The sequence below is a fragment of the Psychrobacter sp. AOP7-A1-24 genome (assembly GCF_052376235.1).
Lineage (GTDB): Bacteria > Pseudomonadota > Gammaproteobacteria > Pseudomonadales > Moraxellaceae > Psychrobacter.
On the sequence record NZ_JBQSVM010000012.1, the window covers coordinates 1 to 57,671 of the forward strand.

The window sequence follows — 57,671 nt, forward strand, 5'->3', positions numbered from 1 at the left end:
TTGACTTAAATGGCGCGATATCACTTTACTTAGCCTGAATTGCTTAGGCTTTGATAGCAACTGTGAACGTAGATATTGTTATTGCACTAAATGAGCACTGTCATAGAGTAGTTGGTTAGCTTGGTTATTGAAGCTTTAACTTTACTATTTGTGTGCTAAAAACATGGTTAAAGTGTGGTAAGTGTTTGTATCTTTTATACTAATAGCAACCGCAGTAACTGCGCAAGCATCAGACAAGAAACCAAGAGAGTACTTATGAGTGACTTAAACAGCGATTTAAAAATTACGGTAATCGATCATCCACTAGTCCGTCATAAACTCAGCCTTATGCGCGAAAAAGACTGTAGTACTTATAAATTTCGTACATTAACCAAAGAGCTTGCGCGCTTGATGGCTTATGAAGCAAGCCGTGACTTTGAAATTGAAACCTTCCCAATGCAGGGCTGGTGTGGCGAAATTACTGGTGAGCAAATCATCGGTAAAACGGCGACTATCGTACCGATTCTACGTGCAGGTATTGGCATGCTTGATGGGGTGCTCGATTTGATCCCTACTGCTAAAATCTCTGTGGTCGGTCTACAGCGTGATGAAGAAACGCTACAGCCAGTCCCGTTCTTTGAAAAATTCGTTAGCCACATGGACAAACGTCCTGCGCTGATCATTGATCCAATGCTAGCCACAGGCGGCTCAATGGTTGCGACCATCGAGATGCTAAAGAAAAATGGCTGTACTAACATTAAAGCATTGGTATTAGTGGCTGCACCTGAAGGCGTACGTTTGGTAAATGAAGCGCATCCTGACGTGACTATCTATACCGCTGCATTAGACAGTCATTTAGATGAGCATGGTTATATCATCCCAGGTCTGGGTGATGCTGGTGATAAGATTTTTGGTAAGCAGTTATCTAACAGATAAATCGCATTAGGGTAAATAAAGCCGTCATCAAAGTTATGGCAACAGCAAACAGCATCAACAATAAGGACAGATAATGAACGTATTGATTACAGGAGCAAGCGCGGGGTTTGGTAAAGCGTTGGCAGAGCGTTTGGTTGCTAACGGCCATCGCGTGATTGGTTGCGCCAGACGCCTTGATAAACTGAATGCGTTGGCAGAGACTCTAGGTGAGGCTTTTTTACCCGTGGTTATGGATGTGAGTGATACAGCTTCTATCCCGCAAATAATCGCAGATTTACCTGATGGTTTTAATCAAATAGATGTCTTGGTAAACAATGCTGGACTGGCACTTGGTACAGAGCCTGCTCACAAAGCCAGTCTTGATGACTGGATGCGCATGACTGATACCAATATTAAAGGTTTGATGGCGTTAACCCATGCCGTCTTGCCAGCGATGGTCGATCGCGATAGCGGTTATATCATCAACGTCGGTTCGATTGCTGGTAGCTGGCCTTATTTTGGTGGTAACGTTTACGGCGCCACTAAAGCGTTTGTAAAACAATTCAGCTTAAACTTGCGAGCGGATCTGATTGGCACCCAAGTACGTGTGACCAATCTTGAACCTGGTAACGTGGCTGGCACTGAGTTTTCAAACGTGCGCTATCATGGTGACGATGACAAAGCGGCCAAGGTTTATGACGGTTTTAAAACCATGACAGGTGAAGATATCGGCGATATTTTATTATGGCTAATCGAATCGCCTGCTCATATTAACGTTAACCGCCTAGAAGTAATGCCTGTCGCTCAGACCTATAATGGATTGACGATTACCAAGCAAGGTTAATACTATTTGCTGTGTTGGTTATCATACTGGCTTTAATTATTGATATATCACTTATCAACACCGACCTTGTTAGCGTAGTTCATAAGACCGAAGCAATATAGAATTATCTATATTGCTTTTTTTTGTGGCTTCGATGGCTTCGAGCGTCTGCTCATTAACCAGACGCAAATCCTGAAAGTCCAAAATCAGCACTTCGTTACGAAGACGCTCACTAGTGCGTTTATTATGTCGTATGGCAAATCCCAATACTTGCTTGCCAGTGATAGTTATCTGATTAATGATTAACTTTAAATTATTCACGTCTAATTTCTGTGACATTTTCTGAGCATTTATGAGTGCAGTCGCTGGATTTACAGTGGTGGTCAATGTTTTCGACTGCCTTACACTTTTGGGCATATCTCCTGCAAAAAACAACACCTGTTTCAGTGGTAAATATTGCGCATGCCGTACCAGCTCTTGACGAAATATAGCAGGCATATCGGTATTAAAGCCATCCTCTGTCTGCTGATAAAATGCCGTGAAGTTACGATGAAGATAACGCCCGAATACCGAAGTATTTATCCATTCTTGATAAACATCATCTGCCAATAACTGCTTAGTAAAAGCATTAGCATCAATTGTGATATTTGCATCTAAAATAGCAGATAGCATCGACAGCAAAAGCGTTTGCGGACTGGTAAATGTCTGTTGCTGCCAAACTTGTGGATATAAGCTACTATCGAGTAATGGGAATGTTGATCTGCTCATGGATTTTATCCTTAACAATCATTGCAGTCATTAAATAGCATTGGTATATGCTTACTAACAGCTTTCAGCATAAGCCAAATTCTATGTTATGGTCAGATAGTTGCTTTAATATAGCAGTCTTTTATTGACGGTATAACTACTTTGTAGTGACATGTTTTGCAGCAAAGTACCTTTAGCTAGGTTGATCGAGACAGTTTAATAAATCAAAGTGATATTACTCTATGAAAAAAACCCTTCTACCCCCTCCTACTCCTTATCAATTAAAGACGATACATATAGATACTGCTGACGGAACGTTGCTGCCCGTATCTGTCATTGGCAAAGGTAAACCTGTCCTATTACTGCACGCTTTTGGGATGGATGCGAGGAAATTTATGCCATTTATTTTACCGCTGATTCAACAATACTGCTTTTATTTGCCGCATTTTAGGGGTTTTGGTTTGGCCAGTGAGCTGACTCTGCCAACGTTTGATTTTATTGAACAATATGCACAAGATACTCAAGAAGTATTTGAGTACGTGAGCGAAGAAACCGGCTTTGAGGCCTTTCCTGTTGCTGCGATATCGATGGGAGCATTGGTCATGTGGGCGTATTTTCAGCGCTTTGGCACTCAGCGCGTGAGTCGTTATCTAAATATTGACCAAGCCCCAATTATTCATAACCAACCAGACTGGCAAGGTGGCGGCGTATTTGGTACACGACAAACCGAGTTGTTTGCGCAATTTACACAGTTAATTACCGACACCGCTTCTTATCTACAAGCGGAGCAAGTGGTCGACTTCCGTCACCTGCCCTATCGATTAAAAGTAAACTTATTAGATATGGAACGCTCTTTTTCTCTACTTTCTGTCAGTAGCAGACCTTCACAATTATTGGTAAAAGCCCTTAGTTATCGGGCACCACACAAAATCTCATTGATGGAACACGCGACTTGGCAACACAAACTGCGTTGCCTATCGGCTTATGTTGCATTACCCTACGATTACCGCGACGTTTTGCCAACGGTCAATATTCCGACTACCTTATTGATTGGTGCACGCTCACAATTATATAGTGCGGAGTGGCAACAGCGTTTGACCACTCTGCTACCCAATGCTCATAGCGTTACTTTGCCAAAATCAGGCCATGCTGTACCAATGGATGCACCAGTTAGTTTTTATAACGTGTTAAAGCAGTTTTTGGGTAGTTGAACTTTAAAACATTGGTTTGAATAGATATAAAAAAGCGACTGTAAAAGTCACTTTTTTGTTGAGTCAGCTGTGAGATGTGTTCACAGAAAACTGAAACTAATCGGTTAAGTCTTGAATCAACTCAAATCGTGGAATTTCTTTACCATCAACCGTGACTGTTTCAGTAAACATCGCAAGCGGACGCACCCACACGCCATATTCACCATATAAGCAACGATATACCACGAGCGATTCTTCAGTCTCTGAATGCTGTGCCGTATGTAATACCTGATAAAGGCTGCCTTTATAGTGGCGGTAAATGCCTTGAGAGATGGTTTTTGTCATAGCAAACTCCTACTATTAAAAAATGGCTGATAATTGTCGCTTCATAAAAAAGGTCGACAATTACTGCCGACCTCGCTTTTAATCATTTTTATAGATTATCTAACCCACCGTCACTTTTGCATAAGCCTTTTTACCTGCTTGAATTACGACCGTTTGACCTGAGATGAGACTAAAACCACCGTCAACCACTTTACCATCTACTTTAACCGCGCCGCGCTTTACCATATCTTTGGCAGCTGAGTTGTTTTTAGCTAGCTTAGCTTGGTTCAATACTTGAGTGATGAATAACGCATCTTGACCTTCTAAATCAAGCATCACTTCTGGCAAGTCAACTGGTAGCTCGCCATCTGCTAAAACATTACCAGCAGATTTGTGTGCATTGGCCGCAGCGTCAGCATCATGGAAACGCTCGATCAATTCTTCCGCTAAGATACGTTTTATCTCTTGTGGATTGCGACCGTCTTCCATTTCATTCATCAAGCCTTCGATTTCTTCCATTGGCTTAAAGCTTAAAAACTCAAAATAACGGCGAATCAAAGTATCCGGCATTGATAACAGTTTTTGGTACATCGTACCTGGTGCATCATAAATACCAACATAGTTGCCCAATGATTTAGACATCTTGTTGACACCATCCAACCCCTCTAAGATTGGTACCGTGATACATACTTGCGGCTCTTGATCATAGCGGCCTTGTAGCGTGCGACCCATCAAAATATTAAAGGTTTGATCGGTACCACCCAGCTCAACATCCGCTTTTAGGGCGATAGAATCATAACCTTGTACCAACGGATACAAAAACTCATGAATGGCAATCGGCGTTTGTGCTGCATAACGCTTAGAGAAGTCATCACGCTCAAGCATACGCGATACGGTTAACTGGCTAGACAATTGAATCATGTCGCCTGCTGACATATCTTTGAACCATTCAGAGTTGAACACAATGCGCGTTTTTTCTTTGTCTAAAATCTTAAATACTTGCTCAGCATACGTTTGCGCATTGACTTTGATTTGTTCATCGGTCAGCGGAGGGCGCGTGCTGTTTTTGCCAGAAGGGTCGCCAATCTTGGCCGTATAATCACCGATTAGAAAATAAATCTCATGACCCAAATCTTGAAAATGTTTAAGCTTATTGATCAATACTGTGTGACCCAAATGTAGATCAGGTGCAGTAGGATCAAAGCCTGCCTTGATACGTAGCGGACGGTTGAGCTTTAGCTTAGCCACTAAGTCATCTTCAGATAATATCTCTTGCGTACCACGCTGAATAAGGGCCAGTTGTTCTTCTAGGGTGTAAGTTTGATTGGTCATGATGCTCTCTATATATCACTTTAATTGGGATTTTTGTGAATGACGGTTACTGGCTCAACACCTTAGGAAGTTTAGAACCTCAAAAGGTTGGAAAAAATGCTAGAATTTGACAGATATACTAGCGTTTTTTAAGGTAAATTGCCATGACCAACCCCGCATCGATTGCTGATACTGACCATAATGCCCTTGCAGACTTGCTTATGAATAATGGTTTGGATAACTCCTCAGACGATATTGATGATTTGACCTCTGATAATTCGAACTATGCCACACTGACCGATGCACTTGAGCAAACGGTGTTTGAAAGCTTCGATGATGGTTTATATATTGGCATGATGTCTGGCACCAGTTTGGATGGTATGGATGCGGTCCTTTGTCAGTTTAATCCTGAGATAAGTAACGAAGATAACACCCAACCACCAATGCGACTGCTTGCAACCTATAGCCAAGACTTTCCACCACGTCTGCGTGAAGTACTGTTAGCATTGTGTCAGCCGAATGGTGTACAAGCATTGACGACTGCTACCGACCAATCAGACGTTGACTCAAAAACCGAGCCAAAGAGCGAACCATATAGCGAGTTGGATTGGTTCGGCTGGGCAAGTCGCGAGTATGCTGTATTCGCGAGCGAAGTGGTCAATACTTTATTGCAACAATCAAATACCGATCCTGAGTCAGTACTGGCGATTGGCTGTCATGGACAAACCGTACGCCATCGTCCACAGATGGGCTTTAGCTTGCAACTGGTCGATGCTAATATTATCGCTGAGCGTACAGGCATCAGCGTGGTCAGTGATTTCCGTCGTCGTGACATGGCAGTTGGCGGTCAAGGTGCGCCTTTAGTACCTGCGTTTCATCAGGCATTGTTTGCCAACCCTGATAGCACTCGTGCGCTATTGAACTTAGGCGGTATTGCTAATATAACGGTCCTGCCAGCTAATGAGGAAGATCAAGTTGTTGGCTACGATACTGGACCTGCCAACTTATTATTGGATGCGTGGACCTCGTTGCATACTGACAATGATTATGACGCAGGTGGCGCTTGGGCGCAGTCTGGAACCATCATTGAACCATTATTACAGCAACTTTTGACACATCCATTTTTTGCTCAGTCTCACCCAAAAAGTACAGGCCGTGAAGACTTTAACTTAACTTGGTTGCAAGATGAGCTACAGGCTTTTGAGCAGGCCAATGCTAACATCAGTTATTCAGCAGCCGATGTGCAAGCAACCTTGACGGAGTTAACGGCCATCAGTGCCAGTACGCAAATCAATATGTTTATCAGTGATTCCAAAAACAGTTCGGTCTATGTTTGCGGTGGCGGCGCATTGAATGACTATCTAATGAAACGTCTGCAAGCACACCTACCTCATTACACCGTACAAACCACTGCACATTTAGGGCTTGCGCCAACGTGGGTAGAAGCTGTTGCGTTTGCATGGTTAGCCAGACAAACACTAATGGGTGAAACTGGCAATTTACCCGCTGTCACAGGTGCAAATAAAGGTGTGGTATTGGGTCAAGTATGTTTCGCCTGACCAGTTAAATTTTAGTTTACATACGTGCACCTATGTGTTTTATAATGACTTTTGAAACGCCATTCTCTTAGGACCTGTAAGTATAGGATATATCGCATGAGCCAGAATAGTAGTTCAACTGTCGACCAAGCCACCACTGATGACAAAAATAATATGACTGCAGCACCTGTACACAAATCGCGTCAAAAACCACCTCACTATGAGCGTTCTGATGATACTCGCGTCGTAGTTACTGGCATGGGCGCTATTACGCCGCTCGGTTTAGACGTCGATAGCTCATGGGCCAAATTGCTCAATGGCGAGAGTGGTATCTCACCAATTACGCATTTCGACGCCACAGGCTACCGTGCGCAAATCGCAGGTGTGATCAAAGACTTTGATGCCAAGCAATATATGAATGCCAAAGATGCGCGTCGCTATGATGAGTTTATGCATTATGGAGTCGCCGCTTCTGCCATGGCACTAAAGCACGCTGGTTTCATCGATGAAGTCAGTGCTGCTGACGCACCTGTGCAAGGCGTTGACCAAGATCGCTTCGGGATTATTTTAGGTTCAGGTATTGGCGGTATCCAAACGATTGAAAACAGTCGTGATACCTTGCATGAAAAAGGTGCAAGCAAAGTCTCACCTTTTATTATTCCAGGCTCTATCGTCAACATGGCCGCTGGACTAGTAGCGATTAAGCATAAGTTAAAAGGTCCAAACCTTGCGACATCAACCGCTTGTACCACGGCGACTCATGCGATGGGTCTTGCCGCTCGTTTGATTGCTTATGGTGATGCCGATGTTATGTTGGCTGGTGGTAGTGAAAAGGGCTCTAGCCCACTTGGTATAGCTGGCTTTAGTGCGATGCACGCACTCTCTACTCGCAACGATGAACCAACCAAAGCGTCACGTCCATTTGATAAAGGTCGTGATGGGTTTGTCCTTGGTGACGGTGCTGGCGTAGTGGTATTGGAAAGTCTTGCCCATGCCAAAGCACGTGGTGCAACGATATTAGCAGAGCTGGTCGGTTTTGGTATGAGCGATGATGCCAGTCATATTACCGCGCCACCAGAAGACGGTAGCGGTGCAGCAAAAGCGATGAAAAATGCACTAAACGATGCCGGCATCGAATCATCAAGCGTAGGTTATGTCAATGCGCATGGCACTAGCACCCCTGCTGGTGACGTGGCTGAGTCTATTGCTATCGAAACTGTTTTCTCACCTGTAAAAGACAGCATCTTAGTCAGCTCAACTAAATCAATGACAGGGCATTTACTTGGTGCCGCTGGCGGGGTTGAAGCCATCTTTACCGTACTCGCTCTACAGAACCAGCATGTGCCACCGACGATTAATCTAGACGATGTCGAAGACAACTGTAACCTCGATTACGTCGCAAACAAATCACGCAAAGTTGATAACTTGCAGTATGCAGTGTCTAACAGCTTTGGCTTTGGTGGTACCAATGGCTCCTTGGTATTTGCTCGCTGGCCTATTAATCAATAACAGCCACCTATCTACATCTCAGCGCATAGTAATGAATGCGTTGTAACGTTGGTGTCAGATTTGCTACGTTTGTCCACTTGCAGCCCCTTATCGTACTTGCGTATGATAAGGGGTAATTTTTGGAACATTTATGGAAGATACCATGTCAAGCTACTCATTTTCCCATCAGTTTTATCAACGCTGGACGTGTGCACCTGAGCCAGTACGCGCAGCGATTACCCAAGAACTAAAAGACATCACTACTCTGCTGCAATCTGACACCTCATTTGAAGACTTTACTTTTAACACCCATGATTTAGATACTCATGTAGACGAGCTATATGATAACTACAATGCAGAGCAAGCCATTGCTAAAGCAATCACGGATAAACAAGAACAAGAAGAAGCCGCTGCAAAACAAAAACTAGAAGAAGAGCAAAAGAAAAAAGAGGCAGAAGAAGCCACACGTAAAGCAGAAAAAGCTCTAGAAGAACAAGAAGAACAAGAAAAAAATGAGCAGGCAGCGTTAGAGAAAGACAACGATAAAGAGCTGCCTGCTAATGATGTAGAAAAATCAAGCACAAATAAAGTCGTGACAGATAGCGCTGTTACTGATGACTCTAGTGCAAAGACTAAAAAGTTAGCATCAGAAACAACTAATACTAAAGATAACGCTAGCGATAACAAAAATACTGACAGCAAAGCCATTAGTGAACAAACACAGGCGCTTAGTGATAATCACATTAAAGATATAAACAACAAAGCCAGTGCAGCGATTAACTTGGCATTAAAAGACGCGAAGCTAGATACGACACATCAACTGCTAATCCGTGAGCTGGAAACACAGATTGATGACTATTTAAGCGAACAAATGATGCTAATGTCTGAAAATTTAAAGTCTTGGCTACGTGCTGAGGTCACCCAACACTTTAGCAAACAGAGTGACTCAACTGCTGACAACGAAGCTGCTAAGGAAAGTATTCACTAACAACAGTGTATATTTTTCAATATTAGACTTACCGTTAGAAATAACCGCTCAGTAGTAAGTATTAGACAACAAACAATAAAAAGCCCCGTAAATAACTTACGGGGCTTTTTAATGCTTTTATTTAATATTTTGAGCTTAGTATTAAATGGCTTTGGTACGTTCAGTCAGCCATTCAAGCGCTGCGCCTTCAACACGATCTTTTAGCTCTGCTAAAACTTGGCTATGATAGTCATTTAGCCAATCTATCTCTGTTTGATCCAACAACGACGGCTCAATCAGGCGCGTATCGATTGGGCAATAAGTGATGGTCTCAAAGTTTAAGAAGTCACCAAACTCTGTTTCAGTGGGCTTAGCAACTGGCGTATTCACTACCAAGTTCTCGATACGGATACCCCATTTGCCTTCGCGGTATAGACCTGGCTCATTACTAGAAATCATACCGACTTTCATCGCACGCTCTTTTGGTGTGCTAGCGCTATAGGCGATAACTTGTGGGCCTTCGTGTACGTTTAAGAAATAGCCAACGCCGTGACCCGTACCATGACCATAATCCATCTGTGCTTGCCACAACGGCGCACGGCAAATAGCATCAATTAACGGTGAGGCGATACCATCAGGGAAATGCGCTTTCGCCAAGGCAATATGGGCTTTTAAGACAGTAGTAAAGTCGCGTTTATGCTCAGAGCTTACTTGCCCGATACCAACTACGCGGGTGATATCTGTCGTACCGTTTTGATACTGTGCACCTGAGTCAATCAGTAGTAATCCCCCTTCGCCCTCAGCCACATCAAGATAGCTAAAGTTTTCTGGCGTAGCGCGGTAATGTGGCAACGCACCGTTCTCATTAAAGCCTGCGATAGTCGGAAAACTTGGTGAGACATAATGTGGCTGTTGACTACGTACATCTATTAGCATGCTATCCACATCTAGCTCACTTAAACGCTCGCCGTCTGCTAGACGCTGTTCAAATGTAGCAAAAAATTCAGCCAAAGCAGCACCATCTTGACGCATTGCTTCACGCACATGATCAATATCTGCATCTGACTTCACAGATTTAAGCAATGTACTAGGCGCCATTTGCTCGATAAAGCCAACATCATCTGCCATTTTTGAGAGTGTACCTACTGCGACTTTGCTCGGATCTAACAATAGTAAATCGTTTGGCGTTAATTCACTTAATGCATCCTGTACAGCAGAATAGTTAGCCAATGTGATACCGCTGTCTTTTAGACTTTGGGCAATATCTTCGCTCACTTTATCGTTATCAACGAACAGCGTTGCATTGTCCGCGTCAATCAACATATGTGACAAGAATACCGGATTATAATCAACATCAGCACCGCGCAAGTTCGTCAACCAAGCGATATCGTCTAGACTTGAAAGTAAATGATGGGTCGCACCTGCTTCTGCCATACCTTCGCGTACTGCAGCAAGTTTCGAGGTAGCAGTCTGAGCAAGGAACTGAGCATCATGGGCATATAACTTGGCCGCCGGTAGTGCTGGGCGATCTGCCCAAATCTCTGTTAATACATCACGCTCAGTGATCAAAGTAATGTCGTTGGCATCAAAAGCATTTAACAGGCGATCTTGTTCAGCGATAGACAGCACATTACCATCTACTGCCACGCTATCCCCTTCTTGCAAATGCTCGGCTAACCAATCGATATGATTTGGCTGACCTGGCGCAAGCTTTTCTAAAGTAATACCTGTACCTTCTAACTGATCAGCAGCATGTACCCAATAACGGCTATCCGTCCATAAACCTGCAAAGTCAGCAGTCACGACTAGCGTGCCGACAGAACCGGTAAACCCTGACAGCCATAAGCGTGCTTGCCAGTACTCTGGTAGGTATTCAGATAAATGTGGATCAGCAGAGGGTACGATGATTGCGGTAAGGTCTTGCGCTGCTAAGGTGCTACGTAAATTAGCAATACGTTCGTGAATGGCTTGTTTATTCATTAAATGTGTCCTTATAGATGTTATGAAATATGATGATGACGCGATTATTTACAATCGTCTTGTTCTAATAGTTGTCTTGTTTGAGTTATTGATACTGCTTTGGTTTTAATAAGACATTTGTTATCGGTAGTAGTTATCCAAGCAAGCTGTTATTTATCTAACTATGTTTGTTTGGATAATTAATTCTGTTTATTAAGAATAGAAAACTGAGATAAATACAAGCTTACAAAACGCTGTACTGATACTTGTCCTGAGCTATTATTAGATGTTTGGGCGGATAGTAAGCTTTCAATAGCTTGTGCCAAATATCTCACTAACTAAAACAATAAAACGTGCTACCAATTATGGTAACACGTCTCGTCATGCGTCATTTGTGCTGTTGTTATTCACAAATGTACATCAGACTATCTTATTGCTTGGCCAGTTGTTTCTCACGCTCGCTTTCTTTGAGCATTTTATTGATAGGTTTTGCTAGTATCAATAATATTACAGCGGTAACTACCAAGAAGATGGTCATGGTGGTAAATAGGCCTGGAAGCCCTTCGATTTTATCAGCAGATACATGTCCACCGAAGAATGCGGCGACCAAGTTACCCATAGCAATAGAGGCAAAGAACAGCCCCATCATTTGCCCTTGCATACCCTCTGGTGCCAGCTTTGTCATGGCAGACAAACCAACTGGGCTCAATGCTAGCTAGCTCACCTAGCGTCAATAATAATAAACTACCAACCAACCATAATGGCGATGCCAAGCCAGCACCAGGCGCTAAAATACTTTTTGAGGCAAAAATCATCAAAGCAAAACCTGCGGCTGCAAGTAGCATACCGAGTGCAAACTTAGCCATACTGCTAGGCTCAAGACCTCGGTTGCCAAGCTTGACCCAAATAATACTAACGATCGGTGCCAACATTAGAATAAATAGCGGGTTCAATGACTGGAACCAAATACTTGGTATCTCAAATCCTAAAACATTTAGATCGGTATAACGATCGGCAAATAAGTTAAAAGACGTTGGCTGCTGCTCAAAGCTTGACCAAAACAGCGTCGAACCGATGATTAAGACAAAGCAAATTAACAAGCGTAGTTTGTCAGTCTTATCCAATCGCGGTGAGATAAACATAATAGCAAAATACAAGATGACCACCGCAGCAATGATATACGTCATATACTCTGCAACCATCTCAGGGTTGAACGATATCATACCGGTAGACACTAGTAGCACTGCAGCTACTAGCAACGCGACGAAGCCACCAACCCAGCGACCGATGTTTTTGTAATGGTCATTGGACTTTTCCCATTCGGCAGAGATGCCTTTAGCGCGTGCATAACGCGTTAAGTTCTTTTGTGCGACAAAACGATAGATCAGTAATGAGACCAGCATACCCAAACCACCAACGCCAAAGCCGACATGCCACATGCCTTTTTCTTTGAATACGCCAACGATAAGTGCTGCTAGTAACGCACCGATGTTGATACCCATATAGAACAAGGTAAAACCGCCATCACGGCGAGAGTCACCTTTAGGATACAAAGCACCCACCATCACTGAGATACAGGTCTTAAACAACCCTGAACCTAAGACAATACAGATTAAACCAACAAAGAACAGCGTCATACCAAACATCGCTGAAAGCGCGATACACAAGTGACCAAGGGCAATAATGATACTACCCCACCACAATGCACGCTCTTGACCTAGCCAGTTATCTGCTAGCCAACCACCTGGTACTGCTGCTAAGTATAACGAACCCGCAAAAATACCATAAATAGCGGAAGCGGTGACTTCACTGAAGCCAAAACCGCCACTGCTCACTGTTGCCACCATAAATAAAACCAATAGTGGACGAATACTATAATAGGAGAATCGCTCCCACATTTCGGTAAAAAACAATGGGCGTAAGGGCGCAGGATGTCCCATAAAGCCATTGTCTAGTGCCTCTAGCTCTGCTGCACTAGCCCCCGATTTTGTTTCTGTGCCCATAACTTTATTCCTTTAAAGATCATATTTGTAATGACCAAAACCCTGACTATTCAGGTGGACGGTCATATAGGCGGAACATTGTTTCACTTGGTTATGGGCAAGTAAAGAAAAAGTTGGTTAAAAATTACACAAATACTCATAAAAAAGAACCCGCTCTCAATGGTTGAGAACGGGCTCTTTTTCTGACCATACAGGCCAGTAATATTATACTTACAGCACTGTTCATATAGGCTTCATAATACAGCTCATTTTATCATTGAATAGCACTAGTAGCACTATTTTGAATCAGTGACATATTCATACTATAGATTACTGTGCTGCAGTCTCATCAGTAGCTTCGCCAGCATCTAAGTCACCGTCCGCTTGCTCAGCTGTCAAATCAGCATCGGCAACAGCAGCTTGGTTCACAGTGCCAGAAGCAGTTGCTGTACCGGCTTCTGCAGTAACAACTGCACTATCTGCATCTGTCGCTGGTGTCACGGTTGCATCTGCTGCAGTATCAAGTGCTGCAGCATCTGACGGTTCTTCTGTTGTTGCAGCTGCTGCATCGGCTGGAGCCGCTTCTTCTTCGGTAGCAGTGGCTTCTGCCTCATCTGCCGCAGCTGACGCTTCAGTTGTCTCAGCAGTGATATGCTCGCCTGCTGGACGTAAAAATGCAGAAATACCAATAAGTAAGACAATACCTAAGAACATGGCAATGCCACCTAAAGCGAATAACAGCTCTTTTTTTGGATTGTTATTGACGATACCTTCTGACATACCTTATCCACCTTGCACAAAATATTTGAAATATTGACCTATTATATCGCAATTTATACTGATTTGTGAAAACCCTTAAGTATTTAAAGGGTTTATTATTCACAATTCTAACATTCGTTTTTGGCACTTGTGACAGCCAACTGCTTAATAAGCTGTTCATCACTCGAAACCCATACCTCTCACATCACAATATTACTTAGCCAAACGTACTGGAGCCTTTGCTCTTTTACCCAAATAGCTAAGTATCAGCAACAGTGCCATGATAAACAAAATAGGATACTGACCAAAGCGCATGAATGGCGTGTTGCCAACTCGTGCCTGAATATCACCGCGCAATACAGTACGTTCAAACTGCGGTGCGCGCTCTAAGATACGACCTTTATGGTCGATAATAGCCGTCACTCCTGTGTTGGTCGCACGCATAAACCAGCGGCCATTTTCTAACGCACGCATCTGTACCATCTGTAGATGCTGTAGTGGGCCTGCCGACGTACCAAACCAAGCATCGTTTGAGATGGTTAATAAGAAGTCTGTGCCAATCGCATTTTTGCGCGTGGTATCTGGATACGCCACTTCGTAACAAATGGCTGCACCTAAATTATGCCCTCGCACACGTAGCGGTGACTGCTGATCACTACCGCGACTATAGCTCATGATATCTTGGCTACCTGCTAGATTAGGCAAAATATCAAGCACGCCTTCAAATGGGATATATTCACCAAATGGGACTAGGCGCTGCTTTTTATACAAACCCTCCGCCTCTGCCCCTAGCGCGACCACACTATTATAAAATGGCGGATATTTATCTGTACTGGCATCAAATGCTGCTTCATCCTTATAAGGAATACCTGTCACCCATGTCGTGTCAGTCTCTTTGGCCATCTCTACCATTTCACTGATAAAACCAACGGCTTCTGTCTGAAACATAGGGATCGAAGACTCAGGCCACAGCACAATGTCACGCCCCCATTCGTCACGAGTCAATGTTGCATAGATTTCTAGGGTTTCTATCTGATATTCGGTGAGCCATTTTAGGTCTTGTGGGATGTTGCCCTGAATCAAAGACACTGATAAGTCAGGGGTACCCTTTGGTTTGGTCCACTGCGGATTGATCAACCATAGCGCGCTACTAATGATTAACAATGCTATCGATGGAATCATATAACCAGCGCGGCGACGCAATAGCTCAACAATACTAGCAGCCAATAGTACCGCTACAAAGGAAACCGCAAAGACGCCAGCCACAGGTGCTAGCGAGGACAGCCAGTACTGTTCAGTAAATGCATAACCGACAAACAGCCATGGAAAACCTGTAAATAGCCAAGTTTTCATCCACTCTTGAAGTATCCAAAGGGCAGCAAAAGATAACGGCTGCTTGCCAACCACGCGATTGAATATTAGCGCCAAAAATCCATGGAACAACCCCATACCCAGACCCATAAGTGCAATCATAATCAGCGCAAGCCATGCGGGTGTATCACCATAGACATGAATAGACGTGTACAACCAAAATGCGCCAACACACCACAACCCCGTACCATAGGCTTGACCAATTAGAAAGGCGCGGCGACCTGTCATTGCTGGCACCAATAACGCATATAAAATAGCAGGTGATACCAAAGCAACCGGCCAAATACCATAAGGCGCGAGCGCGAATATAAAAGCTGCCCCTGCCAGCCAAGCTATTAGTACCGTCAACCCCATATGTAAACCTTTAGGCTTATCGGGGTTCAGACGTTTTTGCAAATCAACAGTAGACAGACGCATAGCAGTTATCCAAAACCATATTTTCTAAAATTTCTCAGCTAAGCTGTGAGATAAAACTCACGCAAAGCTTGACTGCATAATGCTTTATGCAGAGCCACAAATAGAACCCACCCATGATACCAGTCAAAATCTACAAGTGGGTAAATTTGCGTAGCTAAAACCTCATTCTAAAAAGTAAAAGGCGGAAAGCAAAAAAACACGATTTTTCATCGTGTTTTTTATTGAATTTGCTAGAAACGAGATGGTCAGGAACTGTATTCATTGGTCACTTACTATAACCATATGGGCACATTAGTGGCTACCTATCAATATCTGTTGCTCGTCATTGATTTTAGTCAGCTCTAAATTTTGGATAAATCGCCCTTCTACATCAGTAATGGTAATTTGCCAGTCATCTATCATGACGCTTTCACCTTCTAAATCGCCCACGAAGCCAAGCGCTTGCATGACCAAACCACCCATCGTATCGACATCGGTATCGTCAAAACGGCTACCAAGCTCATCGTTACAGTCTTCAATCACTGTAGATGCTTGGACGCGCCATGTATTTGGCTTTTCTGGATCAGGAACGATATTATTAATGTCACTGTCTTCATCAAAATCATCATGCTCATCGACGATGTCACCGACGATCTCTTCTAACAAATCTTCCATGGTGACGACACCACCAAAGTTACCAAACTCATCAACGACAATCGCCATATGCACTTGGGTACGCTGCAATGAGCGTAGTAAGGTATCAGAACGCGCCGTTTCACTGATATATAACGGTTGGCGCACCAAGTCTCTAAGACGTTTACTGTCAATTTTGTCTTCTTGGTTGCGGACCATATGTACCAGAATCGGAATCAAGTCTTTTGCCAATAAGATGCCGATAACTGCATCATCATCTTGACTGTCAAAAACAGGATAGCGCGAGTGAGTGGTATCAAGAATGATGTCCATCACTTCGGCAAGACTGGTGCTCTCATGCAGGCCAACCACTTGTGGTCGCGGTGTCATGATTTCGCGAACTTGTGTCGCAGGCAAATCTAGCACGCCTTCTAACATATCGACCGTATCAGGCTCTAAAAACTGGCGCGAGTCTTGTACCAGACGAATCAATTCATCACGGGTTTCGGGGGCGGTCGATAGCCAGCGTTTTAAGCCGCGCATCGACCAACTACTCGGGCTGGGAGTGTCGTCAGACATGGTGGTGTGATTTAACCTCTTTAGTTAATAAAAATTGGAGTTATATTCGATAAAAAACGAAAAATACTCAATAAAAAACAAGTAGAGCCTAGATGGGGATAAAAGTGGTAAATAAAACAGCTGATTTATCATTAATTAATGGATAAATAATAAATTTGCTAATACAAATTAGCTTCACTTTATCTCAAGGCTCATCGACATTCAACGATAAATTCACTCAAATTATATTGTCAGCGTGTTATAAACTTTGCTATGGTCAAAGCCTTTATTTATCAAAACAAACCTTATGTCGCTACGTTCCATTTTTTCTCGCTTGCTTTCGTCGCGTTCACGCAGTCGACTTATAGACAGTCGCGACTCAGAGAGCCAAAAATTAGAAAGTAAAATATCAGGAAACCACACACCAGAAAGTAGGCAGCCAAAGTCTACATGGCGACATCGTCTTACGATTTTTTTGATTGCCGTTACGTTGTTGTTATCAGCAATTTGGTTGCTATTAGCGATTTGGTATCAGTACGGCATCAGCTCAGTATTAACTTGGCTTGCGACAATAGCGATTGCCAGTATATTAGCCGCATTGCTAAGTACACGTTATTGGGATACTGTCACAAAAGTATTGCAAAATGACTCACGGTCGAATAAAAGGTTAATTAGCAAAGGCACCGTAACCAAGGTACTTATCGGCATATACAGCACTGTTTGGCTCATAGGTTTAGGTTGGTTTTTTTCTATCGAGCCTAAACAAGATCGAGAATGGATGGCTGAGGTCGACCAGCAGGTTTCCTATGAGCGCGATGCGACCAATCCTGATTTGGTTACTTTAACCAATGTACGTAATTTTGATTGGCAGACCGAAGCAAATGCTAATGAGCATTGGGATACCCGTACGATTGATTTGTCTAAACTATCAGGCGTCGATGTGACCAACTCTTACTGGATGGGGCCGCTCATTGCTCATACCTTGGTTAGCTTTCGATTTGAAGATGATAGACCACTTGCCTTCTCATTTGAGATTCGTAAAGAAGACGGCGAGTCTTTTTCGGCGCTAGCTGGTTTTTTTCGACGCTATGAGCTGAGCCTAATTGCCGCAGAAGAGCGCGATATTATCTATACACGCAGCAATGCGCGCGGTGAGCAGGTTTATCTGTTTCCTATCAGTAATTTGCAACAGCACGAAGTGAGATCACTGTTTGAATCTTACCTAACGGCGGCTGATGATTTGAACACTAAACCTGCTTGGTACAATACATTGGTCAGTAACTGCACCAATATTATCTTTTATATGGCGCGTATCGTGAGTGGCGATCGCTTACCATGGGATTATCGAATTTGGGTATCTGGTTGGCTACCAAACTATCTATATGATGTGGGCATGTTGGATGCAGCGCCCGAAAAAGACAACCAGCCTTGGTCAATGAACACATGGTATGAACGCACTCATATCAACCCAAAAGCAAAGGGCTTTGATAATCAGACTAACTCACAGTCTAGTGTTAGTAGAGATGAAAACAGTAGCGAATTTTCGCAACAGATTCGTCAAGATATACCGATACCATCATTGGCAAACTCACAAGCCAGTGCTGAAGCAAAAGCCAAATCTACGGCTCAATCATCTGACTAACACTGGTAGAAATGCTTTCTTGTAACTAAATCAACTTGAGACAACGATGAACTAAGGGTTAACCCAATTAATTACCCGCGTTTCCATCTCTTCATCAGACATGCCGATTTCAGTGACACAGCGTCCAGCGACACCTACGTTGGCCGCTCGCATTTGCTGTTGTGTCATTACAGCGTCCTCGGTCAATAACAAATGCCAGCTTGGTAAGCCTTGCCCTTTATATAGACGCTTATAGGCACAGTGTGACGGTAGCCACATCATGTTTGGCAAGTTTTCCATAGTCAGCTGAATACAATCTGGTACGTACTCTTGACGCGTTGCATAGTGACTGCAATATCCGGTTGAGCAGTCCATCAGCTGGCACGTGACATCGGTATATTCAACCAATTCTTCATCGTCATCATTGTCGATATACTTGATCAGGCAGCAACTGCCGCAACCATCACACAATGCTTCCCACTCGCTATGATTTAACTCATTTAGTGCAAATCGCGACCAAAACTGCGAGCGTAGTGGCTCAGGCCTAGAATCAGAACCAGCACTAAAATCGACATCAGCACTATCAGGAAACAAACTTACCGACTGGACAGGCGTGACTGCTGAATCGAAACCTGAGTTCAAGTCTGATTGGTCATGATTTTTGTTTAATAAGTTTATAGTCATAGAGTCGCAGTAGCATTTTGATAAAGAGCGTTACAGTATTATAGCTGTTTTTGCTAGACATGGGCGTTAAGGTAGTACGAGTTAGGAAAACGAACCATCATAATGACAAATAATTAAAACTCACAACATAAAAAGGGACAATAATATGTCAATTAAGACTTTTGAATTAATCAGTACTACCGAGAATGGTGTTGAACTTATCAGCTATGCTGCACTACCAGAGGACGCATCAGATGAAAAACCAGCAGCAGGCATCTTAGTTGCCCCAGAATGGTGGGGCGTCGTCGATCATCCAAAATCAGTGGTCGAGCGTTTGGCAGAAGCAGGCTATGCGGCTGTAGCAATGGACGTATACGGCGAAGGTAAATTAACCACTGATGCGGCAATGGCAAATATGTGGATGGAGCAAGTACTTGCCGATCAAGACACGCTAATGTCTCGCTGCCGCTTAATCCTCAATGATTTCAGTGATCAGCTATCAGTCGACGGTGACAACTTAGGCGCAATTGGTTACTGCTTCGGCGGTAAAGTAGTACTAGATATGGCTCGTGAAGGTATGCCATTAAAAGCAGTCGCAACTTTCCACGGAAACCCATCGGCAAAACAACCAGCGGATGAAAACTTCGCCGCAAAAGTGTTAGTCGCTCATGGCCGTGATGATTCAATGGTATCAATGGATGCTATCGAAGGTCTAAAATCAGAGCTAGACGCAGCTGATGTGGACTATACTATCGACGTCTATGACAATGCTAAACATGGCTTTACCAATCCACAAGCCGATGAGCGTGCTGCTAAAAATGAAGTAGATCTTGGCTATAATGAAGCGGCTGCTAAACAAAGCTGGGAAAACATGCTTGAGTTCATGAAAGCCAACTTGGCATAAGAATCATTGTTAGAATCGTCGTTTATAAGATTTTATTTTAAACAACAAGCCATTTGACGAGCCTATTAGAAGCCTTTGTTTAAGATGGATTTATACGACAAGTAAGAAACAAGTAAGAAAATAGTCATTACCAAAAGGGTAGCTTAATTATTGAGCTGCCTTTTTATTTTGAGTGTCATTTAGCATTTATCTTTTAGATAAGTCATTAGAGTAGTCTTGTGCTTCTTTTCGAATCACGTCATTATCACTTTACTATAAACTGGATTGAGTGACGAAGATGTTGTATCTAATGGTGACCCAGTTGGGCTGGCTGGCTTTTACGATTTTATTGATCGTAGTGGTCGCGTTATATACTAGGATAGCTCGAAGAATCGAGCATCTACGCCGTGATGTGACGAAACTGCAAGCTGAGCTTGAGCAGCAAAGACATCGTAGTATGACGTCTCCGTCTGCACCTTTGGTTGATCAAAGTGAGCATTTAAGCAACACTGCTACTGACGACAATGCTCTTAAAGACTATGACGCTAAAGCTACAGCTTTTGACTCACAAAAACTTTCTCCAGACAATCGTCCGCTTGTATCGCCACCACCGCTTCCTACCGTTACTTCAGACTCGACCATACACGCAGCATCAAACATCTATGATGATAAATCTACAGACAATCATGCTTCTATAAATACGCAAAATCCAACGTCTACCCCATCTATTGAGCCTGACGAACGCTCATTACCTATCGTTACCTCACTAATTCATTCAATAAAAAACTGGTTTTTCGGCGGTAATTTAGTTGTGCGGGTCGGCGTACTGGTACTGCTGGTAGGTGTGGTGCTCCTGCTTCGCTTATTAAGCGAATATATCGAGATTTCGATTGCAACAAAGCTGACAGCAGTTGGTGTTACAGGGTTGGCATTGGCAGCACTGGGATTGAAGTTAACCGCAAAACGTTTTTCTTACGGTATCACGTTACAAGGCGCAGGCTTAGCAATTACGTATCTAAGCACCTTTTTTGCTTATAGCGTTTATGAAATCCTTCCTAGTATCCCAAGCTTTATCGGGCTTGGGTTATTATCTGCTATTACCGTTGCCCTCGCCGTACGTCAAAATGCCTTCCCATTAGCATTATTGGCGTTATCTGGTGGGTTTTTTGCACCGATTTTGACAAGTGAGGATACTAGTAGCTTGACCACGTTATTCAGCTACTACTTATTATTAAACGTCACCATTGCCGTCATTGCTCACTATCGACCATGGAAAATATTGAATATATTTGGTGTGATGGTGACATTTGGTTTGGCATACTATTGGGGAATAAGCGAGAACCTGAGCGCCGTCATTGAAACGCAGCGCTGGTCATTGGTAGCATTGGTTATCTTACACTGGCTGCTGTACCTATTCGTCGTCATTCGTTATGCGCAGCAAATCATCACCTATAATGCGCTAAATGAAAGGGATCTCAGCCGTACCGATAGTGCCGATATCGCAAGGCATTCAGACAAAATCTATATAGGCAGCTCCTACGTATTTCCTATTGATACTGGCTTGTTGTTTTCAGTACCGCTACTGGCTTTTGGATTGTTTTCTACTTTACTAAACGACATCTCTAATGCCTTAACCATTACCAGTGCCATCTTGGCGGCAGTTTATCTTGGGATAGGCTGGTTGTTCATCCAGCGCAGTAGATGCTATGCTTTAATCACCGAAGGGATGCTGGCGCTAGGATTAGGATTTTTTGCACTCGTTATTCCGCTGACGCTAAATGCTGAATGGATTGCTTTCGGTTGGTCTGTACAAGGATTGGCGCTAGTATGGTTTGGACGACGCTCGCTGCGGTCGTGGTCTGTGTTATTCGGCTTATTATTACAGCTAGTCAGTATTGGTATGCTAGTGACAACAGCGACATTCTCTAGCAAAGACTACCCCGTTTTAGCCTTTAGTATTTCAGCGCTCAGCTATCTAGCGTCCGTCTTTATCTTGCGCGCTAGCAACTCTCCTTCTGCGCTGATTAGTACGTTAGACGGCATTAACAACTTTAATAGCCTTAACAATAATGGCGCTACATCCTCCTCAGTCATACAGTCACAAAAACTGGACGTCACATCAGATGCATTAACCAGCTATGCACATGCGCTAGGTGTCAGTATGCCAGCTGCACAGCAATGGCTGACTTCTATCAATAGTCAGAGCCGCGTGTTCAAATTCGTTTGGCACAGCCCTAGATTCATCAAACTTTTAACATTGACGGCGATGGCTTGGATGCTACAAGTATTAATGCTTGATTTGCATCATTGGTTTGATATCTGGCAATCAAGCACGACGGTAATTGGACTGGCAGCACTTATAAGCTTGATCGGTTACTGGGTCATCAATTGCTATCGTTCATGGGCGGAGATTAGACAGCTTAATTATGGATTATTAGCCCTATTTTACTTTATGCTAATACTGCAACTGCCCCAAAAGTTTGAGCAGAATTTGACGTGGGTAACAGCAGAATGGTTGGTGTTCATAGGGTTAATAATTGGCTGGTTAATTATGGGTCAGCTATGGCTAAAAACATGGTTTGATACATGGTCTGATAATAACAACACCTCACGCTATACTGCTGCAAGCTGGCTAGGGACTGGTATCTTACTGATTGCTGCCGCTGCACATTATGGACTGCCAGACTCTGGTGGCGTGATGGCCTTCTTGTTTTCAGCAGCTCTCATATTATTTGGGTTATGGTTCAATCATCGTTATATTGGTCAAAATAAAGAAAATACATCAGCTAATAAAACGTCAAAACAAGGCCTGCTATATTGGTTTGATTGGCAACAGGCACTATTAGGATGTGCTGCCATCTTTGCTCCCATTGCCTTACTTTGGGTCGTTCTCACCAATTGGTCTTACGATGGTGTGATTTGGGCAATGTCTTATTTTCCATTGTTTAACCTGTACGACATCACATCGTGGCTGACGATATTGGTTGGTTTTAGTCTGTATTACATCAGCCAGCGTCGCCACAATGAAACTCTTACCAAGTCGAGTATAGCGGCCAAAACTAAGCACGTATTCACCGCTGAAAATCTGCTAATTATATTGGGACTGATCAGTTTTTGGTTAATCTCTAGCATGTTGGTCCGAACGCTACACGCCTTTATTGGCACGCCATTATGGTATGCAGGCGCATGGCAGAGCGAGCAAGTACAAACAGGACTAACGATTTTATGGACGCTCTTGGCATTGGTCGCCACCATCATAGCGAGTCGCTACTGGCAACGCGCGCTTTGGTTTATGGGTATTGGATTACTAGGTATTGTCGTACTCAAGCTGGTCTTGGTAGATCTGTCACAGACTGAGGCAATTTGGCGGGTGATATCATTCCTTGGTGCAGGCAGTTTAATACTTTTGATTGGTTACCTTGCCCCATTACCACCCGCGCACAAGCACACAGAAAGCCAAAATCATAAGTAATGACAAGTCGGGTTAGGTGAAATTGTCCCGTGAGCACTGTGGTTCTGTAGTAAACTGGGCACCATTAGAAAGTAAACATTGATTGTTTTACTTTTAATATTTTTTATAAAAGGTTATAAAAGCAGATGGATAAGAGAGCAAGTATTCAGTGGTTCCCTGGGCATATGAACAAAGCCCGCAACGAAATCAAAGAAACCATGCCGCAGATGGATGTGGTCATCGAAGTCATCGATGCGCGTATCCCTTATAGTAGTGAAAACCCAATGGTTGCGGCACTACGCGGCGAAAAACCTGTTATCAAAATCCTCAATAAAGCCGACCTTGCCGATCCTGAATTGACCCAAATATGGATGGATTATCTCGAGCAGCAAAGCGGTGTAAAAGCCATCGCTTGCGATACCGAGAAAGCCAATGATGTCAAACGCATCATCGCCATCTGTAAGCACCTCGTGCCTAATAAAGTAGGTACAGGTCGCCAGATTAAAGCCATGATTATGGGTATTCCAAACGTTGGTAAATCCACGCTGATTAACACCTTAGCAGGGCGTGCGGTAGCAAGAACCGGTGATGAACCTGCCGTGACTAAATCGCAGCAGCTGATTAAACTAGACGATGACATCATGCTCTATGACACGCCAGGTATGCTATGGCCAAAGGTTGAAAACGAAAATTCAGGCTATCGTCTGGCGGCAACAGGTGGTATCCGTGATACTGCTTTTGACTTCGCTGATGTGGCAAGTTACACCGCTGAATATTTAATGCACGCCTATCCTAAGCTATTAAAAACTCGTTATAAAATTGAAGAGCTACCGAAGACTGACTGGGAGTTTTTTGAAGTGGCTGGACGTAATCGCGGCTGTGTACGTGCGGGCAATCAAGTCGATACCTACCGTATGTCTGAGATTCTCATCAATGAGCTTCGTAGCGCGAAGATTGGTCGTATTACCCTTGAGACACCAGCAATGACTGAAGCTGAGGAAATCGTAGTTGCTGAACAACGACTCGCTGCTGAAGAAAAGAAAAAAGCCCGTGAGGAAGAAAAACGCTTACGTCGTCTAAAAACGCGGAAGAATAGGAAGTAACAAATAGACCTCTTGTAAAAGTATTATCTCATTGACTTCCACTGACGGAATCACAAAAGCTAGCGATAACTTATGCAAGAGGTTCAATAACTATTTTTCTTATATTCATAAACTATAACAGAGCTAACTTTATTATTAGGCTCGAATATTCTTTAAGAGATAACTTTGAATAGAGATGAAAAACCTTTATGGATGTACTGGGTTATATTAGCGATGTTTATATCTCCAACGCTATTCATCGTTGGCGTAGCAGTTGGTAGCAAAGCTAACATACCTAGTGAAAGCACTTGGATAATTATATCAGCAATTATAAGTGCTGTAGCGACTGGTGTTATTGCCTTTTTGACTATCATACTAGCAGTTGAAACTTGGCGTCTCAGAAGGAATCAAGACGAACAAATAGATTCTAATCGTAAAGAATCCATACGTCCACATGTGGAAATTTTTTTAGAATCATCAATAGTAGGTTTTCAATTTATAATATTTAAAGTTGAAAATATTGGTCGAGGTCTTGCTAGGAATATTCAACTTGAAATTGAAAAATCCGAAAGGGAGTTTTTAGATAGTGAGAAAGAGATAGTAGGCACACTGGAAAAACTAAGCTTTTTTAGAAACTCTTTAAACTCACTAGGAGTTAATGGTACAAAGAAGAGTTTTTTATTTAGTTTTATTGATATGCAGCAAAAGTATGACAAAGGTTTTTTTGAAACTAGATTATCTTTTAAAATAACTTTTGAAGATATGGAGGGCAACTCCTACACTAACCACTCAGTAATCGACCTTTCAGAATTTGAAGGAATAACAGAGCTAGGTAATGGCAATCCTGCTTATCGCACATCGATTGAAATAGAAAAGATAAGAAAAAATCTAGATTCACTTATAAAAAGTAGTAAACGAATTAAGGTTGACTCATACTCTCAGAGAGACCGAAACATGGAAAACGAGAAGTCCAAAGCAAGAATAAGAGAACACCTTTCCAAAAAAGACGAAAAAAACCTATGACCCAGCCAACTGCTAAATCTAAAGCTTCTGACACTACCTTCAATCACTCCCCCAAATCCCTTAACTCCTTCGCCCCACGCCTACTAGATTGGTTTGCCGAAAATGGTCGCCATGACTTACCTTGGCAACAGCATAAGACCGATACGCCCAATCCTTATATCGTTTGGTTATCCGAAGTGATGCTCCAGCAAACACAAGTGACCACTGTACTACCCTATTTTGCGCGTTTTATGGAGACGTTTCCAACCGTACAAGATTTGGCAGCCGCAGACTGGGATTTGGTCGCCGAGCATTGGGCGGGGCTGGGCTACTATGCACGCGCGCGTAATTTGCATAAAGGTGCTAAGCAGTTGGTAGAGGTCATTAATGAGACAGGCGAGTTTCCGCAGACACTAGCAGGATGGGAGGCTATTTCGGGCGTTGGACCATCAACGGCTGGTGCGATTATGGCGATGGGCTTGCACCATTATGGCGTCATCTGTGATGGCAATGTCAAACGAGTCATCACACGTTGGGCAGCGATTGATGGCGATATTACCAAATCTGCTACGACTAAAGAGCTATGGGCATTGGCAGAGCGCTTAACACCTACAGAAAACTCAGGATTATTCGCGCAAGCGATGATGGACATGGGCGCGACATTATGTACTCGTAGCAAACCTGCCTGCCTTTTATGTCCACTCAAAAAAGACTGCCTAGCCCATGCACAAGGGCGCGAAACTGATTACCCTGTCAAAGCAAAGAAACAGCCCAAACCCAGTAAATTCAGTGATGCACTGCTAATCGAAAGTGCAGACGGTGAGATATTGTGGCTACAACGCCCTGACAATGGAATCTGGGGTGGATTGTGGAGTTTGCCATTAAAGTTCGTAGAAAAAGTTGATGGTAAAACGAATAGCAAGGCTACTGTTAAACAGACGCTAGCTAACGATGATAAGTCATCAAACGTAGCAAACGATGTACGTAGTAATGAAAAAGTATACGAGGCAGAGTTTACTACCGCTGAGCAAATCATTAATGAGTGGCTCATAAAAAACAAACTGGTCGCCAAATCAGTTAGCAATACATTGCTCGATGATGCCCCTATCAAGCACTCCCTGACACATTTTCACTGGTATTTGACCCCACGTAAATTGACAATCGATGCGAAGCAGATAACTGAGTTAAATAAGAAATTAGCAGCAGCTGAGATTGACTTCAAGTGGTTAACCACACAACAAGCGCAAGATAGTCTAGGGCTACCCCGTGCGATGGTTAAGATATTAGAATAAAAGAACTGGAATAAAAAAAGCGACTCACTATTAATAATGAGTCGCTTTTTTTATGATAATAATATAAAGATAGCGGAATCTACAGTACCCTAAGACTTTGGCACACGTAGACGCATGAGTCCTTCTTGTTGCACGGTAGCGACCAGTTTGCCATCTTGCCAAAACTGGCCATGGTTCAACCCTTTCGCATTAGACGTAGTGTCGCTCCACATGTCATAAAGCATCCATTTATTCAAATCAAAATCACGATGGAAATGCATTGAATGATCAATACTGGCAGCTTGTAACCCACTAGTCATAAAACTAACACCGTGTGACATCAGCCCTGTACCAACCAAATAAAAATCAGACGAGAACGCTAATAGTGCCTGCTGAACAGCCGCTGGCTGACTGCCCAACTCACGAATACGTAGCCAGTTTGCCTGTTTAGGTTTCATAGGTTCTGGGCTAATCGGATTACGCGGCTTAACTGGCTTAATCTCGACATGACGGCGGCGCATAAATCTCGCTTTCAGTGCTTCTGGCACTTTTCCAACATTCTCTTCTTTTAACTCTTGTTCTGTTAATAAGTCTTCTGGCGGTGGATAGGCAGGCATGTCTTCTTGATACTCAAGCCCTTCTTCCATCGGTGAGAACGAAGCAATCATTGAAAATATCACTTGCTCAACAGGCGGCTTACCACGTACTTCTTTGTACTGAATAGCGGTGACTTCACGTGCAGATAAGCTGCGACCATCACGCAATCGACGTACTTGGTATATCACGGGTTGATTGATATCACCACCACGCAAAAAATACCCATGCAGCGAGTGGCAAGGTTTGTCTTTATCTAATGTATGCGCTGCTGCCATAATCGCTTGGGCGAGTACTTGCCCACCAAATATACGACTGCCCACATAGTCATGGCTTTTACCCTCAAACACATCAGGGGTAACTTCAATAAGTGCGATAGTAGCTAGCAGCTCATCGATCAGTTGTAGATTATGGGACATGACGACATGTTTCCTTATTTTTATCAAAAACGCTCAGCATCTAAAAATCAACACCTGACAATATCGATGCTATATAGCCGCTGCGCTTGAATTTAAAATAATACGGGATCATTTGCTAAAATAAGCAAGAAGACTTTAGAACAAAAATACAGCTGTAGCTATGTTCGCTAATGCTACACATTTATTTTCAATAGAAAAGGTAAACATCTTACCCAATATTGATGGCTTTGACTAGTTGAGTATTGAGAATACAAGTCATATTAAATATATAATAAATACTCAATTAAAGAGCTAAGGTTTAAATACCAACAAACAATAACTTTAAAAACTTTAGTTGACTTTATATTAGGTTTATAGTGTAATATTACTACTTCTGGATAAGAAGTCGTAAGTTTCGTGAAGAAACTGGCAACGCTGGATAGCGTTTAAATTAAAAATTCTCGGATGAGGATTGGATATAAACTTGAGTTATTATGGTTAATAACCTCTCCTCTCCTAATATTCCATTTAGGAGATATACAATGTCGAACTCAAACACCGCAATCATCAAACTTAGTAGCTTTAGCGAAACAGATACAAGTAAATCTGATTATGTCGGTTCTGTTCGTGGCTATTTGAAAGCTATCGACCTTCCAAAAGTAACAAGCATACTAAACATAGACTCTAATCCTAGAAAACCTAAGGAAAGTAAGGTAACTAAAGATATTGCTGCGTCTATAGAAGACTCTCCAGGCATATTTCATCTAATGTCTAAAGGTTTACTACTTTCGTGTTCAGAAGCTACTCTTTTAGATAGAGGCCGTATTCGTATCGACACTAGAAATACGGACTACTCGAAGTCTGGTATTCTAGATGGTGGTCATAATATGTTTGCTATTTTAAAACATTTTCTACTTACTTTAAATTATGATGTTTCGAAATTAAAGAAATGGGATGATATCATTTCAATATGGCGCGAAAATCAAGATGAAATTATTCAAGCTACCTCGAATAATGAAGATAAAATCCTTCGAAACTCATTAGATTTTTTAATACCTATTGAAGTTATATACCCTAAAGATCCAAGAGATGAACACTCTCTTAATGAATGGGGCATTACACACAGTAATATTACGCATGCTCGTAATAACAATGCAGAATTAGTTAATGCTACAAAAGACAATCAACAAGGCTATTATGAATATCTGAAAAGTGTTTTGCCTACAGAAATTCGGGACTCTATCCAGTGGAAAACAAACGGCGAAGGTACAATTAGAGTTGCAGATGTTTTAGCTTTAGCTCTCATTCCATTAAGTATTGTACCACAAGAGATAACTGGGGTTAATCTACCCGCTAACTTGGTAAAAATATATAATAGCAAAGCTTACTGCGTAGATACTTTTAAAGAGATATTAGACAGGAACGGTAGTAAGATTGGCGGAAATGAGTTTGAGTTAGAAGACCCAGCCATTAAGAGTGCACTTGGTTTGATACCTGAGATCCTTCGAATTTACGACTATATTTACGCTGAATACCCTAAAGCTTACAACAAGGACGGTAGTTTCGGTAAAATGGAAGTTGTTAAGATTTATGATACCGAAAAATCGAAGGACGGTGGTAGTAAGTATTTAAAAAGACAGCCTACGACTAAGTTCCTAAATGAAGACTGTAAATATAGCTATGCTGATGGATTAATTATTCCTCTCGTAGTAGCTATCAAAGAATTGATATATTTTGAACCTCAATCTCAGTCTCTAAAATGGAGGGTCACAAACCCTATTAGTTTTCTACAAGAGAACCTTGATCCTATTTCAAAAATTTACGGTATGGTAATTAGAATGGCTAACTATAACCCACAAAAGATCGGGAAAGATTCTGGTAGTTATGAGTTAGCTGCTAGTGCGCTCAGCAGTAGAATTTAGCAGCACTAATACGTTTATTATGAAAGAAGCATACTACTTTAAAGTAGTATGCTTCTTTGTTTTTATTAAAATGGGTTTATGGCTTAACTGCTACGAGTACGCGAATAGAGTCCGGCACTAGCGATAAGTTACCAAGCGCTTGTTCGCCTTGAGCTTTGAGCTGATCTAAACGTTCAATCTCTTCAGGACGTACGTTCGGATTGATCGTCTGTAGATGTTTTAGACGCTTGATTTCGCGTGACCACTGCTGGCTAAAGCGGCTACTTGCTTGCTCACCAATCTCAGCTATCTGCTGACGAGCAATGTCTTCGGCTTCGTAATAACGCTGCTCAATCACATCGCCGCGCACTTTAATGACTTGGCGAGCACGATTTTTATCCAAGCGTTCAACATGTGGCATAATCATTTCAGCACTGATACGAGCCGATAAATCACTGCCCTGCTCACTGATAAAGACACGGATATTTTGCGTAGACAAAGTCGCTGGCAGATTAAGCATTTTTGGCGCAATCGCTTCAACACGGAAATTCACTTCTAGCAGTACCATACCTTGAGGAACAGCAGCACTTTTAAGCATGGCAACCGTGGTATTACCAAAGGTGCTGGTACTCGCTAGCTCGTAGATAGCGCGCATTAATGGATGCTCATGTGTGACAAAGTCGATCTCTTCACGCTGCAGTGCTTGCTCGCGCTCAAAGGTCAACGTCATACCATCTTCATCGCCAAGTGGTAAGCCATCAATATAATCGCTAATCTCTGTACTATCGATAGGTGCGATGACCCACGAGCCATCACGTTGAATACTATGATCAATGTTAGCAGACGCAAAGAAACGCTCAATAAAATGCGGTAGCAAGTTATTACCATCAAAATCACGCATGGCATCAGCGATACGACCTGCGACACGCGGACGGCATGAGTTATACTCTAGCAGGCGATCGCGACCAGCCTGTAGCTGTGCCTCAAGTCCCATTCGGGTCTGTGACGCTTCTGAGATGATCTTTTGTAGCGTTACATTATTTTCAGCGGTATCGGCACCCTCAAGCACTGGTTTGAGCTCTTGGATATATTGCTCTTGGACGCTTTGAGCGGTTGGCGATATCTGATTGAACATGTTCAGCGCATCGTTGTACCACTGATACAGACGCTCTTGCGCGGTACCTTGCACATAAGGCACGTGCAGCATGATTTGCTGAGTCTGACCGATACGATCTAGACGACCGATACGCTGCTCTAAGGTATCTGGATTAGCAGGCAAATCCCATAGTATTAACTGGCTTGCAAACTGGAAGTTACGACCTTCCGAACCAATCTCTGAGCATAGTAATATCTGTGCGCCTTCACTATCTGCAAAGAAGGCAGCCGCCTGATCACGCTCAAGTAGTGTCATTTGTTCAGTAAAAATAGCTGTTTTGATACCTGCGTGCAGACGTAGTACTGCTTCTAGACTCTCTACCGTCGCGCCACTACGAGCAATTAGTAGCACTTTTTGATGCTTGAGCTCACCGCGTAAGATATCAATCAACCAAGAAACGCGTGGGTCATCTTCTAGCCAGCCACCGTCTGGTTGGTTTTCTTCGCCCCATAGCTGCTCACGCAACTTGCCATTGGTTTGATAGCTGTCTTTCCATGCCTCAGGCAGTGGCAATGGATATGGTTGGCTACTACGACCATAAAAGCCTTTGACACTCTCACGAGTATTACGGAACAAAATACGGCCGGTACCATGACGATCTAATAATTCATTTAGCGCATGTGTCCGCAGCTTTTCATCTTCATTGATTGAAGACAGCTCATCAATACTAATGTCTAGTAAGCTACTCAAAGCAGCGATTTGACCTTCATTTAATGGCTTTTCTTCTATCAAAACGCCAGCAACTGCTGCTGTCTCTGCAAAAGCCTCTTGACCATCGATAAATTCATCCAAATCATCAAAGCGATCTGGATCAAGCAAACGCAGACGGGCAAAGTGACTTTGTGCACCAAGCTGCTCTGGCGTTGCTGTCAATAGCATCACGCCTGGTGTTTCTTCAGCAAAATCTGCAATCAAGTCGTACTTATCATTGCCGCCTTGCGCTTCATCCCAATGCAGATGATGCGCTTCATCGACAACCAATAAATCAAAGCCTGCATCCATCGCTTGGTCATATAAATCTGGGTGGTCGAGCAACAGGTCCATACCACCAATAATACATTGTTCAGTAGCAAAGACGTTTTGCTCAGGATCGTGTTCTTTAATAGCCGCAGTACGTACCAAATCAAACAAGGCAAAGTTTAGGTTAAAGCGGCGACGCAGCTCAATCATCCACTGATACTGCAGACTACCTGGCACTAAAATCAATACACGCTCGGCTTTACCCGTTAGCAATTGCTGATGAATAATCATGCCCGCCTCGATGGTTTTACCAAGGCCAACCTCATCAGCCAGCAGTACACGTGGCGCGATACGTTTGCCAACTTCATGCGCGATATAAAGCTGATGCTCGATGATATCGACACGTGCACCCATCAAGCCTTTTAGTGGATGACCTGCCAGCGCTGACTGCATGCGTAAGATGTCTTGACGCAGCTCATACCAGTCACCGCGCTCAATACGTCCAGCAAGCAAGCGTTCAAGCGGCTTGGCCAATGTGATATTAGCAGCAAGGCGGGTTTCCATAATACCGCGCTCATGCTCATCGACGCCATATTTGAGTACACCCATGACTTCATCGACAGCATTGACTGTATAGCTTTTGCCATCTTGATCATAGATACTATCGCCGACCTTAAACACCACGCGCGACAATGGCGCAGAGTTTTTTGCATAGACGCGTGTCTCTTCACTTTGCGGAAATAAAATATGCACACATCGGTCGTCAACATCGATAACCACACCTAAGCCAAGCTCAGATTCCGTATCAGATAAATAACGTTGACCAACGGCGAATTCAGTACTGTGCAATGAAGCAATAGAGATAGTCATAAGGCGATGTCTTTTGTACTCAGGTAGTAAGAAATTAGATAGATAACAGTCGTAACTGGTGACAGCGAGAGGGTGACAAAGTGCAAGTCGTAACAAACCTACCAACGCAGCATCGCAACCTCAATAAAGCCAGCATCCAAGTTGCACCATTATATAACGTTAGCGTGTAGATGAGTGCATTAAGTTACATTTTCAAGAGCCATCTGATGTTACTTTTCTATTTAAAAAGCCTATGACCAACACTGTATCAGGGCCATATTTAAGATAATATATTTTGCGAGTTATTGAGGTGCTGCATTGTAAGGTTGTCAGAAGGCCACTCTAGTCATTTTATTTTTAATTAATAATGACAACGTGCTACATTAAACCGACTATCTATAAGACAACAACAAATAAGGACTCGCCATGCAAGCCGTTTTTTTAGATAAAGGTACATTTTCTGAAGGTATTGACTTGCCTGCACCCGCAAGTGTGAGCGACTACATCACTTACAACGATACGCCAAAAGATACAGATGTCATCGTTGAGCGTTGTAAAGATGCTGACATTATTATCACTAACAAAGTGCAGATTAGTGCTGAAGTGATAGAGCAATTACCGAAGCTTAAGCTTATCCAACTCACCGCGACGGGTATGAATAACGTCGATCAAGAGGCTTGCGATAAGCATGGCGTGACACTTTTTAACGTTGCAGGCTATGCCGTAAAAAGCGTCCCCGAGCATACCTTTATGTTGATGCTGACCGCGATGCGCGCTGGTATTCATTATCATCAAAAAGTCGCTGATGGCACGTGGCAAGCAAAGGGTGATTTTTGTCTGCTTGATATTCCATTGATAGATTTGGAAGATAAGACGCTCGGCATCATCGGTATTGGCACCATCGGAAAGCGCGTGACCGAGATTGCTCGTGCCTTTGGTATGACCGTATTATGGGCGGAGCATCAAGGACGCGAACCGCGTAGCGACGACTATACCGCGTTTGAAGACGTGCTCGCACAATCTGACGTGATTAGCCTACATTGTCCATTAACTGAACAAACCAAGCATCTTATCAATACAGATACCTTGGCAAAAATGGCCAAAAAACCGCTCATCGTTAACGTCGCACGTGGTGGTATTGTCGATAGCCAAGCATTGACTGACGCGATTAATAATGAGCAAATCATCGGTTATGCTAGCGATGTGTTTGAACAAGAACCGATTGCTGATAATGACCCGTTGCTCAGTCTCAGCGACCATCCACGTGTTATCTTTAGTCCGCACAACGCATGGGGCAGCAAAAGTGCCCAAGAAAAGTTATGGCAAATATTAAGCACACAAGTCACTGACTTTATCGATAACCACCATCAATAATCAAAATACTAACGATTAAACCGTAACCAGTCGTCTTTTATTTTGCGATACTTAAGCATGATTCGGTCGCTTAGATAGTTATTGGTCACGTACCAAGGATAGCGATCGCCCTGCTTAGGTAGCTTATCTTTGCCACGTCTGACATACCCAGACGATAGCGAACCCATCACAGTATCTGCCTGAACATATGCTTGCGCCTGTTCAGTTTTTGCATAGGGTGTTACCACTTGGTAGCGCCGCTTATGCATATAATCCAGCAGTCGCACCACATATTGACAGGCCAAATCGATTTTTAGCGTCCATGAGGCATTGGTGTAGCCAAACAATACTGCCATATTGGGCACACCCTCAACCATGGCCGCTTTATAGGTCATACGCATACCGATATCGACAGATTGACCGTCGATATATACCGCTGCCCCGCCCAACATCTGCAGCTTTAAACCAGTTGCGGTAACGATAATATCAGCGTCGAGATGTTGGCCAGATTGCAGCATAATTCCTGTTTCAGTAAAGTGACTGACTTGATCGGTTACCACTGTTGCACGTTTATCCTGTAGGGCTTTGAATAAATCACCGTCAGGTACCGCACATACTCGTTGGTCCCACGGGTTATAATCAGGCATAAAATGATTGCTATCAACACCGCTACCCTTTAGCTCTTTCTTCACCCCACTTTTCAAGACTGCTTTCATCACCTTGGGCGCGTGAGTCGCAACTTTATATAGACCTTGCTGTCTCAACACATTGCGCGCACGTAGTACCGTATAAGCTTGCTCTTTTGATAATGGTGAAAACTTGCCTGATAGCCAGTCAATCGCATAGTCATCACCCGGCACACTTGCCACATAGGTCGGCGTACGCTGTAGCATCGTGACATGATGCGCACACTGCTCGCCATCCTTATCTACTAGCGCAGGTAGCAACGTCATCGCTGTGGCACCGCTACCAATGACGACGACTTTTTTATCATCGTAGTCTAGATCGTTCCAGTGCTGCGGATGAACGATTTGACCGCGGAAATCCTCCTCCCCATCAAAATGAGGGCGATAACCTTGCTCATAATCATAATAACCAGTAGCACCTACGATAAACTTGGCAGTCGTAACGAAAATCTCACCACTAGCGTGGTTCTTAGTAGTTACTGACCACTGTTGATTGTCACTAGACCATGAGATCTGCTGAACTTCGTGCTGATAATGGATATATTCGGTCACCCCAAATTCGCGTGCCGTGTCGGCAATATAGCGTTTGATATCACTACCTGCTGCTAACATTCTATAATCAAGCCACGGCCTAAAGTTATAACCAAAGGTTAAGGCATCAGAATCAGAGCGAATCCCCGGATAAGTAAATAAGTCCCATGTACCGCCTAAATCAGCACGCTTTTCGAAGATAGCAAAACGCTGTGAACGTTTGTTTTTCTTATTCAGTTTTGTCTGCTTTTTTGGGGCTTTATGACCGAACAGGCCTTTATACTGCTGTTGCTGTAAACGGCAAGCCATACCAACGCCTGCGATACCCGCACCAATAATCAATACCTCGTAGTCAGCTACCTTATCCGTTGTTGATTTTCTACCTTTAAGACGGTTTTTAATGACCTGTTTGGTAATAGTAATATCAAGCATACTTTCATCCTTGTATTTGCATGACTGGCATTTTATATGCTGGCTTTAGAGCCATTTATCGCATCTATTAACAACAAGCGGCAAAACCTAACAACTTAAAACGGGCAGGGACTTTCCCAGTCCATCCAAGCACCTAGAACTGGATGCTTTAAACGCAACTGCTGCGCATGCAAGTTCAACCTTGGGGCTATCTCTAACGCGGTACCTTCAGCATAAATTGGATCGCCAATCATCACATGGTCGACATGGACCATGTGTACACGCAGCTGATGGCTGCGACCTGTAACCGGCTTTAACATCACTCGTGTGACTGGTTCACCATTGCAAGTTTCATGAGCCACGACCTCATATAGCGTGAGCGCGTGTTTTGACCAGTCATGATCGACGATATGGCGCGGTTTGGTACTTGGCTCATAGCGTACTGGCACTGATATCTCGCCAGTTGCACCGACCTTTTCCCACTCGCCAAAGACGCGTGCTTGGTATTTTTTTTGTGGTAGACGTTCGATAAATTGCTTGCTGATATTGGTTTGCGCTGCTGCGTTTTTGGCAAAAATCAGTAGTCCCGAGGTATCCATATCTAAACGATGAATCAATTTGACAGCTGGATTGGCACGCTCAAGACGAGCAAGCAGACTGACTTTGAGCGTTTTGCCGTCCACACTCAATAGTCCTGCAGGTTTATCAACAACCCAAATATCATCGTCTTCATAAACCGTAATCTCTTGCGCAAAATTTTTAAAAAACGCAAGCGGATAAGCGCTTTCTTGGATATTGAGGGCGTTGACTTCTTCATCAGTAAAAGGCATAAATTTAACTACTTCTGTAAATTGGTTTTGAGATAAGAATTTTTGATGGTTACTCTTTTGAACGTGATAGCCATGTTGGGAACGATAGCCACTTTATAAACGACAGCAAAATCTGGCTAAGTTTTAAACTTATCAATATTGCTATCTGTTATACATAAAATACAACTTTTATCCTACTGAAATACGTACTTTGACAAGGATAACCGTACTAAATAGCAGACTGAACTCTCTTGTTTTGCAACGTTTCGATTTATTGTGCTAATACTAGTTGTTAAACAATTTAACCAGCCTGTATCTAACAAGTTAGGGCAAACATGTTAATATAATGGCACATTTTCACCGCTTCTAAACAATTCTTTGACCACCAACTGATTTATTATTAAACCAATATACACGTTGATGAGTGGTGATAGAAGTAATAAAACAAGAGAGATAAAATTATGTCAGACCTTATTGTACATACTACCGATACAGATTTTGATCAAGACGTCCTACAATCAGACGTACCTGTACTAGTAGATTTCTGGGCGCCGTGGTGTGGTCCTTGTAAAGCCATCGCTCCTATTTTAGAAGATCTAGCGACTGAGTACCAAGGTAAAGTCAAAATCGTTAAAGTAGACGTGGATAGCAACCCACAAGCAGCTAGCCGTTTCGGTATTCGCAACATTCCAACGCTATTTGTATTTAAAGACGGCGAAAAAGTTGATTCAGTCATGGGTCTACAGCCAAAAGCTGAATTGGCTAAAGTACTAGACAAGCATTTATAAGTTAAATTTGCCCGCTTTGGACTGTCATAAGCGGACAAAACAGAATAACCGAGAAGGCCATTATCTGACTAAGATAGTGGCTTTTTTGCTTGTTTTTTGTGCAAAAAACTCGATAATTCGCCTTTTTTAACAAAATTTATTGACAACGCTATTGTGAAGACCGTATAGTCTTCTGACAAGAGAAAACTAACTGTTTTCCTAAGTATCTTGTCGCTATTCTCCTCGTGTTTATCAACAAAAACACAATCGTCATTATAAACACCATTGCTGAACAAAATGACTAAACGCAATTACTGATATTGAGTTTTTGACGCAGACTCCTATGTAGCCTTTTTTATCCTTATTTCTTATTACCTTGCATCCCATAACGGCAATGCGTACATAAGCAGACATACAAAGCCAAAACTACATAAACTACAGCGCTGTGCACATACCTATATCATCATATTATCGTTATTCTAATCACTGTCGTGACTTGTGCTGCTAATGGCATCTCTCATCTGATCAATTGCTAATGACCTATCTATGAATCTTACTGAATTAAAGAAAAAATCAATCTCTGAGCTATTGGCTATTGCTAAAGAAATGGGTCTTGATAATATGGCGCGTAGCCGTAAACAGGACATTATCTTTGCTATCCTAAAAACCCATGCGCGTAACGGTGAAGCCATTTATGGTGACGGCGTACTTGAGGTTCTTCCTGATGGTTTTGGATTTTTGCGCTCATCAGAGGGCTCGTATTTAGCCGGTCCCGATGATATCTATGTTAGCCCTAGTCAAATTCGCCGTTTCAGTTTAAAGACTGGTGATAGTATCGCTGGTACGATTCGTCCACCGAAAGACTCTGAGCGTTATTTTGCGTTATTAAAAGTTGGTGAAATTAACTTTGATACACCAGATCGCTCACGTCATAAGCTTATTTTTGAGAATCTGACGCCCCTATTCCCAACTGAGCACTTGAAACTTGAGCTTGGCAATGGAACTACTGAAGATTTGACTGGACGTATCATCGATCTCATCGCTCCGATTGGTAAAGGTCAGCGCTCTATCATCGTCGCACCGCCAAAAGCGGGTAAAACGATGTTGCTACAGACCATCGCTCAATCAATTACTCGTAATAATCCCGAATGTTATTTGATCGTACTGTTGATTGATGAGCGTCCAGAAGAAGTGACCGAGATGGTACGTACGGTACGCGGTGAAGTCGTTGCCTCTACCTTTGATGAGCCGCCACAGCGTCATGTACAAGTTGCTGAAATGGTCATCGAAAAAGCGAAACGTTTGGTTGAACATAAGCAAGACGTAGTGATTTTACTTGATTCAATTACTCGTCTAGCGCGTGCTTATAATACGGTTATACCTTCATCTGGCAAAGTGTTAACAGGTGGTCTGGATGCCAATGCCCTAGAGCGCCCAAAACGCTTCTTCGGTGCTGCTCGTAACGTTGAAGAAGGTGGTAGCTTGTCTATTATTGCCAGTGCCCTTATTGATACTGGTAGTAAAATGGATAGCGTTATTTTTGAAGAGTTTAAAGGAACTGGTAACCAAGAAATTACGCTTGAGCGTGACCTGGCTGAAAAACGTGTTTTTCCTGCGATTAATATCAAAAAGTCTGGCACACGCCGCGAAGAGCGTCTATTGGGCGAAGACAAGCTGCGCAAGATATGGATTTTACGCAAATTACTTCAACCAATGGATGGCGTGCAAGCCACTGAATTCCTGTTGGACCGCCTAAAAGAAGCGAAAACCAATGACGAATTCTTTGAACAGATGAAGCGTAAATCGCAAAACTAATGTTTGATTGGTTTACTAGATACATTCGGCTCTGATTCAATATAAAGACTACCTACAGGTGGTCTTTTTTAATGACAGTGTCTAATATTCATGTTTATACCGGTTAGAACTCACCCTTCACCATCGTTCACAGACATTGCCGATGATACAGTACGGCAACATCGCTTACATCTCGTTTGCAAAGTTTAGCTTTTTTACTACGTCTATATTATCGGTAACCGACTATTATGATAGACAGTAGGAATATACTTGAAAATATCATGGACATAGTATTTTGAAGGTATTGATTTTAAACTTGATGACTTAATAGGTGATAATATGAAATTTGCTAAAACAATCGTAATGACTGCAATTACTAGCTCGGCTCTTATTATGGGTGGCTGTAACGGATATAACAGTGGTTTGAGTAATACTACTAAAGGTGCTGCTGCTGGTGCTGCTGCTGGTGCTCTTATCAAAAGTGGTGGCGATAGCAAAGACATTGCTCGTGGCGCACTTGGTGGTGCTGCAGTCGGTGGCGCTGGTGCTTACATTCTCGATCAAACAAGATAATTTGCGTTAGTTAGATAATTATCATGTGATGGTTGAGGTTACTTGAATCACTGGTTAGCTATGAAATTAAAAGCCTGCAATTCGTTGCAGGCTTTTTTATGCCTTAATTATTAGTTTATGAACACTAAATGTTCAACAAAAAATATTATGATTGAAATACACGCTTATTAGAGTGCACCGCTAAAAGTATCACAAGATTGTACATTGCCGCTCTCTAGACCACGAGTGAACCATTCGACACGTTGCTGACTGGTGCCATGGGTAAAGTTATCAGGTACTACTGCACCACCACTTGCCTTTGCTAAACGGTCATCACCGATCTGACCAGCAGCATTCACTGCTTCATCAATATCACCAGCTTCCAAAAACTGTACGCGCTCTTGGTTGCGTTGCGCCCATACACCCGCAAAACAATCCGCTTGTAACTCTTGCAATACCGATAGCTTATTGGACTGTGCTTGAGTCACTTGTTAGTCACTTGTTGACGGGCTTCATTTACCTGCTGACTAATACCTAGTAACGTCTGTACATGATGACCTACCTCATGTGCTATTACATAAGCCTGCGCAAAATCGCCAGCCTTACCTTGATTATCTTGACTACCAGACCCTTGCTGATCCCCTGCAATACCAAGGTTTTGACGCATTTCGACGAAAAACGACGTGTCCAGATAAATAGTCTGATCTCCTGGACAGTAAAACGGACCGGTTGCAGAGCTCGCACTACCACATGCCGAGCTGACCTGACCATTAAACAAAATCAATGATGGCTCTTGATAAGTGCTACCAGCTTCGTTAAAGACCTGACGCCAGACTTCTTCTGTATCTGCCAATACAACTTTTACAAATTGTGTGTCTCGGTCTGTGCTAGTTGCAACTTCAGTAGATGACTCACTATTACCACCTGTTACTGCTTGACCTGTCTGTAAGGCAGTCATTGGGTTTACCCCAAATACCAACCATAAAATGCCAGCAATAATAATACCACCGATACCCCCGCCGATCATCTTGCCACCACCTGTGCTAGAGCGCACATTCGAGCTACCTCGTCTACCTCGCCATTTCATAATTCCATTCCTCAAATATAGATTGATTCACTATTTTTATTAATCATTAACTTCGTTATATATTATTTAGCCAACTAAATCACGCAATGAGATCGTCTATTATCTTAAAAATATGTAAAATTACTAACTCAATTGTGATTAGTATCATTCAGTATGATATTCGGTTTATTCGACTTCTTTTTACCCAAAAAGCAAAGCCAACAGCGACAAATTATGATGAAAAATAAGGACCAAAAAAACCTCTTAACCTCTCGGATGTCATTGATTATACGTTGATTAGTCTGGCTTCTTGTATTAAAAATAATATTGAACAGCTAGAGTAAAATATCATTGTAAGTTTTATTGTTACTTAATTGTACAGACTATTTCTATTTACTTAGAAAACCTATAGAATGCGTGGAAGCTGAGTAGCTGTGACTAAGACTAATTGAACTCTGAGAAATCTCGGTTTTCAACCTTCGTTGCTGCTACTGCTCATTTCATTTTTCCGGAGAAAACCATATGAAACTTAAATTACTTGCTCTAGCTGGTATCATGACTGCAACTATGGGCCTTACTGCCTGTGACAGCAGCACAGAAAACGCTGCCGAAGATTTATCTGACGCGCAAGAAGAAGTGCAAGACGCTACTGAAGAGCTAAACGAAGCTGATGCTGAAGGCGAAATGACTGCTGATGCTGACGCTGCTGTTGCTGACGCTGAAGCTGACATCGCTGATGCTCAAGAAGCAACTGCTACTGACGAAATGGACGCTGAAGTTCCTGTAGACGGCGAAGAAACTACTAGCATGGACGTAGCTAGCGAAACTGATACTGCTGCTGTTGAAGCTTCTGACGAAGTAGTAGTTGAAGAAGCTCAGTAATTTATTGTTCATACAATAGAAAAGCTGTAGTAAAAAAAAGAGAGCCTATGCTCTCTTTTTTTATGTCTATCATTTATGATATTAGTAAGGTTTTACTTTATATACAACCATCGTGTTCAATGCAGACTACAACAACTAAAGACGTAGGTGTACATAAAAATAACTCAGTGCAAATACGCACTAGTATTCTTATCAACTTACGATAAAACAGGTACGCAATCGTTTAAGACAGTGCGAAGCTAGGTATTAGCTATCAAACAAACGCTCATCAACCTTCTGACGAAATTTTTGTCCTGTTTTAAAAGTAACCACACGGCGTGCAGATACAGCCACAGGCTCCCCTGTTTTTGGGTTACGGCCTGGACGGCTATTTTTATCTTTAAGCTCAAAGTTGCCAAAGCCTGAAAGCTTGACCTCTTTGCCATCAATCAAGCTCTCTGACAGTTCATCAAAAAAGTTCTCTACCAGACAGCGACCTTCTTGGCGCGTTAGGTTCAGGTGACTCATCAAATGCTCAATCATGTCAGATTTGGTTAAGGTGCTCACAGTACGACTCCTATGCTATATCGTGATGTCGAATATCATGGTTTAGCGGTATGAGGGTTAAGGCTAGCTATTATAAAGGTTTTTTGACCATTTTTTAACAAAGTCTTCATTAAAATCCTTTATTAATAACCACTTAACTTATTTTATGAATAGCAATGCTCCGTAGCCTCAAGGTAAAAAGGCTACAGAGCATTGGGTATAATACATACTAAATGTTAGCTATCGCGCAGCTGTACTGAATGCTGATCAGTTAGCGCTTGCACCACTTTATCTGTGGCAGTTTTGACGGCTTCATCGGACAATGTTTGCGTACTGTCTTGCCATATTAATGCAAATGCTAATGAGCGTTGCCCTGCTGGTACTTTATCACCTTGATAAACATCAAATAACCAAAGGTCAGTCAGCATATCACCTGCTGCAGCTCGAACAGTTGTCTCTAATGTCTGCAAACTGATATCACTATCTACCAAGATAGCGATATCACGGCGTACTTGCGGGAACTTACTTGGTGTCGTGATGGCTTGCTGCTCACGTGCGACCGTCAATAGTGGCGCAAGTGATAACTGAGCGACCCAAGTAGCAGGTAGATCTAATTGCTTAGCAGTAGTTGGATGCAACTGGCCCAACCAACCAACATATATATCATCGATATATAACTCAGCGCTTTGTCCTGGATGTAAAAAGCTTAGCGTACTACGCTCATAGCGAATACGTGCATTATCAATTTGAGCTGGTAATAGCTGCTCAATGTCATGCTTCAGGTCATAAAAGTCTAAGGCACGGTTTTGATAAGCTTGCTCACTCCATATATCACCAACTGCGACAAAAGCAATACTTGGCGTTTGTACTAAGTCACTGATACTTTGTCCAACAAAGCTAAGGCCCGTCTCAAAGAAACGTACACGTGGCTGCTGACGATTCAGGTTGTATTGTACGCAAGGCAGTAAACTTGATAGCAAGGTACGACGCATAACGGCCAAATCACTAGAAATAGGGTTTGCGAGTGCCAATACCTCCCCTAGCGCTTCGTCATCAAGTAATGCTTCTAGTTTTGCATCACTAAAGCTAAAGCTAATCGCTTCCATATAGCCGTTGTCGACCAATGCTAGCTTCATTTCATGAGTCAAATCTGCAGTATCATCATAATCCATGCTTACTTGCAAATGTGGCAAGACGCTTGGAATATTGTCATAGCCATAAATACGAGCAATTTCTTCGATTAAGTCTTCCTTGATACTCATATCAAAACGATAAGATGGCGGTTTACAAACTAATGCATCGCTCTGCTGCTCTACGTCAAAACCCAATTGGGTTAAGATACGTACCATCTCAGATGGATCAATATCAATCCCAATGACATCACGAACTTTTGCGATTGGTAATGTAATCGGTGTGCGTGCTGGTAAATGCTCAAGGTTTTCAACCGTGGTTATCTTTCCAGCTTCCCCACCAGTGATGCTGGTGATCAAATCGCAAGCTCGTGCCAACGCTAATGCTGGCAATTCAAAGTCCACTCCGCGCTCGAAACGCTGTGATGCGTCCGTATGCAGCCCGAAACGGCGTGCACGTGCAGCAATAGCGAGTTGATCAAAGAAAGCGCTTTCTACTACGATATTGGTAGTGCTGTCAGTGACACTGCTACGCTGACCACCCATGATACCAGCTAAAGCCAAGGCACCTTTATCATCAGCAATGACAAGCTCGTCACCCGTCAAGGTAACGGTTTGCTCATTCAGCAAAGTAATAGTCTCGTCAGGCTGTGCCAAACGTACAACGATATCACCGACGATTGTATCTGCGTCAAAAGCATGTAACGGCTGACCCAACTCCATCAACACATAGTTGGTCACATCGACCAAGAAATTGTGTGAACGTAGTCCTGACTGTACCAGCGCATCTTGCATCCATTTTGGCGTATCGATGCTACGATCGATATTGCTAATTGATTGCAACAGATAACGAGGACATGCTTTCTTTGCATCAACTGACACAGCTGGCGTTGCAGCAGTTCCATCAATATTGACAGAAACTTCTGGCATTTGTACAGGTAAGTCGTTGATGACTGATATTTCACGAGCAATACCACGTACACTAAAGCAATCACCACGGTTTGGTGTGATAGAGATGTCCAGTATTTGGTTATTCAGACCTAAGTATTCACGGATATCTGTACCAACTGGCGCGTCTTCAGGCAACTCAAGCAAACCATCTATATCATCGACTAGGTCAATTTCAGAAGCGCCGCACAGCATACCGTTCGAGGCCACACCGCGTAGCTTGCTTTTTTTGATCTTAAAACCTTTGCTATCATCACTTGGTAATACCGCACCAACGGTAGCAACAGGCGCTTTCATACCGACGGTCACGTTAGGAGCACCGCAGACAATTTGTAATGGCTCAGCATCACCGATATTTACCTGAGTAACACGTAATTTATCTGCATCAGGATGCTGCTCAACGCTGATGACTTCACCGACGACCACACCGCTAAAAGCACGGGCAACCGCATAACGATCGTCAATCTCAAGCCCTGCCATGGTCAACTGTTCGGCTAACTGCTCGCTAGTGTTTGTAGGATTTACCCACTGACGTAGCCACTGTTCGCTAATTTTCATAAATATCTCGGATCAGAATTTTATAATAAAGATGTTGGAGTAAAGCTTGGCGAATTCACTTGTTATATTAACAAGGAGCGCTTTTTATATTTAACAAGCGAACTCTAGCCAAATTGCTTTAAGAAGCGCACGTCATTTTGGAAAAACAAACGCAAGTCATCGATACCGTAATACAGCATCGCAAAGCGCTCAATACCCATACCAAAAGCAAAACCAGTGTATTTGTCGCTATCGATACCGCAGTTGGTCAGCACCTGTGGATGCACCATACCGCAGCCCATCACTTCAAGCCATTTGCCATTGTCATCTAAGATATCCACCTCTGCAGAAGGCTCAGTGAATGGGAAAAACGAAGGACGGAAACGTACGGTCAGCTCTTTGGCAAAAAACGCTTCTAGAAACTCACTAATCAAACCTTTTAGCTCAGCAAAAGTGCTCGACTCTGTGACCATAAGACCTTCTAACTGATGAAACATCGGCGAATGAGTTTGGTCTGAGTCATTACGATAAACACGGCCTGGACAAATGATGCGAATCGGTGGCTCATTTTTTTCCATAGTCCGAATCTGTACAGGACTGGTATGCGTACGCAATAGATAATGCGCATCAAAATAAAAAGTGTCATGCATGGCACGTGCCGGATGGTGCGACGGAATATTCAATGCTTCAAAATTATAGTAGTCGCTCTCGACTTCAGGCCCGGTTGCGACGTTGAAACCCGCTTGAATAAAGTACTGCTGCATACGCTGAGTAATCATCGTGACTGGATGCAAATGACCTTTTTGACCACCACGCGCAGGCAAAGTAATGTCAATACTTTCGGCCTCTAATTTGGCATTAAGTGCTACTATTTCTAGTTGCTGCTGCTGGTCTGTCAATGCTTGCTGAATACGACTACGAACTTGATGCAACCAGCCACCATAGGTTTTTTTATCATCAGCATCGAGCTTGCCCATCTGCTTTGACCAGCCCGTTAACGGGCTCTTTTTACCAGTCAATTGCACACGCAAATCTTGCAGTGTACGCGCATCAGTTACTTGTAGGATTAAAGCCTCAGCAGCACTTGCAAATTCGGTAAGCTGAGCTTCGGTAAGCTCATTGAGCTCTGAAGACAAGGTCGGTAGCGCCGACAAGTCGTTGGTGGCAGCAGGGTTAGTCATAAGACGCATTATTCCTGATTTGAACGGACTATTAATTGTAGGGATTTGACCAAATATTGCAAACCATTTATCCAGCTATGTTCATATAAAAAATTGATATAAAGGCTGGTTATAAGAATGGCTTGAATATTTAGACGATGATAAGCGTATTTTAAGTAAACAAAGTTTTAGTAAAGAGTGCGCTAAGAATAATTCAATATAAAAAAAGCCACCGACCAGCGGTAGCTTTTATTAATATCATACTATTAATCAATATTAGTCCTATCCATTTAGACAATTGCTTATAAATAATTATTTAAAAGCATCATACCTAAAGGACGGTTAATATTTAGGCCAATTCCGCTTTTGCTTTTTCGACCAATGCTGTGAAAGTCGCTGCATCATGCATAGCGATGTCTGCTAGAACGCGACGATCGATTGCGATGTTTGCTTTTTTCATACCATTGATGAAGCGGCTATAGCTTAAGCCGTTTAAGCGTGCACCAGCATTGATACGTGCGATCCAAAGACGGCGGAAAGTACGTTTTTTGTTGCGACGGTCACGATAAGCATATTGACCAGCTTTGGTCACTGCCTGTACCGCTACGCGGTAAACACGTGAACGGGCACCGTAGTAGCCTTTTGCGCGCTTTAAGATTTTTTTGTGACGGCGATTTGCCTGTACACCACGTTTTACACGGGCCATAATTTACTCCAAGATTTTTTAATCACTGTTAAGCGAGTGATGATGTTGTTAAATAACAAACATCATTGTCAGATTGCAAAGTCAAATATTTTTAATCAAAGATAGATGACGATAGGCTATTAAATGTATGGGCACATACGACGAACTGCTGCTTCGTCAGATTTATGCACTAACTTAAGACCACGCAACTGGCGAATACGCTTAGATGATTTCTTGGTCAAAATATGGCTTTTGAATGCTTGCTTACGCTTGAAGCCATTCGCTGTTTTTTTGAAGCGTTTAGCTGCGCCGCTTCTGGTTTTCATCTTAACTTTCATGATGAGCTGCCTCTTTTTCTGTTTTAGAACCTGGTCGTCAAATAGTCACACTGAATAATCGTTATATAAATAACAACTAAACCTCTATTTGCCTCGAGGTGGGAGGCGCTATTTTAGCAGATAGCGCGTTGTTTTGCCAAGTAAAGTTTTGGCGACCTTTTAGTAGACAATAAAGACAAATAACCAGCATCAAATAAGCGATAGCTCTCCTCTCACAAGCCCTAATAAAATAGCCAATTTTTATCCAAATAGATTGAATGTCAGCTTAAGCTATGCTTAAGTAGAGACTGAGCTATATCTTCGTATAAACGCTATTAAAATCAGCATATTCACCATAAGTGTTTAGACTAAAATGTATCATCATAATGACAATAATGCTGCTAACTTAGGGCATAATAATTAAAATAATCTTTGGTCATCACTCTAGGAGATAGTGTGTCAAAACAAGAGTTAGTATTCGACGACGACTTGTTTGTTTTTGAGACAGTGATGCGTGTGCGTTATACGGAAGTCGATGCAGGACAACATATAACTGTAGAATCCCTGACGGCTTTATTGTCCGAAGCACGGTTAAGGTTTCTACATGCTAAAAGTGTCAAAGACATCAACGCAGACCATCAAGGCTTGATTATTGATAAATTGCAGCTAGATATTGTTAAACGTATCCGCATAAGAGAAGAGCTGCTGTTTGAAGTTGGTGTTGAGCCAATATATGATAATGGCGGTAATATAATCATGAAGGTCACCCGGATGCACACGGGCGAAACAGTAGCAAAAGCGCGCCAGCATTTTAAAGGTTATGACTTTAACCTCAATAAAGTGACTAAGCTTGATAATATGATCAAAGAAGCGCTATATCCGCATTTATTTAGACTGTAAAATCGCTTGTTATAAACAGTATGCTTTCATTTAGCATAATAGCACTCTATAGCGCATTTAATTGACATCATATTGCTAACTAAACGACAGCATATGACAGAGCATTTCAGATAATCTCCCCGCTTTAATCATAAGTAGTATAATTGCTTATCACTCTTTTTCACTTTCTACCTATAAGACGACAAATACACTATGACTTTACCTGCTTGGCTAACTGCCGTAACTTTTAATGATGATGGTTTGATTCCTGCAATTGCTCAAGATCATCAGACAGGTCGTATTTTGATGATGGCGTGGATGAATGCAGAAGCATTACAGCTCACCGCACAAACACAAACAGCGGTGTATTTTTCGCGCTCGCGTGCCAAACTCTGGCACAAGGGAGAGACGTCAGGTCATACGCAAATTGTGCATGACATTCGTCTAGACTGTGATGCAGACGTAATTGTGCTTGAGGTTACCCAAAAAGGTGGTATCGCTTGCCATACTGGTCGCGAGTCTTGTTTCTATCAGCGTCTAGATCTATCAGGCCAAACACCTGAGTGGCAGACCGTCGATAAAGTATTAAAAGACCCTGCGGATATTTATCATTCTCAGGAGTCTACTAGCGACACTTATGAAACTGAAAGCACTGGCGCGAATGCTGACTCTGACAACATCCAAACACAATCTGATAGCGCTCAAACACAAGTCGATAAAGCCTCTGTGCTACAGCAGTTAGATCAAGTGTTAGCAGAGCGCAAACAAGCCGATGCCGACAGCTCTTATGTAGCCAGTCTATATGCTAAAGGATTGAATAAAATATTAGAAAAAATCGGTGAAGAGAGTACAGAAAGTATCATCGCTGCCAAAGATTTTGCTAACTGCGACGAGAGTACAGACAAAGCAAACTATGATGAAGCCCGTCATGAGCTGATCTATGAAGTAGCAGATGTCTGGTTCCATACCTTGGTTGGACTGGCCTGGTTTGATATAGAGTCGGATGCCGTGTTAAGCGAGCTTGGCAGACGTTTTGGGTTATCCGGTATCGATGAAAAAGCCGCTAGATAAGCCTAAATAAAAAATAAACGTCTATTTTATTGGATTATTGTTGCTTTCACCTATTTGTAATAAGTGCAGGTTATAATATAGCTCTGTTTTATCTCGCATTATATGTCGATGCTTTTTGTTTAATAGATAGACTTTTTTAAACTCAAAGCAAACATATTAAGACTGAAAACTAAGTCACAAAACCAAGTCACAAGGATACCATTATGGGTAGTTTTTCTATTACACATTGGCTGATACTATTGGTCGTTGTCGTTGTCGTGTTTGGCACCTCAAAACTCAGAAATGCTGGTAAAGATTTGGGCGGTGCTGTCAAAGGTTTTAAAGAAGCGGTCAAAGACGAAAATACAGAACATGCCAAAAAACACGCGGTTCTTGACCACGATGCGACGGCACACACTGAAGAGCGCTCAACAACTACCAAGGTTGATGATAAGCATAACGTATAGCATCTAAACAGTGACATCGGACCATTATGTTTGATATCGGGTTTTCTGAATTACTCCTCTTTGGCGTTATCGCCCTAATCGTACTGGGCCCAGAAAAACTGCCACAGGCAGCGCGTACGGCTGGGCAATGGTACGCCAAAATTCGCCGCACAGTTTCAACATTGCAGTCTGAAATAGAGGCTGAGCTTGACTTGGCTGAGACACGCCAGCAAATGCAGAAAGAGCTTGCCAAAATTCGCCAAACCGAAACTGAGATGAGGCGTGAAATGGCTGAGATGCGCGGTAATATGAAAGCTTTTGAAAGCTCACATAGTCCTTCTTCTATAGCGTCTGAAACGACTATGAATGCTGAAAATAGCAAGGGCGACGAAGCTCATGAAAATAGCCGTACACAAAAACATCAAGCAGCCACACCAAAGGCATTCGACTATGCTTATGTCACTGACGAGCAGTCAGATACCTTAGAAAACGGTCAGTTATCGAAGCGCGGTCACAGCGGTGACGATGTAGGTGGTGCAAAGGTGGGCAATGATGCCAATACAGCGCCAGTTGTTCAGACCATCACTACCCGTCCATGGGAAAACATGTGGTTTCGACTTGGCGCTTATGACAAAGCACGTCGACTCCCAATGCCACCATATGTGCCAAACTATAAAGCTGATGCTCTACTCAACAGTCCTGCCAACACGCAGACTTCTGACAATAAGCAGGAGACTGATTGATGCAATTATTCAAGCGCAAAAAAAGTCGCCAAGAAAAAGTCGCGGTTTCAGCTACTACAGAATCAAATACTATTCATCAAAACCCTGAAACGACGTCAGATACTCACCAGAAAAAAGAGCCAGATGATGTTTTAAGCCCTTTGGCTGATATGCCTATTACCGAGCATTTGATTGAGCTGCGTCGGCACTTGATCAAAATATGTGTGGCGGTACTGATCATATTTTTAGGCTTGGTCGGCTATTCGCGCGAGCTATATAACTTGTTATCTGATCCATTGGTTGCACAGTTACCCGCCAATTCGACCATGATTGCCACTGATATCACGTCAAACTTTATGGCACCGATACGTCTGACCGTATTCGTCGCCGCATTTTTGGCGATGCCTTATATCCTTTATCAAATTTGGTCATTTGTAGCGCCTGGTCTGTATAAAAAAGAAAAGAAGATCGCTATTCCAGTGCTGCTATCTTCTATATTTTTGTTTTATGCTGGTGTGGCTTTTTCTTACTTTATTGTGCTTAAAGGGGTGTTGAAATTCTTTATCATGTTTGCCCCGCAAAACGTACTGCCAATGACGGATATCGACAGCTATCTCAGCTTTGCCTTGAAATTATTCATGGTATTCGGCTTAACGTTTGAGATTCCAGTCGTTACTTTGCTATTGATATTGGCAGGCATTGTCTCCATTCAGAGCTTAGAAGAGAAACGTCGTTATATTATTGTGGGCTGTTTTGCTGTGGCTGCCGTTGTCACGCCGCCCGATGGCGTATCGATGCTCATGCTGGCGATTCCGATGTGGTTATTGTTTGAGCTTGGTTTGTTTTTGGCGAAAATTTTAATCAAAGAAGAGCCTGGCTCTAGTCTCGTATCGACAGACAAAGAATAAAACACTTATCAGTCTAATCTAGATCAAAATAAAGTTATTGATTACATATAGCTATGCGTTAAACTACCATTACACCGTTTTATTCTTGCCTCATTAGTAAGCTGATTGCTTATTATCACGTTTTAGCATCACCATCATCTATAAGCCATTGTTTACCCAGTGGCTTTTTTTGCCCCTTTTATTTTTAATCAATTTTTGTATTTAGGTAGCTTTATTATGTCCGCATCTATGCCAGCTTATATGAGCGATCCCACTGACGAGCAGCTGAGCGCGCTGAATATGGCGATGGATCATAAGTCGTTTAAAGTGGTGGCTTATGCTGGGGCCGGTAAGACAACGACGCTCAAGCTAATTGGTGAACGCTTACGTGGACGCGGACTGTATCTGGCTTTTAACAAAGCGATTGCCAATGATGCTCGTTCAAAATTTCCGCCCCATGTAGAATGCCGTACTTTTCACTCATTAGCTTATCGTCATGTTGCTCGTGATATTACCGCCAAGCTATCTTTGCCACGCTTTTCACCCAAGCGCCTAGGTGATGATTTGGGGCTACAGCCCGTGCAAGTGCGTCGGCAGATGGATGGGGTTAATAAATACATCACACTGACACCAGCGCGATTGTCTCGATTCGTCAGCGATGCGGTAAGCAATTTTTGTAGTACGCATGCCAGCTATCCTGCGCCAAGGCACATACTGTTCCCAAGTTGGCTCGATGACTCAGATGCAGAGCAATTACGTGAGCTGCTCTACCCTGCCGTCGAACAACGCTGGTTACAGTCGATTGATGCGCGGCACCCTGCTGGTATTGGCCATGATATTTATCTCAAGCTTTGGGCGTTGTCTAAACCAAGTATTCCAGCGGACTTTATCTTATTTGATGAAGCACAGGATGCTGATCCCTTAATGATGGGTATATTGACGCAGCAGTCGAGACAAGTCATCTATGTGGGCGATGCACACCAGCAGATTTACGAATGGCGTGGCGCTGTGAATGCCATGAAAAAACTGCCATTGCCGCAGACTTTATTGACGCAGTCTTTCAGATTCGGTGAGCCGATTGCAGAAGTGGCCAATACCTTATTAAAAGCACTACAAGAGGATGTACCGCTAAAAGGCAATCCGAACAAACAGTCTTCTACCGATAAGGGCATGGTACATAGTAAAAAAGATGCTATTTTGTGCCGCACCAATGCGGCTGCCATGTCGCAACTGTTGACAGGATTAAAGCACGGGCATCGCGTGGCGTTACAAGCGGATACCGACCGTATGCTTAAATTCTGTCAGGCAGCCGAAAACTTGAAAAATGGTAAATCGGCTTATGGTGTACCTGAGCTGGCGTATTTTTACAACTGGGGTGATGTGCAAGAGTACGCCGAAACCAATGAGGGCAGCGATCTCAAAACACTTGTCAAGCTGGTCGATGACCATGGTACCAACGTCTTGAGCCAAGCGGTCAATAGTCTGACCAGTATTGAAAACGCTGACTATGTCATCTCCACCGCTCATAAAGCAAAAGGGCTCGAGTGGGGAAAAGTACAGTTAGATGATGACTTTTATTATGATGTGACCACCAATGCGGTCAAGATCAGTCCAGAAGAGTTGCGCTTGCTCTATGTCGCCTGTACGCGGGCGCAGAGCAATTTGGATATTCATAATATTAAAGACTTGATATCAGGATTACAGACGGGCAAAAAAGTGATTTTTGGCAATACTTAACTACCCTCCATTTCTGTCAGTCTCAATCTTTACTCTATCTTTCTTATAATGACCCTTTAGCAGTGAATTACCAGCATGAATAATAGCCAGCAACTTCAAACGCGTCAAAATACTATTAACCAATTATTTGCGGATCCCGTGCGTTTGCTCGCGCCTATGGAAGGCTTGACCGATCCTTTGATGCGCGAAATTTTAACGCAGGTTGCCTCAGATTTGGGACGGCCCTATGATTGGTCAGTGAGTGAGTTTATTCGTATCACTCAACATGTACTGCCTGCGCATGTGTTTTATAAATATGTGCCTGAGCTACATCACGATGCCAAAACCGCTTCTGGTACACCGATTCATGTTCAGATTTTGGGTAGCGAAGCACAACTCATGGCAGAAAATGCTGCCTATGCTTGTGAGCTTGGTGCCCCTGCTATCGATATTAACTTTGGATGTCCGGCGAAAACAGTAAACAGCCATCGCGGTGGTTCCGTATTGTTAGATGAACCTGAAACCATGTATCAAATTATCAGTGCCGTACGTCAAGCCGTTCCCGTCCATATACCAGTATCAGCTAAGATTCGTCTGGGCTATACTGACACTAGCCGAATGGATGATATTCGCGGCGCAATTAACGATAGCGGCGCCGATTGGCTGACTATTCATGCACGCACGAAAACCCAAGGCTATAAGCCGCCTGCCTATTGGGACAAAATCCAAAGTTTTAATGCGCTCGATATTCCAGTCATTGCCAACGGTGAGATATGGAATGTAGAGCACGCACAGAACTGTATGACGCAAGCAGGTACGCAGCATTTAATGTTAGGCCGCGGCGCAGTGACTCGCCCTGATTTAGTGGCGCAAGTTGGCAACCGCATTGAAAGCAATGCTGATAACATAGAGAATACGGCTACATTGCTATGGAAAGACTTGATCGCGCATCAGATTAAGTTTTTAGAAGGTGTGGCAAAGAATGATGTGGTGTTAGTCGGCCGCTATAAGCAATGGCTAGGTATGCTCACCAAAGGCTATGTTGAGGCGCAAACCGTGTGGGAAAGTATCAAACGAGAGAAAAATAAAGCGGTGATTATTAGCGCATTACAAGCAAGCGTACGAGATTAGTCACCTGCTTGTATTTGAACATTTTGGTAGTTACGGATATTTTTACTAGGGTGTGTCCTCATTTCAAAAATGGAGATAAAAATGAGATAAATTGCCGTCAAACGAGAAAAATAGCGTAGATAATATCGAGATACTAGCAAGCGATTTGACGCTGTTTGGCAAAATTTAGCCATTTTTAATCCGTTTAGATAACTGTCGTTTGAATTGAGAACATGCCCTAGACGCTGACTCGTATTGCTAAATAAAATAGCATTAGACAGCAGGCCATTGATAATCCCCATAGGATAGAGCGGAACATTGCCAAATTAGTGATATACGCCACACAAAAACCAATGCGTATCATCACATACAGCCAAGCCAATACGTTGATAATCGATTGCGGTACAAAAAGCAACATAGCAACTATTACTGCTGCCAAAAACACTGGCAAAGTTTCATAACTGTTCTGCTGTGCAGCATTAGCACGTGCCGCCATTCCTGTCGCATTTTGAAAAAATTCGCGAGGATGTGCATTATTTCTGATTTTAAAGCCACCAGATACTTTTGCAACGATTGACACCATCCATGGCAGTAGGCTTGCTACCACCATGGCTAAAATGGCTGACGCCACTTTGTCAGTTACCAACTCAAAGAATGCACTTATCATTATATAAGTCCCTAACCTGCAACCACTTCAAAATCATGGGTGATATTGACCCCACCTGCTACTAACATACGGCTAGCAGAACAGTATTTCTCTGCTGATAAATGGATGGCTTTTTCGACTTGTTTTTCTTTGACATCTTGACCAGTCACAATGAAATGCATATGGATATCGGTATAGACCGCTGGCACGGTTTCAGCGCGCTGGGCGGTTAGCTCACAACGTACATCCGTCACTGCTTGGCGTGATTTTTGTAAGATCTCTACGACATCATAACTGGCGCAACCACCTAGCCCTAACAAAATCAGCTCCATTGGGCTTGAGCCTTTTTCTTTATCAGCGTCAACTTGTACATTATGTCCTGATGGTGACACACCCATAAAGGCTTTGTTCTCTTGCCATACGACGCTTGCTTTTGATTCTGACATTGTAGATGTTCCTCGTTTTAAATGGCGTATTGCCTATTATTATTGTGTGAATGATATATTGCCAAGCTAGTGTAGCACAAGCCAAAGCAAGATTTTATAGGCGCATTGTTTTGCTGCTCGCTTACCGATGACGAGTATGTTTTGACTATTTACTACATGACGAGATATTACACTCCGATAGTTTACTAAGTAACCGTATATTCATATGCCTGTCACTATCCATCTATACGTACGTAAAAGTCCTACTTAAAAACCTACAAAAGTTCGTTTATAAATAGTTGATTTTAAAAGGTAAAACTCGTGAAACATTTTATAGCAAAATACTGTTACACATTTTGCTTGTTTCTTGGTTTAATAACGGTAATGAATCTTGTTTTGAGCAGATATCGATAACAATCACCTTATAATAATTACGATTGCTGTCACGGTTTCAAATCAGAACAAGCTATTTTTAAACAAATTAAAAGGTTTAGTCATGATAGATGCAGACGGCTTTCGCGCCAATGTCGGCATCATCTTGGCAAATACACAAGGGCAGGTTCTGTGGGCAAAACGTATTGGTCACAACGCTTGGCAATTTCCGCAGGGTGGTATCGACCGCGGGGAGACGCCGATGGATGCGATGTATCGCGAGCTCTGGGAAGAGGTCGGCTTACATCCGCGTCACGTAGACTTACTGGCAGTCACGCAAGACTGGTTGCGCTATCGTTTGCCAAAACGTTATGTACGTCATGGCCAGCACCCCTTATGTATTGGGCAAAAACAAAAATGGTTTTTGCTACGCTTAGATGAGCCAAATACTCAACATATTCGCTTCGATGAAGGGAAACCTGAATTTGACCATTGGCAATGGGTCAGCTACTGGTATCCACTTGGACAAGTGATTCACTTTAAACGAGGGGTCTATCGTCGCGCTTTACAAGAATTAGTACGCGAACTCCCCTTAAAGCAAGAGCTGATCCTTCCTGAGCAAGATAACCATCTGCTTATGTAATGAGTCACTCAATAGCACAATGCAAAACACCCACGATAATAGCTAGAATGTTAGCAATTACCGTGGGTGTTTTTTATGGTTTACTAACGGTCATTTTCAGTAACTATTAAACTCACGGCTAATGATACTAGCGGCACAGCTTGCACCCGTATCTTTCTCTTTGCGCAATGTCAAAATACTTTGAGTGCGGGTACCATACGTAGGTTTGCTGGTTTCAGTAACGCCAAAAGCGACGGGTTCAATATAAACAGACGACAGCATTTGCTCTACCTCAACTGCTACGCCAGTCATAGGCAGCTTATCTTCTGGTGCTTTTGTACTATCTGACAAGACGTTAAAAGCCGCCTCTTGCCAGTACGCAGGTGAGTTGTCCTCCGCAATCAGTGGCAGCACTTCTTGGCGTAGTCGTCCGCGTAAACGCTCTGTCTTAAACCAGCTGTCCTCTGGTTGTCCATTAGAGATGACATGCAAACCTGTATATAGTGGCGTGGGTGCATGACCGCGATTATTGACGATCACAGCTTGCGTAGCGTCACCAATGATCAGATTAAAACCTGCATAACCTTGCAAATCAATCTGCCGTGCAAAATCCATTGGGCTTAAGTCCCCTGTTAAAAACTCGGTGACCAGTGCACCACGTGAGCGCTCGTCACTACTTGCCTGCACACCATCACGAAAATTCAATACTGCAGCCCAACGGCCATTTTGGTGATGATACTCTAGCTCCTGAGCTTGTGAAGCTTGCTGATGAATACCTAACCACGTGCCACCGCTTTGTTTATCGCGTCCAGCATAAATAGGTTGATCAGACCATTGATGTAACGGCTCAGTTGGGCGCTGCAAAAACTCATCACGGTTCGACAGTAGCACCAGTGGTAGATCATCAAATAATTGCCAAGCAATAGCGACAATACACATAGCTTTCCTTTTATAATCATTTTCGTTATGCGGGTTATTCTTAATAGAGGCAAAGTTATTTATTTCAGACTTCTCTTGTTAATAGGATAGTACTGGCAGGCAGTACTTATTAATTGCCGGTTAATAACTTATTGGCAGGGTAACTGATTTGGGAAGTCGAACGTATTACTTGTGACTGTTTACTTGGTAAGTCAAACTCCCATGCCACCATACCTTGATTGTCATTCCAATCTTGCTCAGTCACAGGCGGCGTATGCGTTATCGCCACTTTTAGACTGTCATCACGGCTGATAGGTTCACTGCCTAGCACTTGTAAGCGTACGCTACGATTGTGCTGATTGGTAAATTGATAGGACTTGGTAGTTGTCAGTGTTTGCATGCGGTTTATCACACCTTTTTCACCTTGCTTATCTTCATTGGTCAGCTCTTTGACGAGCATATTTGAATCACGACCAAATCCAATCCCCTGCTCTTTTAGTACTTGATAATTGTAACGCGACTGACCCACATAGTTGTCATCACGGTACAGTTGTAGCGAACCATCAACCCAGTCTGGTGTCAAAAACGGCGCTGATGCATACCAATAGGCTGCGGTCTCGACACTCGGTGTACTGCGAATCCATAGCTTACTATTACCAGATTGCTCTCCAATCACTGTGCGTACCCGTCTCCCGTCACTCGGAATACTGACCAACTGCGGTAAGCGATACTCAATGATGCCATTTTTGTTTTGGCTACTGACCGTGAAATTGGGTAGCGGTGCCATAGATGCCCCTGCACCTTTGTTGTAAGCAGGCTCTGCCATCACGACGGGAGACTCATCCATCATAGATAATTCACGTCTCACTTGAGCATCTTCGCGCTCCTCATATAATGATAGACGCTGTACATACGGCAGTTGCCCAGTCGTCCTTTGATTGGGATTAACAGTAC

At 42.9% G+C, this 57,671-nt stretch carries 47 protein-coding genes and 2 pseudogenes (1 of these 49 running past the window's edge); 26 read left to right on the top strand and 23 right to left on the bottom strand.

What is annotated here, in order from left to right:
• Positions 1-255 precede the first annotated feature (255 nt).
• On the top strand, positions 256-915 hold the full coding sequence (upp, locus tag ACT3QQ_RS05865) for a uracil phosphoribosyltransferase (protein ID WP_201600324.1): 660 nt from the start codon (positions 256-258) through the stop codon (positions 913-915).
• 73 nt (positions 916-988) lie between these two features.
• Positions 989-1,738: an SDR family NAD(P)-dependent oxidoreductase gene (locus tag ACT3QQ_RS05870; RefSeq protein ID WP_444527270.1), complete on the top strand. Its 750-nt coding sequence runs from the start codon at positions 989-991 to the stop codon at positions 1,736-1,738.
• A gap of 69 nt (positions 1,739-1,807) precedes the next feature.
• Here ACT3QQ_RS05870 and ACT3QQ_RS05875 read toward each other — a convergent pair whose 3' ends face one another.
• On the bottom strand, positions 1,808-2,485 hold the full coding sequence (locus tag ACT3QQ_RS05875; RefSeq protein WP_444527271.1) for a hypothetical protein: 678 nt from the start codon (positions 2,483-2,485) through the stop codon (positions 1,808-1,810).
• 221 nt (positions 2,486-2,706) lie between these two features.
• Here ACT3QQ_RS05875 and ACT3QQ_RS05880 point away from each other — a divergent pair, with 221 nt between their 5' ends.
• Positions 2,707-3,675, top strand: coding sequence for an alpha/beta fold hydrolase (locus ACT3QQ_RS05880; protein ID WP_444527272.1), 969 nt, complete (start codon positions 2,707-2,709; stop codon positions 3,673-3,675).
• A 96-nt stretch (positions 3,676-3,771) separates the two neighbouring features.
• On the opposite strand, the gene ACT3QQ_RS05885 is transcribed toward ACT3QQ_RS05880, so the two are convergent.
• Together ACT3QQ_RS05885 and tyrS are read right to left on the bottom strand one after the other, a co-directional pair.
• On the bottom strand, positions 3,772-3,999 hold the full coding sequence (locus tag ACT3QQ_RS05885; RefSeq protein WP_444527273.1) for a DUF1653 domain-containing protein: 228 nt from the start codon (positions 3,997-3,999) through the stop codon (positions 3,772-3,774).
• Between the two features lie 99 nt (positions 4,000-4,098).
• Positions 4,099-5,310: a tyrosine--tRNA ligase gene (tyrS, locus tag ACT3QQ_RS05890; RefSeq protein ID WP_444527274.1), complete on the bottom strand. Its 1,212-nt coding sequence runs from the start codon at positions 5,308-5,310 to the stop codon at positions 4,099-4,101.
• A 143-nt stretch (positions 5,311-5,453) separates the two neighbouring features.
• On the opposite strand from tyrS, the gene ACT3QQ_RS05895 reads away from it, so the two are divergent.
• The 3 genes from ACT3QQ_RS05895 (at position 5,454) to ACT3QQ_RS05905 (ending at position 9,303) form a co-directional block, all read left to right on the top strand.
• Positions 5,454-6,848, top strand: a complete 1,395-nt coding sequence (locus ACT3QQ_RS05895; protein WP_444527275.1) for an anhydro-N-acetylmuramic acid kinase — start codon at positions 5,454-5,456, stop codon at positions 6,846-6,848.
• A 153-nt stretch (positions 6,849-7,001) separates the two neighbouring features.
• Positions 7,002-8,336 carry a beta-ketoacyl-ACP synthase II gene (gene fabF / locus ACT3QQ_RS05900; protein WP_444527316.1) on the top strand — a complete coding sequence of 445 codons (1,335 nt, stop codon included), beginning with the start codon at positions 7,002-7,004 and terminating at the stop codon, positions 8,334-8,336.
• A gap of 130 nt (positions 8,337-8,466) precedes the next feature.
• The gene (locus tag ACT3QQ_RS05905; protein ID WP_444527276.1) at positions 8,467-9,303 is read left to right on the top strand and encodes a hypothetical protein; all 837 of its coding nucleotides are present in this window, start codon (positions 8,467-8,469) and stop codon (positions 9,301-9,303) included.
• A gap of 141 nt (positions 9,304-9,444) precedes the next feature.
• On the opposite strand, the gene ACT3QQ_RS05910 is transcribed toward ACT3QQ_RS05905, so the two are convergent.
• The 5 genes and pseudogenes from ACT3QQ_RS05910 to ACT3QQ_RS05930 all read right to left on the bottom strand — a co-directional run bounded on the left by ACT3QQ_RS05910 (position 9,445) and on the right by ACT3QQ_RS05930 (position 16,961).
• Positions 9,445-11,262, bottom strand: a complete 1,818-nt coding sequence (locus ACT3QQ_RS05910; RefSeq protein WP_444527277.1) for an aminopeptidase P family protein — start codon at positions 11,260-11,262, stop codon at positions 9,445-9,447.
• Between the two features lie 409 nt (positions 11,263-11,671).
• Positions 11,672-13,244 (bottom strand): annotated as a pseudogene (locus ACT3QQ_RS05915) (peptide MFS transporter).
• A gap of 309 nt (positions 13,245-13,553) precedes the next feature.
• On the bottom strand, positions 13,554-14,003 hold the full coding sequence (locus ACT3QQ_RS05920) for a hypothetical protein (protein WP_444527278.1): 450 nt from the start codon (positions 14,001-14,003) through the stop codon (positions 13,554-13,556).
• A 192-nt stretch (positions 14,004-14,195) separates the two neighbouring features.
• Complete coding sequence (gene lnt, locus ACT3QQ_RS05925) at positions 14,196-15,770, bottom strand: apolipoprotein N-acyltransferase (protein ID WP_444527279.1); 1,575 nt, start codon at positions 15,768-15,770, stop codon at positions 14,196-14,198.
• Positions 15,771-16,061: 291 nt separating this feature from the next.
• Positions 16,062-16,961 carry a CBS domain-containing protein gene (locus tag ACT3QQ_RS05930; RefSeq protein ID WP_444521560.1) on the bottom strand — a complete coding sequence of 300 codons (900 nt, stop codon included), beginning with the start codon at positions 16,959-16,961 and terminating at the stop codon, positions 16,062-16,064.
• 286 nt (positions 16,962-17,247) lie between these two features.
• Between ACT3QQ_RS05930 and ACT3QQ_RS05935 the strand changes: the two genes are divergently transcribed.
• Complete coding sequence (locus ACT3QQ_RS05935) at positions 17,248-18,582, top strand: Lnb N-terminal periplasmic domain-containing protein (RefSeq protein WP_444527280.1); 1,335 nt, start codon at positions 17,248-17,250, stop codon at positions 18,580-18,582.
• A gap of 51 nt (positions 18,583-18,633) precedes the next feature.
• Here ACT3QQ_RS05935 and ACT3QQ_RS05940 read toward each other — a convergent pair whose 3' ends face one another.
• Positions 18,634-19,155, bottom strand: coding sequence for a YcgN family cysteine cluster protein (locus tag ACT3QQ_RS05940; protein ID WP_444527317.1), 522 nt, complete (start codon positions 19,153-19,155; stop codon positions 18,634-18,636).
• Between the two features lie 235 nt (positions 19,156-19,390).
• Between ACT3QQ_RS05940 and ACT3QQ_RS05945 the strand changes: the two genes are divergently transcribed.
• The 5 genes from ACT3QQ_RS05945 (at position 19,391) to mutY (ending at position 26,934) form a co-directional block, all read left to right on the top strand.
• Positions 19,391-20,128 (top strand): dienelactone hydrolase family protein, encoded by a 738-nt coding sequence (locus tag ACT3QQ_RS05945; RefSeq protein ID WP_444527281.1) that lies wholly within the window; start codon positions 19,391-19,393, stop codon positions 20,126-20,128.
• 277 nt (positions 20,129-20,405) lie between these two features.
• Positions 20,406-23,579 carry a DUF2339 domain-containing protein gene (locus ACT3QQ_RS05950; RefSeq protein WP_444527282.1) on the top strand — a complete coding sequence of 1,058 codons (3,174 nt, stop codon included), beginning with the start codon at positions 20,406-20,408 and terminating at the stop codon, positions 23,577-23,579.
• 125 nt (positions 23,580-23,704) lie between these two features.
• Complete coding sequence (gene ylqF, locus ACT3QQ_RS05955; protein ID WP_444527283.1) at positions 23,705-24,661, top strand: ribosome biogenesis GTPase YlqF; 957 nt, start codon at positions 23,705-23,707, stop codon at positions 24,659-24,661.
• Positions 24,662-24,826: 165 nt separating this feature from the next.
• A complete protein-coding gene (locus ACT3QQ_RS05960) occupies positions 24,827-25,663 on the top strand; it encodes a hypothetical protein (protein ID WP_444527284.1) in 837 nt (278 codons plus the stop codon).
• Positions 25,660-26,934: an A/G-specific adenine glycosylase gene (gene mutY, locus ACT3QQ_RS05965; RefSeq protein WP_444527285.1), complete on the top strand. Its 1,275-nt coding sequence runs from the start codon at positions 25,660-25,662 to the stop codon at positions 26,932-26,934. The genes ACT3QQ_RS05960 and mutY overlap by 4 nt, the downstream gene beginning before the upstream one ends.
• 89 nt (positions 26,935-27,023) lie before the next feature.
• Here the strand turns inward: mutY and ACT3QQ_RS05970 are convergent, their stop codons facing one another.
• On the bottom strand, positions 27,024-27,926 hold the full coding sequence (locus tag ACT3QQ_RS05970) for an acyl-CoA thioesterase (RefSeq protein WP_444527286.1): 903 nt from the start codon (positions 27,924-27,926) through the stop codon (positions 27,024-27,026).
• A 521-nt stretch (positions 27,927-28,447) separates the two neighbouring features.
• Here ACT3QQ_RS05970 and ACT3QQ_RS05975 point away from each other — a divergent pair.
• Positions 28,448-29,827, top strand: a complete 1,380-nt coding sequence (locus tag ACT3QQ_RS05975; RefSeq protein ID WP_444527287.1) for a hypothetical protein — start codon at positions 28,448-28,450, stop codon at positions 29,825-29,827.
• Between the two features lie 76 nt (positions 29,828-29,903).
• Here the strand turns inward: ACT3QQ_RS05975 and rapA are convergent, their stop codons facing one another.
• A complete protein-coding gene (gene rapA, locus ACT3QQ_RS05980; protein WP_444527288.1) occupies positions 29,904-32,792 on the bottom strand; it encodes an RNA polymerase-associated protein RapA in 2,889 nt (962 codons plus the stop codon).
• 405 nt (positions 32,793-33,197) lie between these two features.
• Here rapA and ACT3QQ_RS05985 point away from each other — a divergent pair, with 405 nt between their 5' ends.
• On the top strand, positions 33,198-34,145 hold the full coding sequence (locus ACT3QQ_RS05985; protein ID WP_444527289.1) for a D-2-hydroxyacid dehydrogenase: 948 nt from the start codon (positions 33,198-33,200) through the stop codon (positions 34,143-34,145).
• Between the two features lie 8 nt (positions 34,146-34,153).
• Here ACT3QQ_RS05985 and ACT3QQ_RS05990 read toward each other — a convergent pair whose 3' ends face one another.
• Complete coding sequence (locus tag ACT3QQ_RS05990; RefSeq protein ID WP_444527290.1) at positions 34,154-35,773, bottom strand: flavin-containing monooxygenase; 1,620 nt, start codon at positions 35,771-35,773, stop codon at positions 34,154-34,156.
• A 95-nt stretch (positions 35,774-35,868) separates the two neighbouring features.
• Positions 35,869-36,582 (bottom strand): RluA family pseudouridine synthase, encoded by a 714-nt coding sequence (locus tag ACT3QQ_RS05995; protein ID WP_444527291.1) that lies wholly within the window; start codon positions 36,580-36,582, stop codon positions 35,869-35,871.
• A 440-nt stretch (positions 36,583-37,022) separates the two neighbouring features.
• On the opposite strand from ACT3QQ_RS05995, the gene trxA reads away from it, so the two are divergent.
• The 3 genes from trxA (at position 37,023) to ACT3QQ_RS06010 (ending at position 39,695) form a co-directional block, all read left to right on the top strand.
• The gene (trxA, locus tag ACT3QQ_RS06000) at positions 37,023-37,349 is read left to right on the top strand and encodes a thioredoxin (protein WP_025651527.1); all 327 of its coding nucleotides are present in this window, start codon (positions 37,023-37,025) and stop codon (positions 37,347-37,349) included.
• A gap of 525 nt (positions 37,350-37,874) precedes the next feature.
• On the top strand, positions 37,875-39,143 hold the full coding sequence (gene rho, locus ACT3QQ_RS06005; RefSeq protein ID WP_444521574.1) for a transcription termination factor Rho: 1,269 nt from the start codon (positions 37,875-37,877) through the stop codon (positions 39,141-39,143).
• Positions 39,144-39,461: 318 nt separating this feature from the next.
• Positions 39,462-39,695, top strand: coding sequence for a hypothetical protein (locus tag ACT3QQ_RS06010; protein WP_444527292.1), 234 nt, complete (start codon positions 39,462-39,464; stop codon positions 39,693-39,695).
• A 167-nt stretch (positions 39,696-39,862) separates the two neighbouring features.
• On the opposite strand, the pseudogene ypfJ reads toward ACT3QQ_RS06010, so the two are convergent.
• Positions 39,863-40,761: pseudogene (gene ypfJ / locus ACT3QQ_RS06015) on the bottom strand (KPN_02809 family neutral zinc metallopeptidase).
• A 501-nt stretch (positions 40,762-41,262) separates the two neighbouring features.
• On the opposite strand from ypfJ, the gene ACT3QQ_RS06020 reads away from it, so the two are divergent.
• Positions 41,263-41,622 (top strand): hypothetical protein, encoded by a 360-nt coding sequence (locus ACT3QQ_RS06020; protein WP_444527293.1) that lies wholly within the window; start codon positions 41,263-41,265, stop codon positions 41,620-41,622.
• A 246-nt stretch (positions 41,623-41,868) separates the two neighbouring features.
• Here ACT3QQ_RS06020 and ACT3QQ_RS06025 read toward each other — a convergent pair whose 3' ends face one another.
• The 5 genes from ACT3QQ_RS06025 to rpmI form a co-directional block, all read right to left on the bottom strand.
• Positions 41,869-42,168, bottom strand: a complete 300-nt coding sequence (locus tag ACT3QQ_RS06025; RefSeq protein ID WP_057761935.1) for an integration host factor subunit alpha — start codon at positions 42,166-42,168, stop codon at positions 41,869-41,871.
• A 215-nt stretch (positions 42,169-42,383) separates the two neighbouring features.
• Positions 42,384-44,783: a phenylalanine--tRNA ligase subunit beta gene (gene pheT, locus ACT3QQ_RS06030; protein WP_444527294.1), complete on the bottom strand. Its 2,400-nt coding sequence runs from the start codon at positions 44,781-44,783 to the stop codon at positions 42,384-42,386.
• Positions 44,784-44,887: 104 nt separating this feature from the next.
• Positions 44,888-45,943, bottom strand: a complete 1,056-nt coding sequence (gene pheS, locus ACT3QQ_RS06035; protein ID WP_444527295.1) for a phenylalanine--tRNA ligase subunit alpha — start codon at positions 45,941-45,943, stop codon at positions 44,888-44,890.
• Between the two features lie 328 nt (positions 45,944-46,271).
• On the bottom strand, positions 46,272-46,628 hold the full coding sequence (gene rplT, locus ACT3QQ_RS06040; RefSeq protein WP_011281252.1) for a 50S ribosomal protein L20: 357 nt from the start codon (positions 46,626-46,628) through the stop codon (positions 46,272-46,274).
• 119 nt (positions 46,629-46,747) lie between these two features.
• Entirely contained in the window at positions 46,748-46,945 is a 198-nt protein-coding gene (gene rpmI, locus ACT3QQ_RS06045; RefSeq protein WP_444521581.1) for a 50S ribosomal protein L35, read from the bottom strand.
• A 435-nt stretch (positions 46,946-47,380) separates the two neighbouring features.
• Here rpmI and ACT3QQ_RS06050 point away from each other — a divergent pair, with 435 nt between their 5' ends.
• The 7 genes from ACT3QQ_RS06050 to ACT3QQ_RS06080 all read left to right on the top strand — a co-directional run bounded on the left by ACT3QQ_RS06050 (position 47,381) and on the right by ACT3QQ_RS06080 (position 53,755).
• A complete protein-coding gene (locus tag ACT3QQ_RS06050) occupies positions 47,381-47,824 on the top strand; it encodes an acyl-CoA thioesterase (protein WP_444527296.1) in 444 nt (147 codons plus the stop codon).
• A gap of 192 nt (positions 47,825-48,016) precedes the next feature.
• A complete protein-coding gene (gene hisI, locus ACT3QQ_RS06055; RefSeq protein WP_444527297.1) occupies positions 48,017-48,874 on the top strand; it encodes a phosphoribosyl-AMP cyclohydrolase in 858 nt (285 codons plus the stop codon).
• Between the two features lie 203 nt (positions 48,875-49,077).
• Positions 49,078-49,320, top strand: coding sequence for a Sec-independent protein translocase subunit TatA (gene tatA, locus ACT3QQ_RS06060; RefSeq protein ID WP_444521584.1), 243 nt, complete (start codon positions 49,078-49,080; stop codon positions 49,318-49,320).
• A gap of 26 nt (positions 49,321-49,346) precedes the next feature.
• Positions 49,347-50,042, top strand: coding sequence for a Sec-independent protein translocase protein TatB (gene tatB / locus ACT3QQ_RS06065; RefSeq protein ID WP_444527298.1), 696 nt, complete (start codon positions 49,347-49,349; stop codon positions 50,040-50,042).
• Positions 50,043-50,191: 149 nt separating this feature from the next.
• Positions 50,192-50,929 carry a twin-arginine translocase subunit TatC gene (gene tatC, locus ACT3QQ_RS06070; protein ID WP_444527318.1) on the top strand — a complete coding sequence of 246 codons (738 nt, stop codon included), beginning with the start codon at positions 50,192-50,194 and terminating at the stop codon, positions 50,927-50,929.
• A gap of 216 nt (positions 50,930-51,145) precedes the next feature.
• Positions 51,146-52,645 (top strand): UvrD-helicase domain-containing protein, encoded by a 1,500-nt coding sequence (locus ACT3QQ_RS06075; protein ID WP_444527299.1) that lies wholly within the window; start codon positions 51,146-51,148, stop codon positions 52,643-52,645.
• 75 nt (positions 52,646-52,720) lie between these two features.
• Positions 52,721-53,755: a tRNA dihydrouridine synthase gene (locus ACT3QQ_RS06080; RefSeq protein WP_444527300.1), complete on the top strand. Its 1,035-nt coding sequence runs from the start codon at positions 52,721-52,723 to the stop codon at positions 53,753-53,755.
• Between the two features lie 217 nt (positions 53,756-53,972).
• Here ACT3QQ_RS06080 and ACT3QQ_RS06085 read toward each other — a convergent pair whose 3' ends face one another.
• Both ACT3QQ_RS06085 and ACT3QQ_RS06090 read right to left on the bottom strand, forming a co-directional pair.
• On the bottom strand, positions 53,973-54,401 hold the full coding sequence (locus tag ACT3QQ_RS06085; protein WP_444527301.1) for an MAPEG family protein: 429 nt from the start codon (positions 54,399-54,401) through the stop codon (positions 53,973-53,975).
• An 11-nt stretch (positions 54,402-54,412) separates the two neighbouring features.
• On the bottom strand, positions 54,413-54,826 hold the full coding sequence (locus tag ACT3QQ_RS06090; RefSeq protein WP_444527302.1) for an OsmC family protein: 414 nt from the start codon (positions 54,824-54,826) through the stop codon (positions 54,413-54,415).
• A gap of 475 nt (positions 54,827-55,301) precedes the next feature.
• On the opposite strand from ACT3QQ_RS06090, the gene ACT3QQ_RS06095 reads away from it, so the two are divergent.
• Entirely contained in the window at positions 55,302-55,820 is a 519-nt protein-coding gene (locus tag ACT3QQ_RS06095) for an RNA pyrophosphohydrolase (protein ID WP_444521590.1), read from the top strand.
• 96 nt (positions 55,821-55,916) lie between these two features.
• Here ACT3QQ_RS06095 and ACT3QQ_RS06100 read toward each other — a convergent pair whose 3' ends face one another.
• Both ACT3QQ_RS06100 and ACT3QQ_RS06105 read right to left on the bottom strand, forming a co-directional pair.
• On the bottom strand, positions 55,917-56,738 hold the full coding sequence (locus ACT3QQ_RS06100; protein WP_444527303.1) for an NRDE family protein: 822 nt from the start codon (positions 56,736-56,738) through the stop codon (positions 55,917-55,919).
• A gap of 109 nt (positions 56,739-56,847) precedes the next feature.
• Positions 56,848-57,671, bottom strand: the 3' portion of a protein-coding gene (locus ACT3QQ_RS06105) for a DUF4139 domain-containing protein (RefSeq protein WP_444527304.1). It continues 835 nt past the right edge of the window; only the last 824 of its 1,659 coding nucleotides appear in the window; the start codon falls outside the window, past its right edge — the gene reads right to left on this strand; the stop codon is at positions 56,848-56,850.

Coding starts and splice junctions, on each gene's coding strand:
- upp (WP_201600324.1), top strand. CDS start 256: ATGAGTGACTTAAACAGCGATTTAAAAATTACGGTAATCGATCATCCA.
- ACT3QQ_RS05870 (WP_444527270.1), top strand. CDS start 989: ATGAACGTATTGATTACAGGAGCAAGCGCGGGGTTTGGTAAAGCGTTG.
- ACT3QQ_RS05875 (WP_444527271.1), bottom strand. CDS start 2,485: ATGAGCAGATCAACATTCCCATTACTCGATAGTAGCTTATATCCACAA.
- ACT3QQ_RS05880 (WP_444527272.1), top strand. CDS start 2,707: ATGAAAAAAACCCTTCTACCCCCTCCTACTCCTTATCAATTAAAGACG.
- ACT3QQ_RS05885 (WP_444527273.1), bottom strand. CDS start 3,999: ATGACAAAAACCATCTCTCAAGGCATTTACCGCCACTATAAAGGCAGC.
- tyrS (WP_444527274.1), bottom strand. CDS start 5,310: ATGACCAATCAAACTTACACCCTAGAAGAACAACTGGCCCTTATTCAG.
- ACT3QQ_RS05895 (WP_444527275.1), top strand. CDS start 5,454: ATGACCAACCCCGCATCGATTGCTGATACTGACCATAATGCCCTTGCA.
- fabF (WP_444527316.1), top strand. CDS start 7,002: ATGACTGCAGCACCTGTACACAAATCGCGTCAAAAACCACCTCACTAT.
- ACT3QQ_RS05905 (WP_444527276.1), top strand. CDS start 8,467: ATGGAAGATACCATGTCAAGCTACTCATTTTCCCATCAGTTTTATCAA.
- ACT3QQ_RS05910 (WP_444527277.1), bottom strand. CDS start 11,262: ATGAATAAACAAGCCATTCACGAACGTATTGCTAATTTACGTAGCACC.
- ACT3QQ_RS05920 (WP_444527278.1), bottom strand. CDS start 14,003: ATGTCAGAAGGTATCGTCAATAACAATCCAAAAAAAGAGCTGTTATTC.
- lnt (WP_444527279.1), bottom strand. CDS start 15,770: ATGCGTCTGTCTACTGTTGATTTGCAAAAACGTCTGAACCCCGATAAG.
- ACT3QQ_RS05930 (WP_444521560.1), bottom strand. CDS start 16,961: ATGTCTGACGACACTCCCAGCCCGAGTAGTTGGTCGATGCGCGGCTTA.
- ACT3QQ_RS05935 (WP_444527280.1), top strand. CDS start 17,248: ATGTCGCTACGTTCCATTTTTTCTCGCTTGCTTTCGTCGCGTTCACGC.
- ACT3QQ_RS05945 (WP_444527281.1), top strand. CDS start 19,391: ATGTCAATTAAGACTTTTGAATTAATCAGTACTACCGAGAATGGTGTT.
- ACT3QQ_RS05950 (WP_444527282.1), top strand. CDS start 20,406: ATGTTGTATCTAATGGTGACCCAGTTGGGCTGGCTGGCTTTTACGATT.
- ylqF (WP_444527283.1), top strand. CDS start 23,705: ATGGATAAGAGAGCAAGTATTCAGTGGTTCCCTGGGCATATGAACAAA.
- mutY (WP_444527285.1), top strand. CDS start 25,660: ATGACCCAGCCAACTGCTAAATCTAAAGCTTCTGACACTACCTTCAAT.
- ACT3QQ_RS05970 (WP_444527286.1), bottom strand. CDS start 27,926: ATGTCCCATAATCTACAACTGATCGATGAGCTGCTAGCTACTATCGCA.
- ACT3QQ_RS05975 (WP_444527287.1), top strand. CDS start 28,448: ATGTCGAACTCAAACACCGCAATCATCAAACTTAGTAGCTTTAGCGAA.
- rapA (WP_444527288.1), bottom strand. CDS start 32,792: ATGACTATCTCTATTGCTTCATTGCACAGTACTGAATTCGCCGTTGGT.
- ACT3QQ_RS05985 (WP_444527289.1), top strand. CDS start 33,198: ATGCAAGCCGTTTTTTTAGATAAAGGTACATTTTCTGAAGGTATTGAC.
- ACT3QQ_RS05990 (WP_444527290.1), bottom strand. CDS start 35,773: ATGCTTGATATTACTATTACCAAACAGGTCATTAAAAACCGTCTTAAA.
- ACT3QQ_RS05995 (WP_444527291.1), bottom strand. CDS start 36,582: ATGCCTTTTACTGATGAAGAAGTCAACGCCCTCAATATCCAAGAAAGC.
- trxA (WP_025651527.1), top strand. CDS start 37,023: ATGTCAGACCTTATTGTACATACTACCGATACAGATTTTGATCAAGAC.
- rho (WP_444521574.1), top strand. CDS start 37,875: ATGAATCTTACTGAATTAAAGAAAAAATCAATCTCTGAGCTATTGGCT.
- ACT3QQ_RS06010 (WP_444527292.1), top strand. CDS start 39,462: ATGAAATTTGCTAAAACAATCGTAATGACTGCAATTACTAGCTCGGCT.
- ACT3QQ_RS06020 (WP_444527293.1), top strand. CDS start 41,263: ATGAAACTTAAATTACTTGCTCTAGCTGGTATCATGACTGCAACTATG.
- pheT (WP_444527294.1), bottom strand. CDS start 44,783: ATGAAAATTAGCGAACAGTGGCTACGTCAGTGGGTAAATCCTACAAAC.
- pheS (WP_444527295.1), bottom strand. CDS start 45,943: ATGACTAACCCTGCTGCCACCAACGACTTGTCGGCGCTACCGACCTTG.
- rplT (WP_011281252.1), bottom strand. CDS start 46,628: ATGGCCCGTGTAAAACGTGGTGTACAGGCAAATCGCCGTCACAAAAAA.
- rpmI (WP_444521581.1), bottom strand. CDS start 46,945: ATGAAAGTTAAGATGAAAACCAGAAGCGGCGCAGCTAAACGCTTCAAA.
- hisI (WP_444527297.1), top strand. CDS start 48,017: ATGACTTTACCTGCTTGGCTAACTGCCGTAACTTTTAATGATGATGGT.
- tatA (WP_444521584.1), top strand. CDS start 49,078: ATGGGTAGTTTTTCTATTACACATTGGCTGATACTATTGGTCGTTGTC.
- tatB (WP_444527298.1), top strand. CDS start 49,347: ATGTTTGATATCGGGTTTTCTGAATTACTCCTCTTTGGCGTTATCGCC.
- tatC (WP_444527318.1), top strand. CDS start 50,192: ATGCCTATTACCGAGCATTTGATTGAGCTGCGTCGGCACTTGATCAAA.
- ACT3QQ_RS06075 (WP_444527299.1), top strand. CDS start 51,146: ATGTCCGCATCTATGCCAGCTTATATGAGCGATCCCACTGACGAGCAG.
- ACT3QQ_RS06080 (WP_444527300.1), top strand. CDS start 52,721: ATGAATAATAGCCAGCAACTTCAAACGCGTCAAAATACTATTAACCAA.
- ACT3QQ_RS06085 (WP_444527301.1), bottom strand. CDS start 54,401: ATGATAAGTGCATTCTTTGAGTTGGTAACTGACAAAGTGGCGTCAGCC.
- ACT3QQ_RS06090 (WP_444527302.1), bottom strand. CDS start 54,826: ATGTCAGAATCAAAAGCAAGCGTCGTATGGCAAGAGAACAAAGCCTTT.
- ACT3QQ_RS06095 (WP_444521590.1), top strand. CDS start 55,302: ATGATAGATGCAGACGGCTTTCGCGCCAATGTCGGCATCATCTTGGCA.
- ACT3QQ_RS06100 (WP_444527303.1), bottom strand. CDS start 56,738: ATGTGTATTGTCGCTATTGCTTGGCAATTATTTGATGATCTACCACTG.